We start from the raw sequence: 56,165 nt of genomic DNA on the forward strand, positions 1-56,165 counted from the left end.
AGCGCTGAGGCGCTCGCGCCCTTCATCCATGATGCTTTCGAAATGCAGGGCGAGGCCGATATGGGCCATGAGCCAGCGGTCCTGACAGGAAAAGATGGATGCAAGACGCGGCTTTTCACCGTGAATACCAAGGAGATGGCCGGATTGTCTTTTGACAACATCCAGCAGATCGGGATTTTTTCTGATTATTTCCATATCCGCCAACATGACGATAGTCGCATACTGCATTCAGTCTTAGAATATTGAGCTCATTAACCATATATGCGCCCGGATTTCCATGACATTCTGACATAGGGGCAGAACAGTTGGCGCAGTGTTACCTGCCCTAGACTTGGCGCCTTGGAAAATTACTCCGCACATCTCCTGCATTTCTGTAGGCGCGCCAAAATCCCAGCCAGGCGTGTCAGTGACCGGTGCTCTGGCGGTCGCGGCCGACGCGCGACAGAAGGATGACCGGCAGGATGCTGATGGCGACGATGGCAAGCGCGGCGATTGCCGCTTCCTCATAGGTTCCCCTTGCCGCCTCGCCATAAAGATGCGTGGCGAAGGTTTCGACATTGAGCGGGCGCAGCAGCAGGGTGGCCGGCAGTTCCTTGACGCAATCGACGAAAACGAGAAGTGCGGCGGCCGAGATGGCGGTGCGTGACAGCGGCAGGTGGACATGCCGGAACGTGCCAAGACTGCCCTGGCCGAGCGTGCGCGACGCGTGATCGAGCGCAAGAGGTATACGCGACAGGCCCGCTTCTATGCCGCCTGCGGAGATCGCCAGAAAGCGGACGGTCAGGGCATAGACGACGGCTGCCCCCGACCCCATGAAAAGCAGGCCTGTCGAGACGCCGAACCACCGGATTGTCGCGGCATCGACCATGCGGTCGAAACCGGCCAGCACGATGAGGACACCGATGGCGACGACCGTTCCGGGCGCGGCATAGCCGAGGGAGGAGAAACGCAGCATAGCGGCAGAGGCCTTTCCGGGGCGCACGCGCGTGGCATAGGCAAGGACGAGGCCAAGGCCAACGGTCAGCACGGTGGCGATCGTCGCGATTGCGAGGGTGCTGACCGCCTCGCCGAGGATGCGATCGGACAGGCCGGCGAAGCGATAGCGTTTCCAGGCTTCGGAGACGAGGTAGATGGCGGGAGCGACGAACCCGACGATGACCGGCAGGCAACCGGCTGCGAGACAGAGCAGGCCCCGCGCGCGGGAGAGACGCAGTGGCGCGAACGCACGGCTACGGCGGGCATCGGTGGCATAGCGCTGCCGGCGGCGCGCCCAGCGTTCCATCATGACAAGCGCGACGACGATCACCAGCAGGGCGAGCGCGATCTGCGATGCGCCCGGCAGATCGGTACGGGTGATCCAGGTCGTATAGATCGAGACGGTCATGGTTCTGACGCCGAGGAATTCGGCAGCCCCGACATCATTGAGGGTTTCCATCAGCGCCAACGCAACGCCGATCGCCACGGCGGGCCGTGCAAGAGGCAGCGCGACACGCCAGAAGACTGCGTGGCTGGACGTGCCAAGCGTGCGGGCTGCATCGACCAGATTGCCGGACTGGGTGAGGAACATCGCCCGCGTGGGGATATAGACATAGGGGTAGAGCACGAAGCCGAGCAGCAGGATGCAGCCGGTCATCGAGCGGATATCGGGCAGGCGGAACTGGCGCGGGGTTTCATAGCCGAGCACCCAGCGGATTGCCCCCTGTACCGAGCCGATCGGGTGCAGGATATCGAGATAGGCATAGGCGATGATGTAGGTCGGCACCGCAAGCGGCAGGAGCAGTGCCCATTCGAGCACCCGGCGGCCGGGAAACTCGTAGGCGGTGACCAACCAGGCGGTCGTCGTGCCGAGACATGCCGTCAGGACGCCGACACCGGCGAGAAGGATGACGGTATCGACAAAGGCGACCGGCAGGACGGTGGAAACCAGATGCGCCCAGAGCCCGGCCGACCCTTTCAACGCCTCAAATGCAAGACCTGCGACGGGAAGGACGACGATGGCGGCGACAAGCGTGGAGAGAACGAGCCATCGGCTGTGACGGCGCCCGGCGCTTCCGGCGCGAGAGCCGCTTCCGACACGGGAGCCACTGGCGCGAGAGCCACTGGCGGCACGAGTTCCACTGGCGGGCATTGAGGCATCCATGCTGTAGAAACGTAAAGGTACCCCGGTGCGTTTTCCGCCGGGGTACCGTGCTCATGATGACGATATCGCTCAGTTGTCGAAGCCGACCTTGTCGACCAGCTCGCTCGCCTGCTTGCGATGGCTGACGATTTCGGTCAGCGGCTTGTTGTCGATCTTCAACTCGCCGAAGGAGGCGATGATCGGATCGATGGCAGCGCCGGCCTTGACCGGGTATTCGTAATTGGCTTCGGCGTAGATCTTCTGGGCCTCATCCGAGACGAGATATTCCAGGAGCTTGACGGCCTCTTCCTTGTTCGGCGCATTCTTGGCGACTGCGGCACCACTGATATTGACCTGGGTTCCGCCGTTCTTGAAGGTCGGCAGCACGACCTTGATGGCTTCGACCCACTTCGCCTGCTCTTCGCCGCCCTTGCCGGACTTCATCAGGCCGACATAATAGGAATTGGCGACGCCGATATCGCAAATGCCGCCGAGGATATCCTTGGCCGCATCACGGTCGCCGCCGGCGGCCTTGCGGGCAAGATTGTCCTTGACGCCGGTCAGCCACTTTTCGGTTTCTTCCGCGCCGTAATGGGCAATGTAATCGGCAAACAGGGCCGTGTTATAGGGATGCTGGCCCGAACGGATGCAGACCTTGCCCTTCCATTTCGGATCGGCGAGATCCTCGTAGTTGAAGGCCGTAAGATCGAGGTCCTTGGCGGCGTAGAGCACGCGGGCGCGATAGGAAAGGCCGAACCAGTGGCCCTTGCCGTCGCGCAGCTCGGCGGGGATCGCTTCGTTGAGGACAGTGGATTCGATCGGCTGCGTCACACCCTTTTCGGCAAGGTCGACGAGGTTGCCGGCATCGACCATCATCAGGATATCCGCAGGCGAGCTTGCGCCTTCCGATGCGACGCGCTCGGCTAGGCCGTCCTTGAGGAATACGGTGTTGACCTTGGTGCCGGTCGACTTGGTGAAGGCTTCGAGAAGCGGGGCGACCAGCGCCGGTTCGCGCGTCGTGTAGACGTTGATCTCGGCCGCAGAGGCGAGCGCGGGCGCCGCAAGCATCGAAGCGGACAGAAGGGCCGAGGCGAGAATGGGGTGCGGGTTCATGAAACTCCTCCTATGGAATGAACATGCCCGCATGCAGCATTTCATGATCTGCATGGTCAAGTTTAATTTTCAACCTATAATGATCATCACGGAAAATTTATCCATCCAGGTCGCCGCATTGCAATCGAAGGCTTCAGAACATCAAGACCTGCTGCGGCGAAATGGTGATCCTGACCTCCGCCACATGCTCGGGGATCCTGTCCCGCGTTATGGCGGACAAGGGTGTATCCAGGCCCTCGACACGCAGCAGGACCTGCTGCGCCTCCCCCTGGAACAGGCGGGCCTCTATGCGGGCGGGAATGTCGCCCCGGTCGGGCGATACGGCGATTGCCTGAGGGCGGACATGAAGAACCACGTCACGGCCGAGCGTAGCCGAACCGGCGGCAAACCGGCCGATCGGGGTCAGCACGTCGGCGCCTTCGAGAATACCGGGCACCTTGTTGGCGTCGCAGAAGAAATCGGCAGCATAGGCGTTTACGGGCCGATCGTAGAGGTCATAGGCGGAGCCTGCCTGGACGATCTCGCCGGCCCGCATAAGGACGACGCGATCGCCGGATGACAGCGCTTCCTGCGGGTCGTGGGTCACCATGACGACGGTGGTGCCGAGAGATTTCAGAAGCGACAGGGTTTCCTGCCGCACTCGGGCACGCAGGCCCTGATCGAGATTGGAAAACGGCTCGTCGAGAAGGACGATGCCCGGCTGCGGCGCCAGAGCGCGGGCAAGCGCCACCCGCTGCTGTTCGCCGCCGGACAGGGTGTGGGGGAAACGATCGATCAGATGCGTGACGCCGGCACGCCGCGCAACGTCATCGGCGCTTTCGGCGGCCTTCGCCTTCGGCCAGCGCTTGAGGCCGAAAAGGATGTTGTCGCGGACGCTCAGATGCGGAAAGAGCGCGTAATCCTGGAAGACGAAGCCGACGCCGCGTGCCTCAGGCTCGACGAAAGCGTCGCCATCCACCTGCCTGCCATCGAGAAACAGGCGTCCGCCGTCGATGGTCTCGACGCCGGCGATTATGCGCAGCAGGGTAGACTTGCCGCAACCGGAGTGACCGACGAGGGACAGGACTTCCCCCCTTGCTATTTCCAGCGAGAGATTGCGCAGAGCCGCCGTATTGCCGAACACGCGGCCGACATTCTCAAGCCTTACCGCCGCATCGCCCCTGGTCATCGCCTGCATTCCTTGCCTCCCAACGCAAAATCACGGGCCTCCTTGCCGGAAGCCCGTGACGTTTTCAGATGATCGCGGCACAATTTCAAGAGCGACGGCGGCGAACGGCCGGCCTAACGTGCCGCAGGCGCATCGGGGGTATCGATCGTGCGACTGAGAACCAGCGCGAGGATCGTACAGATCGCGCCGGAGATCAGGTAGCCTCCGATGAAGATGATGCCGAAATTGCTGGCAAGACCGAGTGCTACCAGCGGTGCGAAGCCTGCTCCGACCAGCCATGCGATATCGGATGTCAGGGCCGAACCGGTATAGCGATAGCTGCTGGAGAAGCGTGACGACACCGCACCCGACGCCTGGCCGAAGGACAGGCCGAGGATAGCAAAGCCCAGAATGATGAAGGCTGCCTGCCCCGACGCACCGGCATTAAGCAGGAACGGTGCGGAGAAACTGAAGATCGCGATGATGATCGCGCCGATCAGCAATTGCCGACGCCGGCCGAAGCGGTCCGCCATGAAGCCGGAGAGAACGATCGTCGCAAAGCCGACGATTGCGCCCAGAACCTGGATGAACAGGAACGAGCCGGCCGATTGACCACCAAACAGCGTGACCCAGCTCAGCGGGAAGATCGTGACCAGGTGGAACATGGCGAAGCTGGCCAAGGGAACGAACGCCCCGATGACGACGTCAAAGCCATGGACCTTGAGCATTTCGGAAATCGGCTTCGGCTCCAGTTCGTGGCTTTCGAGCGCTTCGCCGAATTCATGCGACGCGACGATGCGCAGACGCGCAAACAGCGCGACGACGTTGATGGCGAAAGCGACGAAGAACGGGTAACGCCAGCCCCAGTCGAGGAAGTCGGCGCTGGACAGGCTGACGACGAAATAGCCGAACAGGATGCTGGCCAGGGCAAAACCGACCGGCGCACCCAATTGCGGGATCATGGCGTAGAAGCCGCGGCGGTTCGGCGGGGCGCTCTTGGCGAGCAGCGAGGCCAGTCCATCCCAGGCGCCGCCGAGGGCAAAACCCTGACCGAGCCGGAAAAGCGCCAGAAGGGCGGGCGACCACATGCCGATCGAATCATAGCCGGGCAAGAATGCGATCGATGCGGTGGAGCCGCCGAGAATCAGCAAAGCCGTCGTCAGCTTCGTGCCGCGACCATAGTTGCGGTCGATCCAGCTGAAAACGAACGAGCCGACGGGACGCGCCAGGAACGCCAGGGAAAAAATCGCGAAAGAATAAAGCGTCGCGGTTACCGGATCGGGGACGAACGAGAACACGAGCCGGGGAAAAACCAGTACGCAACCGAGACCGAACACGAAAAAGTCAAAAAACTCCGACGTCCGGCCGATGATCACGCCGATGGCAATGTTTCCGGCCGAAACCGGCTTGTCATCATGCATATGCCGGGCGTCGCGTTCCATCGCCGATGACGACGGATGAATTGCTGCTTCAACCATGACCTGCGTCCTCCTTCGCAACATGACTATAGACAAGAGAATGTTGGCCAGAGGCGTTGTCAATCAAGATTTTCGGATAATTTTTTTATTTGCTAAAATAAGGTCCCGATTACGCTTTTTGGTCGTTCACGCGGCCTTCTTCATCATTTGGTGACACCCGTCTGTTGTAGGGGGGGCTTATGCGTTAAATTGCCGCCAAATCGCCACCATTGCATTCTTTCGAATCGCCCTTTTGCCCATTGCAATGGCAAAGAAAATGCTGCACTGCGACGAAACACCTCATGGAGAACCTGGCGGCGCTCCGATACGCGAACTAGACAAATAGCAAGTTTGAGCAGACCAATGTCCCCAATTTTACGGCGTCTTTGCCAACTTTCCCTCCTTATGATCCTCCCCATCATGTCGGGCTGTAGTCTCGTGGTGATGTCGCCGTCCGGCGATATCGCCCAGCAGCAGGCCGATCTGATCGTCGTCTCGACGGTCTTGATGCTGCTGATCATCGTGCCGGTATTGTTCCTGACCCTCTACTTTGCCTGGCACTACCGCCAGTCCAACACCACGGCCAAGTATGATCCCGAATGGCATCATTCGACCCGCCTCGAAGTGGTGATCTGGGCGGCTCCGCTCGCGATCATCATCGCGCTCGGCGCAATCACCTGGATCAGCACCCACCGGCTGGATCCCTACAGGCCGCTCGATCGCCTCGATGCAGAGCGCGAAATTCCGGCCGACACCCGCCCGCTCGAAGTCGAAGTCGTCGCGCTCGACTGGAAGTGGCTGTTCTTCTATCCGGAATACGGTATCGCCACCGTCAACGAGATGGCAGCTCCGGTCGATCGTCCGATCACCTTCAAGCTGACCGCATCGTCGGTGATGAACTCCTTCTACGTTCCGGCGCTTGCAGGCATGATCTACACGATGCCGGGCATGGAAACGAAGCTTCACGCCGTGATCAACAAGGAAGGCGTCTTCGACGGCCTGTCGTCCAACTATTCGGGCGCCGGCTTCTCGCACATGCGCTTCAAGTTCCACGCGCTGAACAACGAAGGCTTCGACGGCTGGATCGCCCGCGTCAAGCAGAACGGCACCGCGCTCAACCGCAACGCCTATCTGACGCTTGAAAAGCCGAGCGAGCGCGAGCCCGTCCGTTACTTCGCCACCGTCGAGGACGGCCTTTATCGCCGCGTTCTCAACATGTGCGTTGCCGAAGGCAAGATGTGCATGGACGAGATGATGCACATCGACATGATGGGTGGCGCCGGCGTGGAAAGCCACGAAAACGTCGAGCGTCTGACGCATGACGACCGCCATGCCGACCTGAGCAACGCCCACGGGGCGACCGTTCCGGCATCCGGCGAACCTGCCAAGAGCGACGTCGCTCCGCATGAAAGCAACGCGCATGAGGGCCATACGGCCCCCGGCGCGAACACTGAAAGCGAAGGGGCCGCACCGGCCCAGCTCAATAGCAATTGAACCTGGCGCTTTGCGTCCCACGACATCAATGAACGGGTTACCCCATGTTATCTGATCCAGACCTCCTGAAGTTTATCTTCGGTCGGTTGACCCTCGACTCGATCCCCCTTCACGAGCCGATCCTGATCGCCACCTTCTGTGCCGTCGCCCTCGGGGGCATCGCACTGCTCGGCCTCCTCACCTACATGAAGTGGTGGGGTCCGCTGTGGCGTGACTGGATCACCAGTATCGATCACAAGAAGATCGGTATCATGTACATCATCCTGGCCATCATCATGCTGTTCCGCGGCTTCGCAGACGCGATCATGATGCGTATCCAGCAGGCGATTGCCTTCAACGGCAACGAGGGCTACCTCAACGCCCACCACTACGACCAGATCTTCACCGCCCACGGCGTGATCATGATCTTCTTCGTCGCGATGCCTTTCGTGACGGGTTTCATGAACTATGTCGTACCGCTGCAGATCGGCGCGCGTGACGTCTCGTTCCCGTTCCTGAACAACTTCTCGTTCTGGATGACGACTGCCGGTGCGATCATCATCATGATCTCGCTGTTCGTCGGCGAATTCGCACGCACCGGCTGGCTGGCCTATCCGCCGCTTTCGGGCGCGGATTACAGCCCCGGCGTCGGTGTCGACTATTACATCTGGGGACTTCAGGTCGCCGGTGTGGGAACGACGCTTTCCGGCATCAACCTGATCGCCACGATCGTCAAGATGCGTGCTCCCGGCATGTCCTTCATGAAGATGCCCGTCTTCACCTGGACCTCGCTCTGCACCAACATCCTGATCGTCGCCACCTTCCCGATCCTGACCGCAACGCTGGCGCTTCTGTCGCTTGACCGTTACGTCGGCACGAACTTCTTCACGAACGATCTCGGCGGCAACCCGATGATGTACGTGAACCTGATCTGGATCTGGGGCCACCCGGAAGTCTACATCCTGATCCTTCCGGCCTTCGGCATCTTCTCCGAAGTCGTTGCGACCTTCTCCGGCAAGCGCCTGTTCGGCTATGCCTCGATGGTCTACGCGACCTGTGTGATCATGGTCCTGTCGTACCTCGTATGGCTGCACCACTTCTTCACCATGGGTTCGGGCGCTTCGGTCAACGCCTTCTTCGGCATCACCACGATGATCATCTCCATCCCCACGGGTGCGAAGATCTTCAACTGGCTGTTCACGATGTATCGCGGCCGCATTCGCTACGAAGTGCCGATGCTGTGGACGATCGGCTTCATGATCACCTTCGTCATCGGTGGCATGACCGGCGTCATGCTGGCGGTTCCGCCGGCTGACTTCGTGCTCCACAACTCACTGTTCCTGATCGCCCACTTCCATAACGTGATCATCGGCGGCGTGCTGTTCGGCCTGATGGCCGGCGTCACCTACTGGTTCCCGAAGGCATTCGGCTACAAGCTCGATCCCTTCTGGGGCAAGATGAGCTTCTGGTTCTGGTTCGTCGGCTTCTACTTCGCCTTCATGCCGCTCTATGTGCTCGGCCTGATGGGTGTTACCCGCCGCGTTTCGCAGTTCGAAGATCCGTCGCTGCAGATCTGGTTCATCATCGCCGCCTGTGGCGCCGGGATGATCGCGATCGGCATCGCCTCCTTCGTCATCCAGCTCGTCGTCAGCTACTTCAAGCGCGAGCAGCTGAAGGACGAGACGGGCGACCCGTGGAACGGCCGTACGCTGGAATGGTCGACGTCTTCGCCGCCGCCGGAATACAACTTCGCGTTCACGCCGATCGTCTATGACCATGACAGCTGGTACGACATGAAGAACCGCGGCCACGTGCGCAAGCTGCAGGGCTACAAGCCGATCCACATGCCGAAGAACACCGGCACCGGTGTGATCCTCTCCGGCCTCAGCGTGGCGCTTGCCTTCGGCCTGATCTGGTACATGTGGTGGCTGGCTGCGCTGTCGTTCATCGCCATCCTGGCGGTCTCGATTGCCCACACCTTCAACTACAAGCGTGACTACTACATTCCCGCGGATGCGGTGGAAGCCGAGGAGACCCGGCGCACCGAACTGCTGGCGAAGCAGGTGTAACAATGAGCAAGATTGAAGCCCAAACCGCGGAAAACCCGCAATTCTACGTCGACGAAGAGCCGCACGCGGAAAGCAGCACGAACCTTGGGTTCTGGCTGTACCTGATGAGCGACTGCCTTATCTTCGCGATGCTGTTCGCAACCTATGCCGTCGTCGGCCGCAATTATGCGGCCGGCCCTTCGCCGGCCGACCTGTTCGACCTGAAGCTCATCGCGATCAACACCGCGATGCTGCTGTTCTCGTCGATCACCTACGGTTTCGCGATGCTGCAGATGGAACGCGGCGCCAAGCAGGAAACGCTGTTCTGGCTCGGCATCACCGGCCTGTTCGGCCTCGCCTTCCTCGGCATCGAAATGTACGAGTTCTACCACCTGATCCACGAGGGTGCGACGCCGCAGCGCTCGGCGTTCCTGTCGGCGTTCTTCACGCTGGTCGGTACCCACGGCCTGCACGTCACCTTCGGTATCATCTGGCTCGTGACGCTGATGGTTCAGGTCAGCAAGTTCGGCCTGATCCCGGAAAACCGCCGTCGCCTGATGTGCCTGTCGATGTTCTGGCACTTCCTCGACGTCATCTGGATCGGTGTCTTCTCTGTTGTCTATCTCATGGGAGTAGTCGGATGAGTGGTAACGCTTCTTCGCACCACGATGCACACGACGCGCATCACGGCCATGGCCACGAATCCAGCCATGGCTCGTTCAAGAGCTATGTCACCGGCTTCGTTCTGTCGGTCATCCTGACCGCCATTCCGTTCTGGCTGGTGATGGGCGACGTGCTCGACAGCAAGATCGCCACCGTTGCGGCGATCATGATCCTCGGTGTCGTGCAGATCGTCGTTCACATGATCTACTTCCTGCACATGAACACCAAGTCGGAAGGCGGCTGGACGATGATGGCGCTGATCTTCACGATCGTCATCGTGGTGATCGCGCTCGTCGGATCGCTCTGGGTCATGCATCACCTCAATACCAACATGATGGTGATGACCCCCGAGATGATGAAGAACCTGCCGTAAGGCGGCTTCATCCGTCCTTAAGATCGACCAATCGGCATACCGATGCCTCAGACAATGGAAAAGCCCGTGAAATCCCATATCGGCTTACGGGCTTTTCTCTTTCTAGCCGCCGCGATCTTCCTTGCGCTCGGCTCCTGGCAGGTTCAGCGGCTTTTCTGGAAGCTCGACCTGATCGAACGGGTGGATGCGCGCGTCCACGCCGACCCCGTCTCCCCTCCTTCCACCGCCGAATGGGCCTCGCTGCCGGCCAATGACGCCGAATACCGGCACGTCGCGGTGTCCGGCACGTTCGACCACACGAAGGAAACGCTGGTCCAGGCCGTGACCGAGCGCGGCGCCGGATTCTGGGTGCTGACGCCACTGACATCTGCGGACGGCACAGCTTTCCTCATCAACCGCGGCTTCGTGACCTCCGACCGCCGCGATCCGGCAACGCGCAGCGGCGGACAGATCGACGGCAATGTCAGCGTCACCGGTCTTTTGCGCCTGAGCGAGCCGGACGGCGCTTTCCTGCGCAGCAACAATGCACAGGCAGGCAACTGGTATTCGCGGGATGTCGCCGCAATCGGCGCGGACAAGGCCATCGGCGCGCTGGCGCCCTATTTCATCGATGCCGACGCGACGGCCAATCCGGGTGGCTATCCGATCGGCGGGCTGACCGTGATCCAGTTCCGCAACAGCCATCTCGTCTACGCGCTGACATGGTTCACGCTGGCGATCATGGCGATCGCCGCCGCGATCATGATCCCGCGGCTTCTGCGCCGCGACGCCTGAAACCGGCAGTCCTGCAACACGGCCGGAATAATTTCATCGCTCCCTTGAACGACAAGCCTGTCGACACGAAATGCCGGAGCGGCGAATGTGATATGTGGCAGGGCACCCAGGCCGTTGCGGCGCCGGCGAGCTCTTGGACCTATGGCGTACCGCACAGCACTCGTTTATATATCAGAGACACGCTATACATTGCCGGATGCAGCTGATCCGACACTTGAGTTGAGAATGCTGTCGCTTCGGTGAAGGTATATGCAGAAGACGCTGTTACGCTATATCTGGTCCCATACCAGGCCACAGCAGGTGTGGATTCTTACGATCGTGGCGCTGTCCATGATCCCGTATTTCCTCGCCTTCGACCTTCCCAAGCAGATCATCAACGGGCCGATACAGGGCCAGGGTTTCGAAGACCTGCAGGCGACGCAGCCGTTTCTCGACTTCTCCTTGGGCATTCCCTTCACCGACATTTCCTTCAGCTATGACGGCGTTCCGTTCGACCGCATGGAAACGCTGGTGGCGCTGAGCGGCGTCTTTCTGGTTCTGGTGATCATCAACGGCGGCTTCAAATATTACATCAATACCTACAAGGGCCGCCTCGGCGAGAGGCTGCTGCGGCGCATTCGCTTCGAGCTGGTGGATCGCGTGCTGCGTTTTCCGCCGCGCCACGCCAAGAGCCTGAACGGCGCCGAAATCGCCAGCATGGTGAAGGACGAGGTGGAGCCGTTCGGCGGCTTTACCGGCGATGCCTTCGTGCAGCCGGCGCTGCTCGGCGGCCAGGCGCTGGCGGCGCTGTTCTTCATCATCCTGCAGAATTTCTGGCTGGGCATGGTGGCGGCATTCATGGTGGCGATCCAGGTCATCATCATTCCGAAGATGCGCCGGCGGCTTATCGAGCTTGGCCGGCAGCGGCAGATCACGGCACGGCGCCTGGCGGGCAAGGTGAACGAAATCGTCGAAGGACTGGGCACGATCCATGCCTATGACACATCGAATTTCGAACGCGCCGACGTGGCGAGCAGGCTCGGCGAGATCTTCCGCATCCGCTACGACCTCTACCAGTGGAAATTTCTCGTCAAGTTCCTCAATAATTTCCTATCACAGCTGACACCGTTCCTGTTCTACCTGATCGGCGGCTACCTGACGCTGCGCGGTACGCTCGACGTCGGCCAGCTGGTGGCCGTCATCAATGCCTACAAGGACCTGCCCGGCCCGCTGAAGGAGCTGATCGACTGGGACCAGGCGCGCCAGGACGTGCAGGTGAAGTATGAGCAGGTGTTCGAGAATTTCGAGGTCGAGGACCTGATCAACCCCGCGCTTCATACGCTGACCTACAAGAGCGAACAGCCGCGCGGCGAGGTGCTGCAGGCGGTGGCGGTTTCGGTCAACGACGACAGCGGCGCCAAGGTTGTGGACCATGTGACGCTGAAGATCGAGCCGGGGCACACCGTTGCCATGGTGGATCACACCGGGCGCGGCGCCGAAGCCATGGCAGAGGCACTCGGACGCCTGGCATGGCCATCGAGCGGCAAGATATGTCTGGGCGATGTCGAAATCAGAGAGCTGCCGGAATCGGTGACCGGCCGCTACATCTCCTATGTCTCGACCGACAGCTATTTCTTTCATGGCAGCCTGAAGGATAACCTCCTCTACGGGCTCAAGCATGCGCCGGTGCACAAGACCGAGTATGCGGGCAAGGAAGCCCGGCAGCGGGTCTGGAACATCCGCGAGGCCAAGAAGGCCGGCAATCCGCATATGGACATCAATGCCGGCTGGGTGGACTACGGATCGGCCGCGCTTGGAAACGGCACGAAGGAGGACCTGAAAAAGTCGCTCCTAGCCGTTCTCGAAGCCGTGCAGCTGCGGGACGACGTTCTCGAGCTTGCCCTCCACTCCACCATCGATCCCGAGCAGGACCCGGATTTCGCTGCAAAGGTGGTCGACATGCGCCACGCGCTGCGGGACAGGATGACGGAGCTGGGGATGGATTCACTGGTCATTCCGTTCCAGCCCTACGAATACAATCAGCAAGCGACGGTTGCCGAGAACCTGCTGTTCGGCGCGACGCTGGAGCCGCTCAATCCGCAGAACGAGCTCCTGTCGAGCGAGCATTTCTATACCGCCCTGAACAAGGTGGGGCTGCAGCGGCCGTTCGTGGCGATGGGCCGGACGGTGGCGAAGAACCTCGTCGAGATCTTCGGCGGATTGCCGGCCGACCATCCGTTCTTTCGTCAGATCACGACCCTGTCCGCCGAGGACATCAGTTACTATCAGAGCCTTTTGCAACGAAAGACAGAACCGAAGCCGACCAACTTCAAGCTCTCGGATGCCGACAAGGCGTTTATACGCCTGACGCTCGAATATATCGAACCGCGCTACCGCCTCGGCATTCTCGACGAGGAGCTTCAGGGCAAGATCGTCGGCTGCCGCGAGCTTTTCTATACCGAACTGCCGGCGCATCTGCGCAACCTCGTGGAGCGCTACGATCCGCACAAATACGTCTCCGTCGCGACACTGCGGGAAAACATTATTTTCGGCAAGCTGAGCAACCGCGACACGGAAGGCGTGGCGGAGCTGCGCTCGCTTGCAGCACAGGTTTCACAGGAGCTTGGCTTCGCCGACGACCTGCTCAAGGCCGGCCTGGAATTCGATATCGGCGCCGGCGGACGCAGGCTGACGCCCATTCAACGGCGAAAACTTAATCTCGCCCGCGCATTGATTAGGCGCTCTGATTATTACGTGTTCAACAAGCCGTTGCCGGGACTGGAAAGACACGCTCAGGAAGAAATTGTTCAGAACGTGCTTGCATTTCTGGGCCAACAGGAGAATGATCCAGGGGTTATATGGGTTCTGTCAAATATCTCTTTGTCACGTTTGTTTGACAGAGTCGTCATGTTTGATGGAGGCGTGATCCTTGAAGAGGGGTCCTACGAGACCCTTGAACAGGAGAGCGGAACCTTCAAGGCCATGGTGGCGTAAAGTCATCGGTCCGGCAGGGAAAGGCGGTACAAGCTATGTTGCTATGTGATGAAGTCCAGCAGCTGCGTAAACTTCCGTATTTTTCGGAAATGGACACGTGCAAGCTGAAGCTGCTTGCATTTGCATCCGAGCGCGTGACCTTCAAGCCGGGACAGAAGCTGTTTTCGCAAGGCGACAGCGGCGACTCCGCTTACTTCATTCTCAGCGGCAATGTGGAATATCTCGTCAACACGTCGCAGGGGCCTGTGAAGGTCAGCGAGCGCAGCGCGAATTCGATTGTCGGCGACATTTCGCTGCTTTGCGATGGACCGCGCAGCTCGACGGTGCAGGCCGCCGGCGTAGTGGAAGCGCTGAAGATCAACAAGGACTACCTGTTCCGCATCATGGACGATTGTCCGGGAATGACGATGAAGATGACCCGCGCATTGGCGGAGCGCCTTCACCTGACGTCTTCCGAGCTGGACAAGGTACGCGCGCTTCAGAGAGCCTGACGCGCAGACGCCCCTGGCGGAACGTCCGATCACACCCTTCGATACATGAAATAGCGGCCTTCGCTGACGGTGGGCAGGCGCGGCAGTTCGCTGAGGTCCTTATGGACAAGTGGAAGGCCGCTGACCGCGAAGCCGCCCGGACGCAACATGTCCGCGACCATCTGCGGCAGCCAGGACAGCGTGATGGCATCCTTGTCGTCATAACCCGTACCGATATCGGCGTGAACAAGTGCCGCTTCGGCGCCTGCGAAGGTCTTGCCCGTTTCATTGATTTCGCCAAGCACGAGGTTCTCGTCGGCCGGCACGCTCGACTTGTGGGCGTTCATTGCCCGGTCGAATGCGACAAGGCGGCGATCGGGGAAAAGCTCGCGCAGATGATTGAAGGTGCGGCCGTTGCCAAGCCCGATTTCCAGAACCGCACCTTCCTCGGGCAGGCTCAGGTCGTGGGCGACGTGATTGAGAATGTCGCGCTGGGCGGACATGCGGTTGATGAACGTATCCAGTCGGCTCATGGGCTTTGGTCTCCTTAAGCCTTGACGATCTTGTCGGAGGAAATACCCCGACGAGCAAAGACGTTGCGGGTATCGACGATCAGCGGGGCGTTTTCGGCGAGGGACTGGTAATCGACGTCGTCATGATCCGTGGCGATCACCACCGCATCGAAGGAAGCCAGCGCCTTCAGGTCCCAGGTGACGGACCGTCGGCCCTTCAACTCGGCATATTCGCGGGTCGAGGGAATTTCCGGCACGAAGGGGTCGAAGTAGTCGGCATGGCCGCCACGGCGCTCGATCAGCTCCATCAGGCGCAGCGACGGGCTTTCGCGGATATCCGGCACGTTCTTCTTGTAGGCGAGGCCGATAAGGAGGACTTTAGAGCGGCTGAGCGCCTTGCCGCAACGGATATCGAGCGCTTCGGCAAGCCGGGTCACGATATGATGCGGCATGGCCGTGTTGATCTCGCCGGCCAGCTCGATGAAGCGGGTGGGCGTTTCGAATTCCCGTGATTTCCAGGTAAGATAGAAGGGATCGATGGGGATGCAGTGTCCGCCTAGGCCCGGGCCGGGATAGAAGGGCATGTAGCCGAACGGCTTGGATTTTGCCGCATCGATAACTTCCCAGACATCGATGCCCATCGCGTCGTAGACGAGCTTCAATTCGTTGACGAGGGCGATATTGACGGCACGAAAGATGTTTTCGGTCAGCTTGACGGCTTCGGCCGTCGCCGTGGTGGAGACAGGCACGACGCTGGAGACCGTGGCTCCATAGAAGGCCTGCATCAGGCTCGCGGCATCCTCGCCGTCGCCGGCAACGACCTTGGGAATGGTGGCGGTATGGAACTGGCGGTTGCCGGGGTCTTCACGCTCGGGCGAGTAGCCGAGAAAGAAATCGGCACCGGATTTCAGGCCGGTCTTTTCTAGGATCGGCTTGACCACCTCGTCGGTGGTGCCGGGATAGGTGGTCGATTCCAGCACGACGAGCTGGCCGGGCCGAAGCGTGGCGGCGATCGCCTCGGCGGTCTTTGCCACATAGGAGAGATCCGGATCGCGATGTGCGGTCAGCGGGGTCGGAACGCAGATGGCGATGATGTCGCATTCGGCAAGGCGAGCGAAATCGCTGGTGGCGGAAAAGCGGCCGGCCTGGCATTCGGCTTTGAGCACATCCGTCGGGACGGCTTCGATATAGCTCTCGCGGCGTTCGATGAAGTCGATCTTGGAGGGATCGATATCGAAGCCTTCGACGGTAAATCCGGCCTTGGCAAAGGCCATGGCCAGCGGCAGACCGACATAGCCGAGCCCCACCACGCCCGCCCTTGCAGTGCGTGAAGCGATCTTCGCCTGAAGCGTGGAAGAGAGGGATGCATTGGTCGTGTCGGATGGCATGTCGGGGGTCATTTCGGAGGAATTCCTGCGCTTTCGGCTTTGGCTGACAGTTGTGAGAGAAGCACCAACGTGTCAAGAGTAGCTCACGCGGAGATGATCCGGATCGCATGATGCCAGCTGTATGAACATCCTCTTCTATTCGCCGTTGAAATCCCCCAACCACCCGGTACCATCCGGCGACCGGCTTATGGCGCGGCTGATCATCCAGGCGCTCGGGCTTCTCGGCCATGCGGTGACAGTGGCGTCCGAAATGCGCAGCTTCATGCGCTCTTCCGACATGACGGACGCGTTCGAGACGATCTCGAAAGAGGCCGAGGGGGAGATCTCACGGATCACAGCGGAATTTGCCGGGCAGGACGGGCCTGACCTCTGGTTCACCTACCACCCCTATTACAAGGCGCCGGATCTGCTCGGGCCGGCCCTTTCACGCCATTTCGGCATTCCGCTGATCAATGCAGAAGCCTCCTATTCCAACCGCCGCAATATCGGGGTGTGGGCGCATTCGCAGGATATGCTGCTCGAGAGCCTCAGGTCGGCAGCGGTCAATCTGTGCCTGACCCGGCGGGATCGAGATGGATTGCAATCCGTCGCCCCGGAGGCGCGGCTGGAAATGTTGGCACCGTTTGTGGACACGGAGCCCTATCTCGTACGCCAGCCCTCGCCGGAGCCGATGCGGCTTGTCACGGTGGCGATGATGCGGCCGGGCGACAAGCTTTCCAGCTACCGGGCGCTGGCGGAGAGCCTTGCGCATGTCGACCGGCTGCCGTGGCGGCTTTCGATTGCCGGCGATGGCGAATGCCGGCCGGAGGTGGAAGAAGCCTTCGCCGCATTCGATCCGAGCCGGATCGAATGGCTGGGGGCGCTTTCGCAGGACGAGATCGCGGCACTGCTTGCGCGTGGTGCGGCCTTCGCCTGGCCCGGACATGGCGAGGCCTATGGACTTGCCTATCTGGAGGCGCAGGCCGCCGGCCTGCCGGTAGTGGCAGAGGCAATTGCCGGCGTGCCGGAAGTGGTGGTGCACGATCGTACTGGCCTGCTGACCGCGCCGGGCGACAGGGTGGCCTATGCCGGCGCGATTGCCAGGCTCCTTGAAGACGAGACGCTGCGGTCACGGCTTGGACAGAATGCGCGGCTATTTGCCGGCGAGGAACGATCCATCGCGGGAGCCGCCATGACGCTTGGCCGGGTTCTCGACACCTATGTGAGATGACAGGATGAGCAGGGATACATTCATCGCGACACTCGACGACTATGCAGACAGGGGCCGGACGGTCAGGCTCTGGCTGCGCGACGACGACGCGATAGAGCCGAGCGCGCCGCTTTCGCAGCTGCTGGCGCTTTCGGCGCGCCATGCGGTGCCGATGACGATCGCCTCCATTCCTGCCGGTGCGACCATGGCGCTGGCGGAGCTTATCGCGGATCTACCGCTTATTTCCGTCGCCGTGCATGGCTTCGATCACGCCAACCATGCGCCTGCACCGGCGAAGAAGCAGGAACTGGGCCTGCATCGCGACGAGGCAGTCGTGCTTTCGCAGCTGGCACAGGGGCTGGAGCGCATCCGCCAGCTTTTTGGCGCGCGCGCGGTGCCGCTGATGGTGCCGCCGTGGAACCGGATTGCGCCCGAGCTTGTGCCGCATCTTGGCCGGCTCGGATATGAGGCGCTTTCCGTGTTCGGCCCGGAGCGCGATAGTTCGCCGATCAGGCTCGTCAACACGCATGTCGATATCATCGACTGGAAGGGCAGCCGCGGCGGCCGGGCCATGGATGAGCTTTACGCGGAGGCCACAACGCGGCTTCAGGAGCCAGGGGCGCAGGAGTGTGTGATTGGCGTGCTGACCCATCATCTGGTGCATGACGAGGCGGCATGGCGGTTTCTCGACGACTTTCTGGAGCTGACCTGTCGCCACCCCGCATGCCGCTGGGTGCCGGTCGACGCGTTGATGGCGCAGGCAGAGCTGGCCCCTTACCAGGGTTTCCAGGCGATCAGCAGGCCAGGCGCCTGATCCGCCTCGGCAGTTGCGGCACGCGCCTCGACGTCCTCGATCGGCGCCTGCGGCGGCATGGATGCGGCGACAAAGCCGGCGCCGGCAAGGCTGACGGGGCCTGACCGAGCGACCACGGTGAAGATCAATGGACCGGTCGACCACCAGGCCGGGGCATCGCCGAGATCGGCCACGACGGCGGGAAGCGCATCGCATAGGCGCGCGAAGACCGGGTTTCCCGACGGCGTGGCAATGAAGGAATTGGCGAGAAGCGTGCTTCCCATACCCGTGTGGCGCGGCGTTTCCTCGGCGAAGGCGGCAAGCCCGGTCAGCGGAAGAACATCGTGGAAGCTCGCCGTGCTGCGCGCCGGAAACCAGTCGCAATCCAGATAAATGCCGCCGAGATCGCGCAGGATCATATAGCGGACGACATCCACGGCGCCCGGATAATCGCCGGCCGCCAGCATATGCGCCAGCGCCGGGTTTCGATCATAGCCCTGTCCGGCAAGATCGGCCTCGCGCCAGAGCCTGTATTCGTAGCCATTGGCCGCAGCATGCCGCGCCCAGGCGGCAGCCGTTGGCGGGACAGGTTTCGAGCCGAGCCATATCTGATGGATGCAGCGCGGCACGGGCGTGCGCGAAAGCTCCACCATGTGCGCCATTTCTGTGGGCGAGAAGACGGCGTGGTGAGCAAGCCGTTCCGGCGGAGGGACGAGATGGAACTGATAGCCGATCCTGGCTATTCGATCGGCCGCAGCCTTTGCCAGTTTCAACCGTGCGGAATGCAGCCGGCGCGGCAGGCCGAGCGCGGTCAAGGCGTCGTCGCGGCCGAGCCCCTGCGTCTCGACTTTCTGCAAAAGAGCACCGGCCTCATCCAGCCGGCCGGCGGCGATCAGCTTCCTGGCCTCCGCGAGCATCCTTTTGTAGTCTTGTTCGTTAATCATCAGTTGCTATCCGGCAAGCTTCTTAAGCCATGGACTATCATCATAGCTCTGCGCTAGGCTCAACCGTGTTCCCGCGTCAATCAGGTGCCAAGACATGCATTCCGACAAGGTTGTTTTTGCCATCATGCGAATTGAACGCAGCCGGATTGCGCGCCTTTCCATCTGTGGCGCCAAAGACAACGTGCGAGAGGGGCTCGGACGATGACACCCGACCTGCTCCGCATCGAGAACCTCAGCGTCAGCTTTCCCGTGTTCGGCGGCAAGATTCAGGCCGTCAACAATCTCAGCATGCGCATCCGGCCCGGCAAGGTGACGGCGCTGGTCGGCGAATCCGGCTCGGGCAAGTCCGTCATCGGCCGCAGCATCGTCGGGATCGAAAGCCCGATCGCGTCTACGACGGGCCGCATCCTGTTCAACGATCCTGTCATGGCTGAAGGTCCGGTTGACCTTTTGACGCTGCCGCAGGACGGACGGCAGATCCGTGCCATTCGCGGCAACCGCATCGGCATGATCTTCCAGGAGCCGATGACTTCGCTTTCGCCGCTTCACACGATCGGCAACCAGATCGACGAAGCGCTGCGCATTCACGACGCGTCCTCGCCGGCCGAACAGCGCGAGCGGGTCGAGGAAACACTGTCGCTGGTCGGCTTCAAGGACCCGGCCAAGGTGCATGCGATGTATCCGTTCGAGCTTTCGGGCGGCATGCGGCAGCGGGCGATGATCGCGATGGCGCTCGTCTGCCGGCCGGCGCTCCTGATTGCCGACGAGCCGACGACGGCGCTCGACGTGACCATCCAGGCACAGATCCTGAAGCTTCTGCGCGACCTGCAATCGCGCTTCAACATGGCCATGCTGCTGATCACCCATGACCTCGGCATCGTGACCAACCTTGCCGACGAAGTGGTGGTCGCCTATCGCGGCGAGGTGATGGAGGCCGGTTCGGTCGAGGACATATTCCGGCGTCCGGTGCATGCCTATCCGAAGGGGCTGATCTCAGCGATCCCGACGTTCGAGATGGAGCGCGGCCAGCGCCTCAAGCCTCTGCGCGAGATCGCCATCGATACGGCAAGCCTGATGGATGGGCGCCGGGCGGGATCGTCCGGGTCGGGCACGATCCTTTCCGTCAACAATATCAGCAAGACGTTCAAGGCGAAGAAGCGCAAGCTCGGCAGCAGCGAGAGCAACGTGACGCTGGCGGTCGACGACGTCAGCTTCGATATCCGGCGTGGCGAGAGCCTTGGCCTGGTCGGCGAGAGCGGCTGCGGCAAGACCACGCTCAGCAAGATCCTGATGCGTGGACTGACCGCCGACAGCGGATCCGTCGTGTTCGAAAGCGAGAAAGGACCGATCGACGTTCTTTCCGCCAAGGGCAAAGAGCTGGATATCCTGCGGCAGCGGGTGCAGATGGTCTTCCAGGACCCCATCTCCTCGCTTTCGCCACGCATGACGGTGCGCGAGATCATCAGCGAGGGACTGGAGATACATGACCGGGGATCGCGCAGCACGCGGCTTGAAGTGGTTCGTCGGCTGCTGCGGACGATCGGTCTCGATGACAATGCGCTGACCCGTTATCCGCACTCGTTTTCCGGCGGGCAGCGCCAACGCATCGGCATTGCGCGGGCGCTGGCGCTTGGCCCCGAGCTTCTGATCTGTGACGAGCCGGTTTCGGCGCTCGATGTTTCGATCCAGGCGCAGATCCTCAACCTGCTGAAGGACCTTAAAAACGATCTCGGCCTGACCTATCTCTTCATCTCCCACAATCTGGCGGTGGTGAACTACATGGCCGACCGGGTGGCGGTGATGTATGCGGGGCGGATCGTCGAGCTGGGGCCGTGCGAGACGATCATGCGCAACCCGGCGCATCCCTACACGAAGCGGCTGATCGCGGCGGTGCCGATCCCCGATCTCGACCGGCCGCTCGATCTCGACAAGCTCGAGATACCGAAAAGACCGACCCAGGACTGGCATCCCGCCTTTGTCGAGGACGAAGGCGAAAGACTGACGCAGATCGACCTCGGCGGCGGGCATTTCGTGCTCGCCAAGCCGCAGGCGGAACTCAGGGAGCTTCGCGCATGATCAGCCGCAGAACCATGCTCGCCCTGCTGGCGACCGTCGCCTCACCGTTTGCCGCAAGGGCCTTTACCGCCGGGGGCCGCTTTACCGGATCGGATTATCTCGCCGAGGACATCAAGGGGGGCAAGCTGCCCGATATCGGCGAACGGTTGCCGCGCAATCCGCGGATCGTCGATCTTGGCGCCAAGAACATGAAGCCGGGGCGACATGGCGGGACGGTGCGCATGCTGATCGGCGGACAGCGCGACATCCGCTTCATGCCGATCAACGGCTATTCGCGGCTGGTCGGCTATGACGAGCGATTGAACCTGCAGGCGGATATTCTCGAAAGCTTCACGGCCGAGGACGACCGCGTCTTCACCTTCAAGCTTCGCGAGGGACACAAGTGGTCGGACGGCTCGGCGCTGACGGCGGAGGATTTCCGCTACAGCTGGGAAGACGTGATGAACAACAAGGAGCTTCATCGCGCCGGCATTCCCGTAGACCTGAGGGTCAACGGCAAGGGACCGACATTCGAGATCATCGATCCGCTGACCGTGCGTTACGCATGGGACGAGCCGAACCCGGAATTCCTGGCGCAGCTGGCAAGCCCCTCGCCGCTCGTCATCGTCATGCCGTCAGCCTATCTCAAGCAGTTCCATCCGCGCTACCAGAGCGCGGACGAGCTTGCCAAGCTGATGAAGAAGAACAAGGCCGATGAGTGGGGCGACCTGCACAAGAAGATGTCGCGCACGGTGCGGCCGGAAAACCCGGAACTGCCGACGCTCGATCCGTGGTTCAACAGCACGCAACCGCCATCGGCGCAGTTCGTCTTCAAGCGCAATCCGTTCTTCCACCGGGTCGACGAAAACGGGCTGCAGCTGCCTTATATCGACAAGATGGTGCTGAATGTCAGCGGTCCCGACCTGATCGCCGCCAAGGCGGGCTCGGGCGACAGCGACCTTCAGATCAACAATGTCGACTTTACCGACTACACGTTCCTGAAGGCGGCGGAAAAACGCTTTCCTATGAAGGTCGACCTGTGGAAGCGGACCCAGGGGTCGCGTGTGGCGCTGATCCCCAACCTGAACTGCAAGGACGAGGTCTGGCGCAAGGTGCTTCAGGACGCGCGCGTGCGGCGCGCGCTGTCGCTTGCCATCGACCGCGAGGAGATCAACAAGGCGGTGTTCTTCGGCCTTGCGCATGCGGCAGGCAACGCGATCCTGCCGGACAGCCCGCTTTTCAGGCGCGAATACGAGCAGGCATGGGCGAACCATGACGTGGCGCAGGCGAACCGGCTTCTGGACGAGGCCGGATTGATGAACCGCGACGAGGCCGGACTGCGGCTTCTGCCCGATGGGCGCCCCGTGAAGATCATCGTCGAGACGGCCGGCGAAAGCACGTTCGAGAGCGATGTGCTGGAATTGCTCACCGACCATTGGTCGAAGATCGGCATCGCGATCTTCACCCGGGTTTCGCAGCGCGAGATCTTTCGCAAGCGGGTGATGGGCGGCGAGACGGTGATGTGCGTGTGGATGGGTCTCGACAACGGCGTGCCGACGGCGGAAATGTCGCCGCGCGAACTGGCGCCGACGGCCGACGACCAGATGCAATGGCCGGTCTGGGGCCTGCACTATCTTTCCGGCGGCGGCGACGGTCATCCGCCGGACCTGCCGGAAGCGATGCAGCTGCTTGCCCTGTTCAAGGACTGGAAGACGGCAGGCTCCCATGGCGAGCGCGAGGCGATCTGGCATTCGATGCTGAAGATCTTCACCGACAGTGTCTTCACGATCGGCATCGTCAACCAGGCGCTGCAGCCGGTCGTGCATTCGTCGAGACTGCAGAACATTCCGGAAAAGGCGCTGTTCGGCTACGACCCGACATCGTTCCTCGGCGTCTATATGCCCGATACGTTCTGGTACGAAGAGGAGCGCGTATGATCCGCTACATTCTCTGGCGGTTCCTGGTGATGATCCCGACGCTGATTCTGATATCGATGCTGGTCTTCACCATCATCGAGCTGCCGCCGGGCGATTATTTCGAAAGCTATATCGCTGAAATGCGGGCGATCGGAGAGCCGGCCGACCTGCAGGAGATCGAGGAACTGAGGGCGCGCTACGGCTTCGACCAGCCGCTGCCTATCCGCTACGTGCAATGGGTGGGCGGCATGCTGGTCGGCGATTTCGGCTATTCGTTCGAATACCGACTGCCGGTTTCGGACGTCGTCGGCGACCGACTGTGGCTGACCATTCTGGTTTCTGTCGTCACCATCATCGTCACCTGGCTGCTCGCCTTCCCGATCGGCATCTACTCTGCCACCCATCAGTACAGCTGGGGTGATTACGGCCTGACGCTGCTCGGTCTGATCGGCCTTGCCGTGCCGAATTTCGTGCTGGCGCTGATCCTCATGTATTTCGCCAATGTCTGGTTCGGCACATCGATCGGACACCTGATGGACCAGAAATACCTGAACCAGCCGATGAGCCTGGACAAGGCGCTGTCGATCCTCGAGCATCTGTGGATCCCGGTCCTCATTATCGGCACTGCAGGAACCGCGGGCATGGTGCGGCGATTGCGCGCCAACCTTCTGGACGAGTTGCGCAAGCAATATGTGATGACGGCGCGGGCCAAGGGGCTGCACCCGTTCAAGGTTCTGACGAAATACCCGCTGCGCATGTCGCTCAACTTCTTCATCGCCGATATCGGCTCGATCCTGCCGCAGATCATTTCGGGCGCGGAAATCACCGCCGTGGTGCTGTCGCTGGAAACGACCGGGCCGATGCTGATCAAGGCATTGCAGACGCAGGACATGTATCTCGCCGGCTCGTTTCTGATGTTTCTAGCCCTGCTGACGGTGGTCGGCGTATTGATCTCCGATATCGCACTTGCACTGTTCGATCCGCGCATCCGGCTTTACGGAGGCAGGACTCGATGAGCATGAAACTGCCCCCCGACGGCGAGCCCCTGCCGCATTACGTTTCGCCGGCGCCGTTCGACCCTTACGCGTTCGACAAGATCACCGCCGGTGCGCCGCTGGCCAAGCGGGCTTCGCAGTTGCGGCTGATGTGGTGGCGGTTCAAGCGTCACAAGCTGGCGCTGTTTTCCGGCATCTTCCTGCTGATCGCCTATCTGTCGATCATCATCGCCGAATTCCTGGCACCCTATAACCTGCATACGCGCAATATCGACCATATCTACGCGCCGCCGCAATCTGTCCATCTGTTCCACGAAGGACAGTTCGTCGGGCCCTTCGTCTATGGGCGGACGATGGAACTCGACATGGAGCATCTCAAGCGGGTCTATACCGACGACCCGAACCAGGTTCAGCCGTTGCGCTTCTTCTGCAAGGGCGATGCCTATGACATGTGGGGCCTGATTTCCACCGACCGGCATCTCGTCTGCCCATCCGAAGGCGGGCAGTTCTTCCTGTTCGGCACGGATCGGCTGGGCCGCGACGTGCTGTCCCGGATCATCTACGGTGCGCGCATCTCGCTGACGATCGGCCTGCTCGGCATCACGACCAGCTTCGTGCTCGGCATCCTCATCGGCGGTCTCGCCGGCTACTGGGGCGGCAAGTTCGATCTGATCGTGCAGCGCATCATCGAGGTGCTGCAATCGATCCCCAGCATTCCGCTGTGGCTGGCGCTTGCCGCGATTATGCCGGCCGACTGGAGCCCGTTCGTCATCTATCTTGGCATTACCTTCATTCTCGGCCTGCTCGACTGGACGGGACTGGCGCGTGCCGTTCGCTCGAAACTCCTGTCGCTGCGCGAGGAGGATTACGTGATGGCGGCGCAGCTGATGGGGGCCAAGCACTGGCGCATCATCGGCCGACACCTGATCCCCGGCTTCATGTCGCACCTGATCGCCAGCGCAACGCTGACGATCCCCGGCATGATTTTGGGCGAGACGACGCTGAGCTTCCTCGGCCTCGGCCTGCGGCCGCCGGTGACGAGCTGGGGCGTGCTTCTGACGGAGGCGCGCACGGTGAATGTCGTGGCGCTTTATCCGTGGCTGCTCATTCCTGTCATTCCCGTGATCCTGGTCATCCTCGCCTTCAACTTCCTGGGAGACGGCTTGCGCGACGCTGCCGATCCCTATCACTGATCTTGCAGCCTCAGCTTTCGGCGGATACTGGTCTTGCGCCCGCATCCGCCGCCACGCGGCTGCGCCAGAGATTTCGTAGGACTGACTTTGAACATACCGGAAAAGATGGTGGTGCTGCTGAAGGGCTATCCGCGGCTGTCGGAAACCTTCATCGCCCAGGAGTTGCGCGGTCTCGAGCTTGCCGGCTTCAAGCTCGTGCTGATGTCGATGCGCCGGCCGACGGACAAGAAGCGGCATCCGGTTCATGACGAGATAGAGGCGCCGGTTCACTACCTGCCGGAATACCTGCATGAGGAACCTCGGCGGGTGGCAAAAGCTTTGTTCCACTTTATCGGCAAGCCGGGTTTCGGCGCGACGCTGAAGGCATTCGTCAAGGATCTCGGTCGCGATATCAGCCGCAACCGCTTTCGCCGTTTCGGCCAGGCGCTGGTGCTGGCGCGGGAGTGGCCTGAAGGCGCCGACTGGCTGCATGTGCATTTCATTCACACGCCGGCCTCCGTCGGACGCTATGCATCGCAGTTGCTCGGCATCCCCTTCACCGTCTCCGCACATGCGAAGGATATCTGGACCAGCCCCGACTGGGAGCTTTCCGACAAGCTTGACGATGCCCGCTGGACGGTTACCTGCACGCGCGGCGGCGCGATGCATCTGCGCAGCCTGTCGGATGATGTCGGCAAGGTGCATTTGAGCTATCACGGGCTGAACCTCGATCGTTTTCCGTCACCGGCGCGAGCGCCCGCGACGCGCGACGGGACCGACCCGAATGATCCGATCACGATCCTCGCCGTCGGCCGCGCGGTGCCGAAAAAGGGCTTCGACACGCTGCTGCACGCGCTCGCCCTGCTGCCTGCCGACATTGCCTGGAGGCTGGACCATGTCGGCGGTGGCGACGAGTTGAAGACGCTGAAACCGCTTGCACAGACGCTCGGCCTTTCGAGCCGGGTGCGCTGGCACGGGGCGATGTCGCAGCAGGAGGTACTGGCGCGCTACGGCGAGGCCGATATCTTCGCCCTGCCCTGCCGGATCGGCAAGGACGGCGACCGCGACGGATTGCCGAACGTGCTGGTGGAGGCGGCAAGCCAGCGGGTATTGTGTATCTCGACGACGATTTCCGGCATTCCCGAACTGTTCGTCGATGGCGAGAACGGCTTGCTGGTGGAGCCGGAAGACCCCGCGGCGCTGGCACAGGCGCTGGAGACGGCGATCCGCCATCCGGCCGAGCGCGACCGGATGGCCGGCAATGCCGAGGCCAAGGTGCGTGACCATTTCGACCACCGGACCAGCATCACCGATCTCGAACGGCTGTTCTCGTCGGCCTATCTCGACGAAGCATCGAAGGAGCGCCTGGCGCCATGACCTCACCGCGCGTGCTTTTCTACGTCCAGCATCTGCTCGGCATCGGCCATATCGCCCGCGCAAGCCTTGTCGCCTCGGCTCTCGTCGAGGACGGGTTCGAGGTGACGATGGTGACCGGAGGACTGCCCGTCCCCGGTTTTCCGGGAGCGGGCGTCAGGCATGTTCGGCTGACGCCGGAGGTGACATCGCGCGAGGGTTTTTCGGGCCTGCAGGATATCGATGGCCATGTTCTGGATACCGCGGGCGAGGAGCAGCGGTTGAACCAGTTGCTTGCGCTTCTTGCAGAGACCACGCCGGATATCGTCATCACCGAAGCCTTCCCCTTCGGGCGCCGGCAGATGCGCTTCGAACTTTTGCCGTTCCTCGATGCAGTCCGCGCCATGCGGCCAAAGCCGCTGCTCTTCGCCTCTATCCGCGACATTCTGCAGGTCAATAGGAAGGCGGGGCGAGACGAGGAGACGGTCGCACTGGTGAACGGGCATTTCGACGGCGTTCTGGTGCATGGCGATCCGGCCCTCAACCGCATCGAGGACACGTTTCCGCTGGCGGCGGAGATCGCCGACAAAGTTCTCTACACGGGTCTTGTCGCGCCGGCTGCCCCCGTTCCTTCGCCGGATAAATACCGGGTCGTCGTGTCGGCCGGTGGCGGGGCCGTAGGGCAGAAACTGCTCAATGCAGCCGTCGCCGCGCGGGAGCTAACCCGCTCGCCCGGCCGCTGGTGCGTGATCACCGGACCGAATATGGACCAGGGGAGCTTTGACGCACTTGCTGCCAAAGGCGGCGGCGAGATGGATGTGTTCCGCTTCCGCAGCGATTTTCGCCAGTTGCTCGGCAGTGCCGAGCTTTCGATTTCGCAGGCGGGCTACAATACCGTCTGCGACGTGCTGAGGGCCGGCTGCGGCTCGCTGCTCGTGCCGTTTGCTACAGGTGGCGAAACGGAGCAGACGGCGAGGGCTGAAAAGCTGCAGGAACTCGGGTTGGCGCGGGTGATCGAGGAGGCTTCGATCACGCCGGAAGCGGTCGCGTCCGGGATCGAGCAGGCTCTGGAACAGCGCGGCAAGGTGCTGCCGGAGATGAACATGGATGGTGCGGCCGAGGCGGCACGACTGCTGCGCCATGCGCTGGGGCGCTCCTGAGCCTCAGTTTTCGACCAGCGAAAGATAGTCGGGCTGTTTGCCTGCCAGCCATTCCTGAACGATCTCTGAGAGGTTGGGCAGGCCCTCGAGCCGATAGTCCGGGGCGGTTACCGATGGCGGTTCTCGGTGAAGCAGGTCCCTGATCGCCGCCGACAGTCTCATCCCGTCGGAAGAATGATCGGGATGCAGCATGGCGACGAGGCCGAGCTCTGTGGCGCGGACGGCGCGGATCAACTGTTCCTGGCGCGGCACCGTGCGTGGAATGATGAGGGCCGGCTTGTCGAAAGAGAGAATTTCGCAATAGGTGTTATAGCCGCCCATGGCGATGATGGCGCGCGCATTGGAAATCAGGTCTTCCATGCGGTTGTCGAATTCGATCACTTCGAGACAGGCATGCTGCTGTGCGGCCTTGATCAGCTCGCTTCGCTGTTCGCCCGGCATGTAGGGGCCAAGCACGATCAGCGCTTTCTCCGTCAATGTCGGATCGCTGTGATAGGCATTGACGACATCGCGCACGAGGTCGTAGCCGTCACCGCCGCCGCCGGTGGTGACGAGGATATAGCCATCCCGTCTGGGCGGGGACGTCGTGCGCCTGGCCCATGCCTTGCGCTGCAGAAAGCCGACGAAGGTCATCTTGCGGCGAAGCGAGGCCGGGACGTCGAGACCCGTCAGCGGGTCGTGGAATTCGGGCGGGCCATAGACCCAGACATGGTCGTAGAGCTGGTCGATCTTCGCCATCACATCGTTGCGGCGCCACTCGGCATCGAGCAGATGCGGTGCATCCATGACGTCGCGCAGGCCGAGGACGAGAAGCGTGCCGCGGCTCTTCAGGTAGACGAGCGTATCCTCCACCTCGCGCCTCAGCCCGAGCGGCTCCTTGTCGACGATGAAGATGTCGGGCTGGAAGCTTTCCGCCGTCTGGCGGATGATCGCCTGGCGCATTTCCAGCGTTTCTTCCAGATTGATATGCGCATCCATCGAAGTGTAGTCGCCGTTGCGCAGCTTGATGACGCTGGGGATCTTCACATAGTCGACGCGCGAGCGATAATCGAAAGCGCCGGCAATGGTGGCGCCGGAAATGATCAGCACATGCGCGCCCTGAAAGGTTTCCACCAGATGGTTGGCGATCGTCATGCAACGGCGAATATGGCCGAGGCCGAACGTGTCGTGGCTGTACATGAGGATACGGGCATTCTTGAAACCGTCCGGCATGCCCTTGACCTTTGATCGCATCTGATTTGCCTTTCCCGGCAACATAAAGTCTTTCATATCCGAATCCAAGCTGAGCAAGGCAAGGCACAGGCATCCGGCCAACCGGCGTATCGGGCAATTATAGAACGAACAGATTGGGCCTTGTCAGCGGGCTTGCAAGCACGCGCCGCGATACGTGATGCGGTGTTACCTGCCAGTCACACACTCTTGTCGAGCCGATCAGTCGAGCTCGGCCCTGTGGTCCAGATACCATCGGACAAAAGCCTCGACGCCCTTTTCGAGCCCGGTTTCCGGCTTGCGTCCCGTCAGGGCCAGAAGCAGGTCGGGGCTGGCATAGGTGCGTGGTACGTCGCCCTGTTGCATCGGCAGCATCTTGCGCCGTGCCGGCTTGCCCATGACTTTCTCGATCACGTCGATGAAGTCGAGCAGCCCGACAGGCTGGCCGCCGCCGAGATTGACGGTGCGGAACGGCCCCTGCGCAGACAGCGTATCCACGTCTGCGACACGGTTCGCCTCGGACGGCACCACGTCCGAGAGGTCGATGATGGAATAGACGAGGTCGTCGATATAGGTGAAGTCACGGCTCATCCTGCCTTCGCCGTAGATCTCGATCTCCTGATCGTCGAGCATCGCCCTGACGAACTTGAACAGGGCCATGTCCGGCCGACCCCAGGGGCCATAGACGGTGAAGAAGCGGAAAGCCGTCGTCGGCACCCTGTAGAGATGGGCATAGCTGTGCGCCATCACCTCCATCGCCTTCTTGCTGGCGGCGTAGAAGGTCAGAGGCTCGTCGGCCTTGTCGGTTTCCCGGAAGGGTATGGCAGGATTGACGCCGTAAACAGACGAGGTCGATGCGAGCATCAGGTGGCCGACGCCGACGTCGCGGGCGATTTCCAGGATATTCCACGAGCCGATGAGATTGGAATCCAGGTAGGCCTTGGGATTTTCGATACTGTAGCGGACGCCTGCCTGGGCGGCGAGGTGGACAATGACATCCGGCTTGAAGGCGATGACCGTTTCATCAAGGAGCGGCTTGTCTTCCAGCATGCCCTCAACGAAGCGGAAGGTGGGAAACTGCGCCAGACCGGCATTGCGCGCTTCCTTCAGGCGCAGGCTGTAATAGGGCGTCATCCCATCGAAGCCCACAACCTCATGGCCATCCTGAAGAAGCTTGCGAGCAAGGTGAAAGCCGACGAAGCCTGAGGTGCCGGTGATGAAAAAACGCATATGTGCTTCCGCCTGATGATCAGGATGACTTAACCAATCAGGGGGAGCGAGGCAACGCGGATCAGTGAAAAAGCCGCAGGCGCGCCGGCGGTACGCCGGGCTTGCCGTTCTTGCGGTCGACGGCGAACTGGATGAGATCCATGGAGGCCTGATCGGTGAGCGGCTTTGCCATGACCCCGACGACGCCGTTGACGCCGGAGGAGACGACACCCGGATTGCCGGTGATCATGATGACGACAATGCCGTATTCTGCCAGAACCCTGGCGATCTCCGGCCCGGTCTCGCCATCTGCCAGCCGGACGTCGACGAAGGCGATATCGGTCTCGCGGGTATAGTTGAGAGCCACTTTCATATCGGGAGCGATGCCGACCACGTCATGCCCGCTGCGCTGGACAGCCTCTTCTATATCCATGGCAACGAGCAGGCTGTCTTCGACGATCAGAAAGCGGTATTCCACGGGCATCTCCTCGCACTCCTAAAGCGCCAAATAGATTTCCCGGCCGGCTTGGCAATAGGAGATGTTTTTTCAGCCTTTATTTTCCGTAATCGATACCGCGCCTTAGCATCGGACACTGTGCCGCGCCGAGGATGGCGGGATGCAGCAAACCTCGCCAAAAGTTTCAATGTATCGCGGAAGGTGAACCGCGCTTTGGAACGCTTCCTGCTGTTCGGGGGTTCTTTGGCCGGACATCAATGAGGAGAAGAACCATGAAGAAGAAGATCATTCTCGCCTCCTGCGCAATTTTCGCAGCCACGCTCGCCGGCCAGGCTTACGCCCAGCAGGGCACCGTCACGGGTGCTGCCGGTGGCGCCGTGACCGGTGCCGTTGTCGGCGGTCCCGTGGGCGCGGCCGTAGGTGGCGTTGTCGGCGCTATCGCCGGTACCGCGATCGATCCGCCGCCGCGCGAAGTCGTTACCTATGTAGAGCAGCAGCCGGCACCCGCGACCGCGGTGGTGATCGAGCAGCCGATCGTCGTCGGCGAGCCCATGCCCGAAACGGTCGTTCTGACGCCCGTGCCGAGCAACACGCAATATTCCTATACGGTGGTCAACAATCAGCGCGTCATCGTCGATCCGCGGACGCATACGGTCGTCGAGATCATCGAGTAAACGTCAAACGCAGGAAACCCCGCCCCTCGGCGGGGTTTTTGCGTCAACGTCAGACGACAAGCGCCTGTTCGACGCGATCTTCCTCGCCGAAGAAGCGCAGGTAACGCTGGACTTCCTTCGGCTCGCCGGTCGCCTTTTGCGGATTGTCGGAAAGCTTGACCGCCGGCCGACCATTCGCTTCACTGACCTTGCATACGACGGAAATCGGCTTCAGGCCTGGAATCTCGGTCGGTGCGCAGCCGATGAAATCGTTGGTGAGGTTGGTGCCCCAACCAAAGCTCATCCGCACCCGGCCTTCGAAATGACGGTATGTGTCGATGATCGCATCGACATCGAGACCATCGGAGAAGATCAGGATCTTGCTCTTGGGGTCACGCCCCATCTTCCGCCACCAGTCGATGATCTTCTCGCCGCCCTCGATCGGCGGCGCGCTGTCCGGGCGGAAGCCGGTCCAGTCGGCGACCCAATCGGGCGCATCGCGCAGGAACGCGGCCGTTCCATAGGCATCGGGGAGAACGATCAGCAGGTTTCCGTGATAGAGACGGTTCCAGTCCTTGAGGACCTGATAGGGTGCATTGCGCAGCTCGTCGTCGCTATCGGCGAGCGCCGCGCCGACCATCGGCAGTTCATGCGCATTCGTGCCGACCGCTTCCAGATCGCTGTCCATGGCAAGCAGGACGTTACTGGTGCCGGTGAACCGATCACCGATGCCTTCCTTCAAGGCTTCGACGCACCAGCGCTGCCACAGGAAGGAATGGCGGCGGCGGGTGCCGAAATCCGAAATCCTGAGATCGGGCAGCGAACGCAGCCGTTCCACCTTTTCCCACATGCGGGCCTTGGCGCGCGCATAGAGAATATCGTGGGTGAAATAACCGAGCGAGCGCATGGCCGAACGCGAGCGCATTTCGTTGATGATGGCGAGCGCCGGAATTTCCCACATCGTGGTATCCATCCAGCGGCCATGGAAATTCAGCTCGTACTGGCCGTCGCGCTTCGAAAGCTCGTATTCCGGCAGGCGGTAGGTGGACAACCAGTTGAGGAATTCCGGCTCGAAGATCTGCTTGCGGCCATAGAAGGTGTTGCCGGCGAGCCAGATCATTTCCTTTTTCGACAGCGTCAGCGTGCGGGCGTGATCGAGCTGTTCGCGCAGGGCGCCTTCATCGATCTCTTCGGCCAGCTTGACGCTCGTCGTCCGGTTGATGACCGAAAAGGTCGCATCGACATCCGGATACAATTTCCAGATCATCTGCAGCATCAGGAGCTTGTAGAAATCGGTATCGATCAGACTGCGGATGATCGGGTCGAGCTTCCATGAGTGGTTGTAGACCCTGGTCGCGATATCGGTCTTTGTCATGCCTACCTCTGCCCGACCGGAAGGCCGGCTCCACCGCTTCAGTGCACCGAGGTTCGCCCTATCGGCGAAACTCGGGGGCAAGTTCTATCGGCAAAAGACGGATCAAGTCCAGAACGCAATTCGGCCGCAGCGGTACTGCGGCCGATCAAAATGTCGTCTCAGTAACCGATATTGCGATCAACGACGTGCTGCAACGCCTCGCCCTGTTCGAAACGCTGCATCTGGACCTCCGCATTGCGGAAGAGCGCCCTGATATCGGATGCAGAGGCCGCGTGCGGCGTGATGATGACGTTCTGAATATCCCAGAAAGGACTTTCCGCCGGCAGTGGCTCCTGCTGGAAGACATCGAGCGATGCGCCGGCGAGGACGCCATTTTCAAGCGCCGCGATCAGGTCCGTCTCGACCTGGCTGCCGCCTCGGCCGGCATTGACGAAAACAGGCTTGCCGAGCGCGCCGCCCTGCCGAAGCTTTGCGAAGAGTGAGGCATCGAAGATGCCGCGGGTTTCATCGGTAAGCGGCAGCAGGCCGACGAGGATATCGGTGCGCGCGAGAAACGCGTCGAGACCCGACGCGTCGAACGTGTCGACGCCGTCAATGGTTTTCAGCGATCGCGACCAGCCAATGACATCGAAGCCCATGACTTTCAGCTTGGCGACAGAATCCTGTCCCAGCACACCGAGGCCCATGACGCCGACGGTCACGTCCTTTGCCTCGGGTTGCGGCAGTTCTTCCCAGGTGTGGGCGCGTTGGCGAGCAAGATAGGCCGGCACCTGACGCAGATGGCTGAGGCACTGGAGAACTACCCATTCGCTCATCCGCGTGGTCAGGCTCTCATCGACGAAGCGGACGATCGGCAGGCCGGGGAGGCCCGGTACGGCGAGGATGGAATCGACACCGGCGCCACCGGAAAACAGCACTTTCAGATTGGGAGCGCGATCGAAGAGATCAAGATCCGGCTTCCACAGGAAGGCGTAGCTTGCGCTTGAAAGATCGGCAGCCTTATCGGAGGCGTGCAGGACCTGGCGGCCTGCAAATGCTCCCTTGAGCGCGTGATCCATTTCCCGACCGGCAAATTTCAGGTCGATGACGACAGAACCTTTTTCAGACAACGCTATTCCCACTTTCCCTACTGACCGATGACACCGTTATCGACCGCCTCTATATCAAAGGCGGCGGCCATCAGCGCCTTCGTATAATCCTCTTTCGGAGCGCTGAAAATCCGCTCCGAGGGCCCCTCCTCGACCACCTTGCCGGTACGCATGACGATGACGTGGTTGGCCAACGCCTTCACCACCTTCAGGTCATGGCTAATGAAGAGATAGGCGAGATCGTGCTTGGCCTGCAGATCACGCAGGAGATCGACGACCTGCGCCTGGACCGTCATGTCGAGCGCCGATGTCGGCTCGTCGAGCATGACGAAACGGGGCTTGAGCACCATGGCACGGGCGATGGCGATGCGCTGGCGCTGGCCGCCGGAGAATTCGTGCGGGTAGCGCCAGCGGGTTTCGGGATCGAGGCCGACTTCCTTCAGCGCCCATGCGACACGCTGATCACGCTCTTCGGCGGAGAGGGATTTCTCGTGGACCTTGAGGCCCTCGGCAATAATCTCACCCACCGGCATGCGCGGGCTCAGCGAGCCGAAGGGGTCCTGGAAGACCACCTGCAGGCGATTGCGATAGGGCAGCATCTGCTTGAAGGAGTGACCGTTGATCGCGTCGCCTATGAAGACGATGCGCCCTTGCGAGGCGATCAGGCGCGCCAGCGCCAGGCCGAGCGTCGTCTTGCCCGAACCGGATTCGCCGACGATGCCGAGTGTCTCTCCCGCACGCAGGGTCAGGTCGACGCCATCGACTGCCTTCACATGATCGACCACACGGCGCATGAACCCGGCCTTGATCGGGAACCAGACGCGCAGGTCCTTCGCCTCCATGACGATCGGCCGCGAGGTATCCGCCAAAGGCGGCTCGCCGCGCGGCTCGGAGGACAGCAGGTGCTGGGTATATGGGTGTTGCGGGTGCTCGAAGACATCGGCGACCGTGCCCTCCTCGACGATCCGGCCCTTGGTCATGACGCATACGCGATCGGCGAATTTACGGACGATGCCGAGATCGTGGGTGATGAACAGCATGGACATGCCGTGCTCGCCCTTCAGCGTCCTCAGGAGTTCGAGGATCTGTGCCTGCACCGTGACATCGAGAGCTGTCGTCGGCTCGTCGGCAATCAGCAATTTCGGCCGGTTGGCGAGCGCCATCGCGATCATTACCCGCTGGCGCTGGCCGCCGGAAAGCTCGTGCGGATAGGCGCTCAGGCGCTTTTCCGGTTCACGAATGCCGACCTGATTAAGAAGCTCCAGAATGCGGGTGCGGGCAGCGGCGCCCGTCATCGCCTGGTGCATTTCGAGGATCTCGCCAATCTGCTTCTCGATCGAATGCAGCGGATTGAGGGAGGTCATCGGCTCCTGGAAGATCATCGTGATGTCATTGCCACGCACGCGCCGCAACTGCGCTTCCGAGGCCTTCAGGAGATCCTGGCCCTGGAACAGGATTTCACCGGACGGATGACTTGCCGCTGGATAGGGCAGAAGTTTGAGGATCGAGTTGGCGGACACCGATTTGCCGGAGCCGGATTCCCCGACCAGCGCGACGACTTCGCCCTGCCGGATATCGAAGGAGACGCGATCGACGGCAAGCGTTTGCGCCTCACCCTGATGGAAGGCGACGGACAGATCCCGGACGGAGAGAAGCGGTTCGGTCATTGCGACAGTCTTTCGATCAAGGAGTTCAGTGCAGGCTCGTCCGGGCGCTGGATTTCGAGCAACGCATCAGGCGGCAGATGAACCCTGCCGAACGCAACGTCGTCGGTCAGCAGGTCCGTAGCGTTGGCTTCGATTGCCGTTGCCAGATGAATGGCGTCAGGCAACTTCAGTCCGGAGGTCCATGACCGTAACGAGGCCGCCCGTTTCAGCACGGTCCGTGTCACCGGCAGCACGGTTAGCCATTCGTTTGTTGTCAGCAATGCCTCATAGGCGTGGCCCAGTTCGACGTCTCCGCTTCGATACGGCGCAACCAAAAGCTCGGAGAGGGTGAGTTCGCTGGTGGAAAATGCCTTTTTACCCGACATTCCGCGCATCTCGAAAAGCCCGCCAATCTTCGTACCAAGCGAATCTTTCCGCTCGAACGCGGCGATAAAGACATTGGTATCAAGATAGACGTGTACGAAACCGTCCATCAATAATCCCATTCGTCACGAAGTTCACGGATGCGCGCGACGGCCTGATCTGCGGACACGGAAGGGCGATCCTGCGCCCTGATCCGGGCGATCAGGGCCTGTGTTTCGGTAATGGTCAACGGCTTTTGTTCGTCATTGGAAGTGTCGGTCATTACGATACAGGGGGCGCCTTCGGCCGAACGATCAGTCTCGACCTCCACCACGACCCTCACGGTCGCGCCATCCTTCAGGCCTTCCCGCAGATCCTCGGGAAGGTTGGCGGCCGGATAATGTTCACGCACGATCTTGTTCATGACGTATACCTCGTGACGTCTCGTGGCAGTCTAGCGCAGATCCCTGCCGAATACGAACCGCGCTCACCTGAACGTCTTTCGCGGATCGAACGCATCGCGCACCGCCTCGCCGACGAAGATCAGGAGCGAGAGCATGATCGACATGGTGAAGAAGGCGGTGAGGCCAAGCCATGGCGCCTGGAGGTTGTTCTTGCCCTGCGCGATCATTTCACCCAGCGACGGAGAGCCCGGCGGCATGCCGAACCCGAGGAAATCGAGCGAGGTGAGGGTTGCGATCGAGCCGGACAGGATGAAGGGCAGGAAGGTGAGCGTGGCGACCATCGCATTGGGCAGGAGGTGGCGGTACATGATCGTCCAGTTGCCGACGCCGAGTGCGCGGGCGGCCCGCACATACTCGAAATTGCGGGCGCGCAGGAATTCCGCGCGCACCACGCCGACGAGGCTGACCCAGGAGAAAAGCAGCAATATGCCGAGCAGGATGAAGAAGCCGGGCGGCAGGATCGAGGCGATGATCAGCAGGATGTAGAGCACCGGCATGGCCGACCAGATCTCGATGAAGCGCTGCATCAGAAGATCGGTCCAACCGCCGAAATAGCCCTGCACGGCGCCAGCGCCGACACCGATGACGGCCGAGCAGATGGTCAGCGCCAGGCCGAAAAGAACGGAAACGCGGAAACCGTAGATCATCCGCGCCATGACATCGCGCGCCTGATCGTCGGTGCCGAGCCAGTTCAGGTTGCCGAGGCTGCAGTTGGGATCCTGATCGCCCTGCGGATAGGCCTTGCAGGCCTCGCCTTCCGGCATCAGCCAGAAGGGCCGTGTGGGAGCGGAATGGGGAATCTGCGAATTGACCGTCTGATAGGAATAGCGGATCGGCGGCCAGATCATCCAGCCGTTGGCGTTGATCTCTTCCTGGATGAAATCGGAGCGATAGTCGGTGGTCGCCAGGAAGCCGCCAAATTTTTCCTCCGGGTAATCGACCAGTACAGGATACAGCGTCTCCCCCTTGTAGGAGGCGATGATCGGCCGGTCGTTGGCGATGAATTCGGCAAACAGGCTGAGCGTGAAGAGAACCAGAAAAATCCAGAAGGACCAGAAGCCGCGCTTGTTGGCACGGAAATTGGCAAGCCTGCGCTTCGTCGTCGGCGACAGGAAGGGTCGTTTTGCAGGCGTGGCGATGGCAGGCGCGCTGGCAGTGGAAGGGGCGTTCATCAGACATCCCTCCGCTCGAAATCGATACGCGGGTCGATCCAGGTATAGATCAGATCGGAGATCAGGTTCACCACGAGGCCCATCAGCGAGAAGATGTAGAGCGTGCCGAAGACGACCGGATAGTCACGGTTGACGATCGAAAGATAGCCGAGCCTTCCCAGACCATCGAGCGAGAAGATGTTCTCGATCAGAAGCGAGCCGGTGAAGAAGGCGGAGATAAAGGCGCCTGGGAAGCCGGCGATGACGATGAGCATCGCGTTGCGGAAAACGTGGCCGTAGAGAACCTGCCGTTCGTTCAGCCCCTTTGCCCGCGCCGTCGTGACATACTGTTTCTTGATCTCGTCGATGAACGAGTTCTTCGTCAGGAGCGTCGTCGTGGCGAAGGCCGAGAGCGACATGGCGATCAGCGGCAGGGTGAGGTGCCAGAAATAGTCGCCGATCTTCTGATACCAGGTCAGATCGTCGAAATTATCCGAGACGAGGCCGCGCAGCGGGAACCAGTCGAAGAAGGAGCCGCCGGCGAACATGACGATCAGGAGGATGCCGAAGAGGAAGCTCGGCACCGCATAGCCGACGATGATGATGCCGGACGTCCAGATGTCGAAGCTCGAACCGTCCTTTACCGCCTTGCGGATGCCGAGCGGGATGGAGATCAGGTAGGAAACGATCAGGATCCAGAAGCCGAGCGACATGGAGACCGGCAGCTTGTCGATGATCAGGTCGAGGACGGAAGTGTTGCGGAAGAAGCTTTCGCCGAAATCGAAACGGGCATAGTTCCACATCATGTCGAGGAAGCGGGTGAGCGGCGGCTTGTCGAAACCGAACTGCTTTTCCAGCTGGGCGATGAAATCCGGGTCGAGACCCTGGGCACCGCGATACCGGCCTTCGTCACCGCCGCCCTGAGACGACAGGTCGTTGTTGGCGCCGGACAGCCGGTCGCCGGAATCCTGGCCCTGGATCTGGGCGATGATCTGCTCGACGGGGCCGCCGGGGGCGAACTGGACGATGAGGAAGGAGATCGCCATGATGCCGATCAGCGTCGGGATCATCAACAGCATGCGGCGGAGAATATAAGCGCCCATCAGTCCTCCCTGCCAGCAATAAGCAGGCCTGGATGTCCGGGCATTTCACCGCGGTGCTGCGAAAGGATCAAGCGGTCTTCCTTCGTGTGTCTGGCGAATCAATCCGGCCATTTGGACCAGCTGGAGCGTTTGGGCGCAAGCATCTTGCCCGATCTCTTACCTTCACTGCGTCGACGGCCTTGCAAACCAGGCATCCGGGAAGGCTATGCCATATTCGGGCAGGGTTTCGGGATGAGCGAGTTTTTTCCAATAGGCGATCTTTTCCTCACCGGAGTAAAAGAGCGGCACGACATAGTGATTGGCCAGAAGCACACGGTCCATCGCCTTGATCGCCGCGACCTGATCCTCACGGCTCGGCGAGAAGACGATCTTGCGGATCAGCGCATCGACCGCCGGATCGGCGATACCGGCATAGTTTCGCGAGCCCTGACGATCGACCGACTGGGAGCCCCAATATTCGGCCTGCTCATTGCCGGGGTTCATCGTCTGGCCCCAGACGGCCCAGATCATGTCGTAATCGAAGCTGCGGGTGCGGTTGATATACTGGGAGGCATCGACGGTGCGGATGCGCGCCTCGACGCCGATCTTCTTGAGGCTGGCGACGAAGGGATTGACCGAGCGCTCCATGCCGGCGCTGGAGAGCAGGATTTCGAAGCTCATCGGCTGGCCGGTCTTGGAATTGACCATCCGGTTGCCTTTCAGTTCCCAGCCCGCATCCCTGAACAGGCCGACGGCCTTACGCAGGTTGTCGCGGACCTTGTTGGGGTCGCCTCCGACCGGATTGGCATAGGGCGTGGTGAAAACCGCTGGCGGGACCTGGTCCTTCAGCTCGTTGAGGAGCTCGAGTTCCTTGCCTTCAGGCAGGCCGGAGGATGCCAGCTCGGTGCCCCAGAAGAAGCTGTCGACGCGCTTCAGTCCTCCATAGGCGAGGTTCCTGTTGAGGTCCTCGAAATCGAGCGCATAGTTCAGCGCCTCGCGAACCCGCGCATCCTTGAAGATCTCGCGGCGCATGTTCGGCACCATAGCCTGCATGATGCCGGTCGCCTTGAAGGGGTTGGTCAGGGCCTCCCTGATAATGCGACCATCCTTGACGGCATCGAAATCATAACGGGTCGCCCAGCGGCTGGAGCTGTTCTCGCGGCGGTAATCGACATTTCCGGCGCGAAAGGCTTCGAATTCGACGTCGCTGTCGGAGAAATAGGTGTATCTGACGGTGCGGAAATTGTACTGGCCACGGTTGATCGGAAGATCCTTGCCCCAGTAATCGTCGCGCAGGTCATAGCGCACGCCGGAGCCGGGCTGCACCTGTCCGATCTGGTAAGGGCCTGACCCCATCGGAGCATCGAGCGTGGTGCGCGTGATGTCGCGCTGCTGGCCCTTTTCGTCCTGACCTTCCCACCAGTGTTTCGGCAGGATCGGAAAATCGCCGACGATCGACGGCAATTCCTTGTTGTTCTTCTCGTCGAAGCGGAAGGTCACCTCGCGCTCGCCGGTCTTTTCGACACCCGAAACGTGGCGATAATAGCCGGAATAGAAGGCGCTGTGCTGCTTGAGCATATCCATGCTGAAGATCACATCCTCGGGCGTCACCGGCTGGCCATCCGCCCACTTTGCTTCCGACCGAAGACGGAAGCTGACGGATGCCATGTCTTGCGGGTGGGAGACGGCCTCGGCCAGAAGGCCGTAGGTTCCGAACACCTCGTTTTCCGAGCGTTTCATCAGCGTGTCGTAGATCATGCCCAGCCCGGTGGCCGGCGCGCCGCGATCGATGACCAGATTGAGATTGTCGAACGTGCCTTCGTTGGAGAGGCGAAGTTCGCCGGTCTTCGGCGCGTCCACATCGACATAGGGCAGCTGCTTGAAATCGGCCGGAAGCGCGAGATCGCCGATCACCGCCATCCCGTGCCGCCATTGCGGGGATTGAGCGGCAGGTTCACCGGTTGCCGGGGTAGGCTGCTGCGCCACGGCACCCGATGCCATTGCCGATGCCGCCAAGACGATTGCAAGCGCTTTCCGCAGCCGAGCCAGTTCCATGCAATATCCCTCTTCGCTTCATTTGCTGCAGCGAAGCATAGGGCAAAAACAGGCAAAAAACAGGAGCGCCCGCTCACAAGCGATTTATCGCGCTCGCAGCGCAGCAAGACGCCATTTCACCAAAATTGCGTTTCACGGTAGTATCGGGCTAAGTGATTTGCGGCGGATACCCATGAAATCGATATCTAAACTCGCTCTTGGCCTTGTGATGGCGGCGACGCTGTCCGGCGAACTGGCCATGCCCGTTGCCGCGCAGGAGGCACGCGTGGCCAAGCAGGCCTTCGGTGCCGTCAGATTGCCGAATGCCGCTTCGCCGGAGCCGCTCGGCTTTTACGCCAAGGGCTGCATGTCGGGTGCCGTGGCGCTGCCGACAGATGGGCCGACATGGCAGGCGATGCGCCTGTCGCGCAATCGACGCTGGGGCAACCCGGCCATGATCGATCTGCTGGAGCAGTTTTCCCGCGATGCGGCGCAGCTCGGCTGGGGATCGGGCATCCTCGTCGGCGATATTTCGCAGCCCCGCGGTGGACCGATGCTGACCGGTCACGCATCGCACCAGATCGGTCTCGATGCAGACATATGGTTCACGCCGAAGCCCACGCAGCCGATGAGCGCGCAGCAGCGCGAGGACCTGCCGTTCACCTCCATGCTCGACAAGAGCAAGTTCCTGACCGTCGACAACCGCCGCTGGACCAGCACACATGCGCGGGTCGTGATGCAGGCCGCGAGCTATCCGCAAGTACAGCGCGTCTTCGTCAACCCGGCAATCAAGAAGAAGCTTTGCGAAACATGGACGGGCGACCGAAGCCTGCTCGGCAAGGTGCGGCCGGTCTACGGCCACGACGAGCATTTCCATATCCGCATGAACTGCCCACCCGGTGCAGCTGGCTGCGAGAGACAGGCGGCCACGCCCAGCACGGATGATTGCGGCAGCAAGGCGCTGGCCTGGTGGTTCACCAAGGAGCCGTGGGCGCCACCGAAGCCGGCGGACCCCAACAAGAAGCCGGTCAAGCCGAGGCAGGTGATGGTTTCGGATCTTCCCAGAGCCTGCGCCGCGGTGCTTGCCGGTCAGCCACGCTCGGAACAGGACGCGACATTCGGCGGTTCGGCAACAGCCTATTCCGGCCAGCCGGCCACCTCCGCCCCGATGCCGAGCTGGGACGCCATCACCTCCGACCCAACGAACGTACCGAATGAGGTGCCCGTGCCGCGCGAGCGCCCATTCCGCTGATCACCGCTTCCGATGGCAGGCGCAGCATTGAAACAACCGGCACTTCCCATATCTAATCCGGCACGCTAGAACCGCTTTATCAGCCTGTCCAGGGACTTGATAAAGGGCAGGTACGATACGTAAATCAGCAGGTTAGCGTGCCGTTCGACGCTTGGTCGAGGCTCTGGCACACTGACCCGGCGGCTTACCCGCCAGGGAAGAGGGAGGGGGCACTTGGACATATCCAAGCCTTGTATTGCGCTGATCGCGCATGACGAGAAGAAGGACGACATGGCGGATTTTGCCCGTCATCGTCAGACGGCACTATCGAAATTCCGTATCGTCGCCACCGGCACCACCGGCGGCCGCGTGCTGGATGCCTGCCCGGATCTCGACGTTACCCGGCTGAAAAGCGGCCCGCTTGGCGGCGACCAGCAGATCGGCGCTATGATCGCCACCGGCGAGGTCGGCATGCTGATCTTCTTCATCGACCCCTTGAGCGCGCTGCCGCATGATGTCGACGTCAAGGCTCTGACGCGGCTTGCGACCGTGTATGACATACCGATGGCGCTCAACCGCGCCACCGCCGAACATCTCATCGACTTCCAGTAATTGCGCGAGATCCGTTGATCATGTCGAATATTCATTCCGATACCCTGCCCTTCCCCATCCTCATCGGCGACATCGGCGGCACCAATGCCCGCTTCTCGATCCTCGTCGACGCTCAGGCGAAGGCGACCGATTTCATTCATGTGCAGACGGCGGATTTCGAGACGATCGACGCTGCCATCGTCGAGAAGGTGTTCGGCAGCGACCTGCCGAAGCCGCGCTCGGCGATCCTTGCGATCGCCGGACCGGTCGATGGCGACGAGATCGACCTGACAAACTGCCCATGGGTCGTCAGGCCGAAGAAGATGATCGGCGAACTCGGCTTCGATGCCGTTCTGGTCCTCAACGATTTCGAGGCGCAGGCGCTGGCCATAGCAACGCTGACCGATGAAGACCGCGAAACGATCGGTGCCGATCTGCCGGCAGTCGATGCCACGCGCGTCGTGCTTGGCCCCGGCACCGGGCTTGGTGTCGCTGGACTTCTGCATGCGCGTGACACGTGGTTTCCGGTGCCGGGAGAAGGTGGCCATGTCGATATCGGGCCGCGATCGGAGCGAGACCTGCAGGTCTTTCCGCATCTCCACAGGATCGAGGGACGGGTTTCTGCCGAGGAGATGATTTCGGGTCGCGGACTTCTGCATATCTACCGCGCCGTCTGCGCTGCCGATGGCATAGCGCCGAGCCTCAACAGCCCGCCGGAAGTGACCGAGGAAGGCCTCAGCGGCAGGAACGCCCAGGCAGCGGAAACGATGGACCTTTTCGTTACCTATCTCGGCCGGCTGGCCGGCGACCTGGCCCTGATCTTCATGGCGCGCGGCGGTGTTTTCCTCGGCGGCGGCATTTCTCCCAAGATCCTCGAGCAGCTGAAGAAGCCGCTTTTCCGCGCGGCGTTCGAAGACAAGGCGCCACATAAGGAACTGATGAAGACGATCCCGACTTTCGTGGTGACGCATCCGCAGGCGGCGCTCGCCGGCCTTGCCAGCTATGCGCGTTCGCCGGCATCCTACGGCATCCCGACGGAAGGGCGTTGCTGGCGCCGGTGAATGCGCGAATGCAACAGCGCCGACTTATCCGGCAGGACTGGCTGGCAAAACGGCAAGCAAGGGGTTAACAAGCCCCTTCTTAAGATATGCAAGCAATCCTGCCGAATTGGGACATTCCATTGAAGGCTGAAAAAGACAAAAAACGCCACGTCGATTCCGTCACTGTCGTCAGTGTGCTGAAACGAATTATTTCCGAGAACGGACGCGACCACATTCGTGGCTATGCGGTTGCGATCAGCTGTCTCGTCGTTGTGGCGCTGTCCACCGCGTTCACGGCCTGGATCATGGAAAAGGTGGTCAACGAGGCGTTCGCCAACCGTCGCGCCGATCTCATCTGGCTGATCTGCGGCTCTATCCTCGCCGCCTTCATGCTGCGCGGCTTTGCCGCTTACGGACAGGCCGTCGCGCTTTCCAAGATCGGCAACAATATCGTCGCCCGCTATCAGCGCCGGCTCTACAGCCACATGATGACGCTGTCGGTCGGATATTTTTCCGAAGCACGCTCGTCGCATCTTGCCGCTCAAGTGAGCCAGAACATTGCCGGCATCCGCGACGTGATGAACCTGACCGTCACCTCGACGGCACGCGATCTCCTGACACTGGTCGCCCTGATCGGCGTGATGGTATCGAAGGACTGGGTGCTTTCGCTGATCGTGTTTGCCGTCGCACCGCCACTTCTCTATGCCCTGCGCCAGGTATCCAAACGGCTGCGCCATGCCACGCGCGAGGCCGTCGATGTGAACAGCCGTGTGCTTGGCGCCATGCAGGAAACCGTCCAGGGGATTGCCGTGGTCAAGGCTTTCACCATGGAGCAGGAACTCGAGGGCAAGGTCAACGGGATCATCAAAACGGCGGAAGCCCGATCGAACCGGATCGCCCGGCTTTCCGAGCGGACCTCGCCACTGACCGAAACATTTGCCGGCTTCGCGATTTCCAGTGTCCTGGCCTATGCCGCGTTCCGGTCGATTTATCACGACGTGCCGCCGGGTGCGTTCTTCGCCTTCGTCACCGCGCTTTTGCTGGCTTACGATCCCGCCAGACGCCTGGCCAGGCTGCAGGTGCAGATGGACCGCGCCGTGGTCAACGCACAGATGATCTATGCGCTTCTCGACCTGCAGCCGCAGCAACGCGAGAAGCCGGGCGCGACCGACCTCGTCATCAGCGATGCGAAGGTCGAATTCAGTAACGTGGTCTTTTCCTACCCGACCGGGGCACCGATCCTGCGCGGGGTGAACCTGATGGCGGAAGGCGGCAAGACGACGGCGCTCGTCGGCCCCTCGGGTGCCGGAAAATCGACGATCATCAACCTCATTCCGCGTTTCTACGACCCGTCGGAAGGGCAGATCCTCATCGACGGCCAAGACATTGCGGATGTGACGAAGAAGTCGCTGCGCCACCAGCTCGCCTATGTGTCGCAACAGCCGTACATGTTCGAGGGCACGATCCGCGACAACATTCGCTACGGACGACCGGACGCGACAGATGCAGAGGTAGAAGCCTCCGCGAGGCTCGCGCATGCGCATGATTTCATCATGTCGCAGCCGCAGGGCTACGAGACGCCGGTCGGCGAGAATGGCGTGACGCTTTCGGGCGGCCAGCGCCAGCGCCTTTCGATCGCGCGCGCGCTGGTGCGCAACGCACCCATCCTTCTGCTCGATGAAGCCACTTCGGCGCTCGACAACGAGTCGGAGGCGGCGGTGCAGAAGGCACTCGACACGGCGATGCGCGGGCGCACCGTCATCGTCATCGCACACCGCCTTTCGACCGTCGTCAATGCAGACAAGATCGTGGTGATGCAGGATGGCCAGGTGATCGAGGAAGGCACGCACGAGGATCTTGCGCAGCGCCAGAACGGTCTCTACGCTCGCCTGAACAATCTTCACGCACCAGGGCAAATTTAAAGCAGCAGGAATTCGACGACATGAGTGAGAGTGAGATGAAGCTGGTCGTGGTGGGCGCCGGCGGGCGCATGGGCCAGGCCCTGATCCGCATCATCCACGAAACGCCGGGCACGGCCCTGCATGCCGCAATCGAACGGGAAGGCTCCCCTTTTATCGGCAAGGATGCCGGCGATCTTGCCGGTGTCGGGGCGATCGGCGTCGCCATTACCAGCGATCCGCTGGAAGCCTTCCTGAATGCCGAGGGCGTGGTCGATTTCACCGCTCCGGCCGCAAGTGTCGCCTTTGCGGGACTGGCGGCACAGGCGCGGATCGTGCATGTGATCGGCACGACCGGTTGCTCGGTTGAAGACGAGGAAAAGTTTGCCGCAGCTGGCCGCCATGCGCGTGTCGTCAAATCCGGCAACATGAGCCTCGGCGTTAATCTGTTGAGCGTGCTGACAAAGCAGGCGGCGCGTGCACTGCCGGCCAGCGGCTGGGATATCGAGATCGTCGAGATGCACCACAAGCACAAGGTCGATGCGCCTTCGGGCACGGCACTGCTGCTGGGCGAGGCGGCGGCCGATGGTCGCGGGATCGATCTCGCCAGCCAGTCAGTGCGCGTCCGCGATGGCCATACCGGTCCGCGCGACGAGGGGACGATCGGATTTGCGACGTTGCGCGGCGGCTCTGTGGTCGGTGATCATTCGGTCATCCTGGCTGCCGAGGGCGAGCTGGTCACGTTGTCGCACAGCGCCCGTGACCGGACGATTTTCGCACGCGGCGCAGTTGCAGCGGCCCTTTGGGCGCGCGATAAGAAGCCCGGTCACTATTCGATGCTCGACGTTCTCGGGCTTGACTGACACTTTGGAGGAATTGATTTCATGAGCGGTACCCTCGTCCTCGTTCGCCACGGCCAGAGCGACTGGAACCTGAAGAACCTGTTTACCGGCTGGAAGAACCCGGAGCTTACCCCGCTTGGCATCCAGGAAGCCGAGACCGGCGGCCAGGCGCTCGCTGATACCGGCATCAAGTTCGACATCGCGTTTACCTCCGACCTGAAGCGCGCGCAGGACACGCTGAAGATCGTGCTCGGCAAACTCGGACAGGATGATCTTGAGACCATCCGCGACCAGGCACTCAACGAACGCGACTACGGCGATCTCTCCGGCCTCAACAAGGACGACGCCCGCGCCAAGTGGGGCGAGGAGCAGGTGCATATCTGGCGCCGTTCCTATGACATTCCACCACCGGGCGGCGAGAGCCTGCGCGATACGGGTGCGCGCGTGTGGCCCTATTATCTGACGGAAATTCTTCCGCGCGTGCTGCGCGGCGAGAATGTGCTTGTCGCTGCTCACGGCAACTCGCTGCGCTCGCTGGTCATGGTTCTCGACAAGCTGACCAAGGAGCAGATCCTCGGCGTCAACCTGGCGACCGGCGTGCCGATGGTCTACAAGCTGAATGCGGATTCCACCGTCGCATCGAAGGACGTCCTCGGCGACATGTCCGGCGCGCATTGAGCGCCAAAACGCATTTGATTCACTCTGCAAGCCTAGGCGCGAAAATGCGCGCCTAGGCTTTTTTGCGCGCCTTCACCGAAGCGAGCATCTCGCGACGCAGGATTGCATTCATGCGTGCCTGATATCCCTTGCCTTGAGATTTCAGCCATTCGAGCACATCGGCATCCACGCGTGCCGTGATCTGTTGCTTGAGCGGACGATAGAGCCGGCCGCGCTCAGTGCCTGTAAGCCGTTGTTCGGTCATCGGCGGAATCTCGGAAAAATCGATCTCTTCGTCGGGCAAATCGGCCAGCGACTGAAGCTCGGCCTTCTGCTTGTCCGTCAGAGGCGGAAGGTTGCCAGGGTCGAGTTCGTACCGAACCGTCTCAGCGCTTTTCCTGCTCATATCGACGCCTTTCCTTATAATCCGCCTTTCTCGCAGAAATGATGCGGATCACTTCCGAGACTTCACCGGCCTCATCTTCCTCATAACTCGTGTGCGACACGATCAATACCGAAAGGCCTTCAACCGACCTCATTGCCTGCCAGCGGCACTCGCCATCTTCGACACGATCCTGTTCGATCAGTACGAATGGATCCAGAAACACGCGGGCCGCCAACTGGAAGCTCACGCGGATTTTTCGCAGGTTGCTGTCAGCCTTGGCCTGATCCCATTCGAAACGCATCGAAGACACCACAAATATGTAATTATAATTTTGCAATTACACAAGCATAGCTAACATCAATTCTCGATCGTGAACTGCACCGCATCTGCGGGAAAGCGACTGACGGCATATTGAACGGGAACGCCATCCGGGTCGGCATTCAGCGCGCGCGTGACCAGCACGATGGCGCCCGGTGAAAGCTCCAGCGACGAGAGATCGTCGCCGTCTGCGTGGACGGCGGTGATTTCCGTCGAGATGCGAACGTAATCCGGCAGGCCGACGGCCGCAAAGGCTGCGGTGATCGAGCCGCTGTGGCGATAGGCTTCGGCCATTCCAGAAAATCGCTCGGCGGGAAACCATGCCGTGGCGCGCGAGACCGGGCGTCGGTCGGCTTTTCGCAGCGTCTCCATGCGGATCACCCGCGCGCCCGGCGGCAGTTTCAGCCGGGCTGCCAGATCTGCGGTCGCCGCCTCTTCCGCCGTCGCCAGCAGAAGGCCTTCCTTTTCCCGCGCCTGATCGCCGACACCTTGGTTGAAGCGCGTGCGTTTCGAGATCGGGAAATTGATCCGGTCCTTGCGCAGGATCAGCGTCCCCCTGCCCTGCACGGCCTGGACGATGCCTTCCTGCGCCAGTGCGGCGAGCGCGCTGCGCACCGTGTGGCGATTGACGCCGAACTGGGCGGCCAACAGCATTTCCGGCGGCACCTTGCCGATCTCGTCATAATCGCCGGCGGCAATCGCCGCGCGGATGCGGTCGGCGATCTGCCGCCAGAGCGCCACCCCGTTTTGTCGCCTTACCGCCGCTTCCTGCATATCCATGTCACACGCTTGTTATATCCGAAAGTTATGCCTAAGTTATCTTGTATAGTTGTCTATATCAATAGACATTTTGGAGATTGATGATGGATGCTGCAGCACATGCCCCGGTCGACCCGGATGTAACAGCCCGTCGCCGTTGCGCCGGACTTCTGGCCGGTGCGACCTTGATCGAACTGACCGCCGCATGGGACATCCTGGCCGACAAGCCGGAAGCCCGTCCCGTCCGCGGGCCTGAGACGGGCCTCGTCATGGTGCGCGGCCGCATAGGCGGTGGCGGCAGCCCGTTCAATCTCGGGGAAGCGACCGTCACGCGCGCAACGATAGCACTTGCCTCCGGCACGATCGGTCACGCCCAGGCGCTCGGCACCGACAGGAAGAAGGCGCGGCTTGCAGCGATCTTCGATGCCCTGTGGCAGGAAGAGGCGACGCGCCACTTCGTCGAAAGCGTCGTGCTTGAACCTGTCGAAAGGCGGCTTGCAGAAGAAGACGCACAGAAGGCCGAAGAGACCGCGGCAACCCGCGTCGATTTCTTCACCATGGTAAGGGGAGACGACTGATGGCCACCGATACGCAGGCATTCTCCGGCGGCTTTGCCGATCCGGTCTTCCAGTCCCAGGGGGTCTTTCGCATGGTGATGGACGGCATGGCGCGGCCGGGCACGATCCGCGCCGTCGAGCATGATGCCGGCCAGCCGGAACCGCTTGGGCCTGCCGCTGGCGCCATCGCGCTGACCCTTTGCGACCATGACACGCCCGTCTGGCTGAGCGCCGGATTTTCACAGTCGGCCGTCGCCGAGTGGATCGGCTTTCATTCCGGCGCACCGATCACCCGTGAAAAGGCAGAGGCACGCTTCGCCTTCAAGGAAGCGTCTTCCACGCTCTCCTCCTTCGGGCTCTTCTCCGCCGGCACCCAGGAATATCCCGATCGCTCGACGACCCTGCTGATCGAAGTGGACGCGCTGGGCAATGGCGAGACCTTCACCCTCTCGGGACCGGGCATCCTCGAAAGCCGGCCGGTCCAGGTCTCCGGCCTGCCCGAAACCTTCCTGCGGCTGTGGGCCGACAACCGGCCGCTTTTCCCGCGCGGCATAGACGTGATCCTGACCGCCGGGCGCCACTTCCTGTGCCTGCCGCGCACGACGAAGATCGTGGCCTGAGGCCCGAGGAGATAACGCATGTATGTTGCCGTAAAGGGTGGCGAAGCCGCCATCACCAATGCCCACCGTCTGCTGGCCGACCGTCGCCGCGGCGACCGGTCGCTACCGGCGCTCACCATCGAGCAGATCGCCGAACAGCTCGGCCTCGCAGTGGATCGCGTCATGGCGGAAGCTTCGCTGCATGACCGGTCGCTTGCAGCGCTTGCCGTGCGCCAGTCGCGCGGCGATCTGATCGAGGCGATCTTCCTCTTGCGCGCCTATCGCACCACCCTGCCCCGCTTCGGCAGTTCCGTGCCGCTCGATACGGCCGCCATGAAGGTCGAGCGCCGCGTTTCCGCCACCTACAAGGATCTGCCGGGCGGTCAGTTGCTGGGGCCGACCTTCGACTATACCCACCGTCTGCTCGACCCGTCGCTGCTTAGCGATGAAGAGGTCGAGGAACCCGCTCTCAAGCCTGCCTCCGGCGAAGAGATCATGCGGGTGTCCGACATCCTCGCCCATGAGGGGCTGATCGAGGCCGATGGTGATCTGCCGCAGGACCATGAGGCGGGTGACCTGACCCGCGAGCCGATGGAATTCCCCATGGGCCGCGATCTTCGCCTGCAGGCGCTTGCCCGCGGCGACGAAGGCTTTCTGCTGGCGCTCGGCTATTCCACCCAGCGCGGCTACGGCCGCAATCATCCTTTCGTCGGCGAGGTCCGCATCGGCGAAGTCGAGGTGGAGATGGACATTCCCGAACTCGGCTTTTCCGTCTCGCTCGGCCGCATCCGGGTCACCGAATGCCAGATGGTCAACCAGTTCAAGGGCTCGTCCAAGGCACCGCCGCAGTTTACCCGCGGCTACGGCCTCGTCTTCGGCCAGAGCGAACGCAAGGCGATGTCCATGTCGCTCGTCGACCGCGCGCTGCGTGCGGACGAACTCGGCGAAGATATTACCGCCCCGGCACAGGACGAGGAATTCGTCATTTCGCATTCCGACAACGTGCAGGCGACCGGCTTCGTCGAACACCTGAAACTGCCGCATTACGTCGATTTCCAGGCCGAACTCGCCATGGTGCGCAAGATGCGCGCCGATATCGAAGCGGCCCGTACTGCCGACCGGGGCGAAAACGAGATGAAGGACGCTGCCGAATGACTGCCGATCTCGCCACCTACAATTTCGCCTATCTGGACGAACAGACCAAGCGGATGATCCGCCGAGCGATCCTCAAGGCCATTGCCATTCCCGGCTACCAGGTGCCGTTCGCCTCGCGTGAAATGCCGATGCCCTATGGCTGGGGAACCGGCGGCGTGCAGGTCACGGCCTCGATCATCGGCCGGGAGGACGTGCTGAAGGTCATAGACCAAGGCGCCGACGATACAACGAATGCCGTTTCGATCCGCGCCTTCTTCCAGAAGGTCGCCGATGTCGCTGTCACAACCCATACCAAGGACGCGACGATCATCCAGACGCGTCACCGCATTCCCGAACAGAAGCTCACCGAAGGCCAGGTGCTCGTCTATCAGGTTCCGATACCGGAACCCTTGCGCTTCCTCGAGCCGCGCGAGACCGAAACGCGAAAGATGCATGCGCTGGAAGAATACGGCCTGATGCATGTGAAGCTCTACGAGGACATCGCCCAGAACGGCCGCATCTCCAAGACCTATGCCTATCCGGTGAAGGTCGACGGCCGCTACGTGATGGATCCGTCGCCGACGCCGAAATTCGACAATCCGAAAATGCACATGTCGGATGCGCTGCAGCTCTTCGGCGCAGGCCGTGAAAAACGCATCTATGCGGTGCCGCCGCATACGCAGGTCGTCAGCCTCGACTTCGAGGATTACCCGTTCGAGATCCAGACATTCGAGCAGGATTGCGCGCTTTGCGGCGCGCATGGCGTCTATCTCGACGAAGTGGTGCTCGACGACCGCGGCGGGCGGATGTTCGTCTGCTCCGATACCGACCATTGCGAAGACCGCCGCGAGCACGGGCATGTGGGCGCGATGCTTGCTCCAAGTCAGGAGGCTGCAGAATGACCGACACCCCTCTTCTCAAAGTCAGCGGTGTCTCGAAATTCTACGGCAGCCGGATCGGTTGCAAGGACGTCAATTTCGAACTCTGGCCCGGTGAAGTGCTCGCCATCGTCGGTGAATCCGGCTCCGGCAAGACGACGCTGCTCAACTGCATCTCCACGCGCCTGCTGCCCACCGCCGGCAGCGTCGAATACCGGATGCGCGACGGCAATTTCCGCGATCTCTACCATATGAGCGAGGCGGAGCGCCGGTTCCTGATGCGCACCGACTGGGGTTTCGTTCACCAGAACCCGGCCGACGGCCTGCGCATGACGGTGTCTGCCGGCGCCAATGTCGGCGAGCGGTTGATGGCGGTGGGTGACCGGCACTACGGAAAGATCCGCGAGACGGCGACCGACTGGCTCGGCCGCGTCGAGATCTCCGCCGACCGCATCGACGACCAGCCGCGCGCCTTTTCCGGCGGCATGCGCCAGCGGCTGCAGATCGCCCGCAACCTCGTCACCGGCCCGCGCCTCGTGTTCATGGACGAACCGACCGGCGGTCTCGACGTCTCGGTACAGGCCCGCCTGCTCGACCTCGTGCGCGGCCTCGTCAACGATCTCGGGCTGGCGGCGATCGTCGTCACCCATGACCTCGCAGTGGCCCGCCTGCTCTCCCACCGGATGATGGTGATGAAGGACGGCCACGTGATCGAACACGGCCTGACCGACCGCGTGCTCGACGATCCGCGCGAGCCCTATACCCAGCTTCTCGTTTCTTCCATTCTCCAGGTGTGAGGTAATATCGATGGCCACTCCCCTCGTCGTCTCGGAAGTCTCCAAAAGCTTCACCATGCATCTGCGCGACGGCATCAAGCTGCCGGTCGTCAACGATGTGAATTTCTCGGTCGCCGCCGGCGAATGCGTCGTGCTCGGCGGCCCGTCGGGTATCGGCAAGAGCTCGATCCTGAAAATGCTCTACGGCAACTATGCCGTCGATGCCGGCCAAATTCTTGTCGATCATCAGGACCGGATCGTCGACATCGCCAGCACCGATCCGCGCACCGTCATCGATGTGCGCCGCCACACGATGGGCTATGTCAGCCAGTTCCTGCGTACCGTGCCGCGCGTCGCTGCGATCGATGTCGTCGCCGAACCGCTGGTCGCCCGCGGTATCGAAGCTGCCGTGGCAAAAGACAATGCGGCGGAACTGCTGGCAAAACTCAACCTGCCGCGCGAACTCTGGTCGCTTCCACCCGCCACTTTCTCCGGTGGTGAGCAGCAGCGCGTCAATATTGCCCGCGGCTTCATCACCAGCCACCGCATCCTGCTGCTCGACGAGCCGACTGCCTCGCTCGATGCCACCAACCGGCGCGTCGTAGTCGAGATGATCGCGGCCAAGAAGGAGGCCGGCGTCGCCATGCTCGGCATCTTCCATGACGAGGAAGTGCGCGAGGCGGTGGCAGACCGCATTCTCGATGTCAGCGCGTTTTCTCCCCGAAAGGCCATTGCAGCATGAGCAAGAAACTGACCCGGGAGCCGAGTATCCACGAAACGGCAAGCGTCACGGCCTCGACGCTCGGACGCTACACGGAAGTGGCCGAGCGCTGCCGGCTGGATGAAGTCGAGTTCGGCGACTACTCCTATATCGAGCGTGACGGCTCGATCTGGTGCGCAACGGTCGGCAAGTTCGTCAATATCGCCGCCGCGGTGCGGATCAACGCGACCAACCACCCGATGCAGCGCGCCACGCTGCACCATTTTACCTATCGCGCCGCCTATTACTGGGATGACGCCGACATGGAGCAGGATTTCTTCGACTGGCGTCGCGAACACCGCATCACGATCGGCCATGACGTATGGATCGGCCACGGCGCGACGCTGCTTCCCGGTGTCAATGTCGGCAACGGCGCGGTGATCGGCGCAGGTGCGGTCGTGTCGAAGGATGTGGCACCCTACACGATCGTCGGCGGGGTTCCGGCGAAGCTTATTCGCGAGCGTTTCACCCGCGAAATCGGCGAGGCAATGAACCGGCTTGCTTGGTGGGATTGGGATCACGCCAAGCTGCGCACGGCCCTCGATGATTTCCGCTCGCTTTCGGCAGAGGAATTCCTCTCGCGCCATGCGTTGTAACGAAAGCGTTATGGAAGCGCATCGGTTGTAACAAAACGGACATCAAACCGACATTCAGCCTTCATCAACCACGTCTAATCGGTTGCCCACCAGGGGATTGGACGGGTTTTTTTGATATGACGTTTGAACTGCGGAATATTACACGACGTTTTGGCGACCGCGTTGCGGTCAATGACGTGAATGTCGAGATTCCGCAGGGGCAAATGGTCGGCGTCATCGGTCGTTCCGGTGCCGGCAAGTCGACGCTGTTGCGCATGATCAACCGCCTGCAGGAGCCGAGCTCCGGCTCCATGCATTTCGGTGATACCGAGGTTTCTGCACTCAGGGGTGCCAGCCTGCGCAACTGGCAGCGCGACTGTGCGATGATTTTCCAGCAGTTCAATCTCGTGCCGCGTCTCGACGTTCTGACCAATGTCATGCTCGGCCGGCTGAATCATCGCTCTACGGTCCTCAGCCTGCTCAACATCTTTTCCGACGACGAGCGCCTTGCCGCAATTGCCGCACTCGAGCGCCTCGGCATCGAGCAGACGGCACTGCAACGTGCCGGCACGCTGTCCGGCGGCCAGCAGCAGCGCGTGGCGATCGCCCGCGCCCTCATGCAGGCGCCAAAGATGCTGCTCGCCGACGAGCCGATCGCTTCGCTCGACCCGCTCAACGCCAAGATCGTGATGGACGCGCTGCGCGACATCAACGAGCGCGAAGGCATCACCGTGATTACCAACCTGCACACACTCGATACTGCCCGCAGCTACTGCGAGCGCATTATAGGCATGGCGCATGGCAGTGTCGTCTTCGACGGCACGCCTTCGCAGCTTACTGCCGCGGCCGTGCAGGAAATCTACGGTTCCGACCGGGATGGTGCGGGCATCGACGAGACGATGACTTCTACCAGCATCAACATTCCCGCCGCCCAGGTGGCTGCGGGCAAGAAATCGGCCGGGATCGGCACGCTGGCAAGCGCCGGCGCCTGATACCCGCACCCAGATCGACAGCCCGCGTCAAGGGCACATCATTCATGACCCAACTCCGGATGATCCGGAAACAGGAGATCACCATGCTGAAGAAAACCCTTCTTGCTGCCGTCGCCATGAGCGTCGTTGCAGGCTCCGCAATGGCCCAGGACGTCAAGGTCCTGCGCATCGGTCTCGACGGCTCGGAGAACGAAGCCGACATGATCCGCAACACGCAGTGTGTCGTTCCGGGCCTCAAGGCTGCGACCGGCGTTGCCGACGTCCAGATCTTCCCGTCGCCGGACTATAACGGCGTCATCCAGGGCCTGCTCGGCGGCACGATCGACATCGCTTCGATGGGTGCTTCCTCCTACGCCGCCATCGAACTGCAGAAGGAAGGCGCTGTCGACCCGATCCTGACCTACACGCAAGCCGACGGTTCTTCCGGCTACTATTCCATCATGGTTGCCCGCAAGGATTCGGGCATCAAGACGCTCGCAGACGCCAAGGGCAAGAAGATCGGCTTCGCCGATCCGGATAGCACTTCCGGCTACCTCGTTCCGAACGTCGCCCTGCCGAAGGAAATCGGCGCTCCGGTGAAGGAATACTTCTCCGAAACCGGCTTCGGCGGCGGTCACGAGAACCTCGTTCTCGCCGTTCTTGACAAGAAGTTCGACGTCGGCACGACCTTCGGTTCGGGCGTCGGCTCCTGGGAAGACGGTTATTCCAGCGGCAACCTGCACCAGATGATCAACAAGGGTAACCTCGACAGCGACGATATCGTCGAAGTCTGGAAGTCGCCGCTGATCCCGAACGGCCCGCTGATGGTCAACAACGCCCTGCCGGCTGACATCCGCGAGAAGGTGGAAGCCTACTTCCTCGCTCTGCCGAAGACCGACGAAGCCTGCTTCAAGTCCTATACCGGCGGCGACAACAAGGAATACATCAAGGTCGACAAGTCGTTCTACCAGACGATCGTCGACGCTCGCAAGTCCGTCATCGGCGGCTGAGCTTCCTCACATTTCTCTGGCGGCGGCGTCGAAAGGCGCCGCCGTTTCTACAACCGAGAGCACGGATCATGGCGACCATCAGCGAACATAACAATCGTGTACCGGGTGGTGGGCTTGGTCCTGCGGCATCCATGGTGATGCAGCACTATCGACAGCAATTGCGTACGCGACGGGTATATACCGCGATCGCGATCGTCGTTTTCCTGTTCGTGCTCGGCGCTTCGCTGAACTTCGCCAATGACGCGAATTCCGGGAAATTCTTCGAACGCCTGCCCTATCTCTTCGATTTCATCAAGAATTTCGTGCCGGACAGCCCGATGGAAATCTTCCGGGCGATGTTCGACCTGCCCTCGCCCTATGCGGACG

54 protein-coding genes (2 of these 54 cut by a window edge) are annotated in these 56,165 nt (G+C 61.5%); 32 read left to right on the forward strand and 22 right to left on the reverse strand.

Translation table 11 applies throughout. The features are described from left to right. From AC0JZ4_RS04530 to AC0JZ4_RS04550, 5 genes are all read right to left on the reverse strand, one after another. Positions 1–69: the 5' portion of a hypothetical protein gene (locus AC0JZ4_RS04530; protein WP_471885245.1), read on the reverse strand. 684 nt of this gene lie to the left of the window's left edge; 69 of the gene's 753 nt are visible here — the first part of the coding sequence; its start codon is at positions 67–69; the stop codon falls past the left edge of the window. Positions 70–403: 334 nt separating this feature from the next. Further along, on the reverse strand, positions 404–2,128 hold the full coding sequence (locus tag AC0JZ4_RS04535; RefSeq protein WP_471885246.1) for an ABC transporter permease: 1,725 nt from the start codon (positions 2,126–2,128) through the stop codon (positions 404–406). 81 nt (positions 2,129–2,209) lie between these two features. Continuing rightward, a complete protein-coding gene (locus AC0JZ4_RS04540; RefSeq protein WP_471887786.1) occupies positions 2,210–3,187 on the reverse strand; it encodes a Fe(3+) ABC transporter substrate-binding protein in 978 nt (325 codons plus the stop codon). A gap of 178 nt (positions 3,188–3,365) precedes the next feature. Continuing rightward, entirely contained in the window at positions 3,366–4,409 is a 1,044-nt protein-coding gene (locus AC0JZ4_RS04545) for an ABC transporter ATP-binding protein (RefSeq protein WP_471885247.1), read from the reverse strand. Positions 4,410–4,513: 104 nt separating this feature from the next. Then, a complete protein-coding gene (locus AC0JZ4_RS04550; protein WP_471885248.1) occupies positions 4,514–5,857 on the reverse strand; it encodes an MFS transporter in 1,344 nt (447 codons plus the stop codon). Between the two features lie 342 nt (positions 5,858–6,199). Between AC0JZ4_RS04550 and cyoA the strand changes: the two genes are divergently transcribed. The 7 genes from cyoA (at position 6,200) to AC0JZ4_RS04585 (ending at position 14,631) form a co-directional block, all read left to right on the forward strand. Next, a complete protein-coding gene (gene cyoA / locus AC0JZ4_RS04555; RefSeq protein ID WP_471885249.1) occupies positions 6,200–7,330 on the forward strand; it encodes a ubiquinol oxidase subunit II in 1,131 nt (376 codons plus the stop codon). A gap of 44 nt (positions 7,331–7,374) precedes the next feature. Beyond that, positions 7,375–9,378: a cytochrome o ubiquinol oxidase subunit I gene (gene cyoB / locus AC0JZ4_RS04560; protein ID WP_471885250.1), complete on the forward strand. Its 2,004-nt coding sequence runs from the start codon at positions 7,375–7,377 to the stop codon at positions 9,376–9,378. A 2-nt stretch (positions 9,379–9,380) separates the two neighbouring features. Next, complete coding sequence (gene cyoC / locus AC0JZ4_RS04565) at positions 9,381–10,001, forward strand: cytochrome o ubiquinol oxidase subunit III (protein ID WP_471885251.1); 621 nt, start codon at positions 9,381–9,383, stop codon at positions 9,999–10,001. Beyond that, entirely contained in the window at positions 9,998–10,393 is a 396-nt protein-coding gene (gene cyoD / locus AC0JZ4_RS04570) for a cytochrome o ubiquinol oxidase subunit IV (protein ID WP_471885252.1), read from the forward strand. Before cyoC ends, cyoD begins: the two co-directional genes overlap by 4 nt. A 36-nt stretch (positions 10,394–10,429) precedes the next feature. Then, positions 10,430–11,167: an SURF1 family protein gene (locus AC0JZ4_RS04575; protein ID WP_471887787.1), complete on the forward strand. Its 738-nt coding sequence runs from the start codon at positions 10,430–10,432 to the stop codon at positions 11,165–11,167. A gap of 249 nt (positions 11,168–11,416) precedes the next feature. After that, positions 11,417–14,140, forward strand: coding sequence for an ABC transporter transmembrane domain-containing protein (locus tag AC0JZ4_RS04580; protein WP_471885253.1), 2,724 nt, complete (start codon positions 11,417–11,419; stop codon positions 14,138–14,140). A gap of 89 nt (positions 14,141–14,229) precedes the next feature. Beyond that, complete coding sequence (locus AC0JZ4_RS04585; RefSeq protein ID WP_471885254.1) at positions 14,230–14,631, forward strand: cyclic nucleotide-binding domain-containing protein; 402 nt, start codon at positions 14,230–14,232, stop codon at positions 14,629–14,631. A gap of 29 nt (positions 14,632–14,660) precedes the next feature. Here the strand turns inward: AC0JZ4_RS04585 and AC0JZ4_RS04590 are convergent, their stop codons facing one another. Both AC0JZ4_RS04590 and AC0JZ4_RS04595 read right to left on the reverse strand, forming a co-directional pair. Continuing rightward, positions 14,661–15,143 carry a class I SAM-dependent methyltransferase gene (locus tag AC0JZ4_RS04590; protein WP_471885255.1) on the reverse strand — a complete coding sequence of 161 codons (483 nt, stop codon included), beginning with the start codon at positions 15,141–15,143 and terminating at the stop codon, positions 14,661–14,663. Between the two features lie 14 nt (positions 15,144–15,157). Further along, on the reverse strand, positions 15,158–16,522 hold the full coding sequence (locus AC0JZ4_RS04595; protein ID WP_471885256.1) for a nucleotide sugar dehydrogenase: 1,365 nt from the start codon (positions 16,520–16,522) through the stop codon (positions 15,158–15,160). 109 nt (positions 16,523–16,631) lie between these two features. On the opposite strand from AC0JZ4_RS04595, the gene AC0JZ4_RS04600 reads away from it, so the two are divergent. Next, positions 16,632–17,720 carry a glycosyltransferase family 4 protein gene (locus tag AC0JZ4_RS04600; protein ID WP_471885257.1) on the forward strand — a complete coding sequence of 363 codons (1,089 nt, stop codon included), beginning with the start codon at positions 16,632–16,634 and terminating at the stop codon, positions 17,718–17,720. A 4-nt stretch (positions 17,721–17,724) separates the two neighbouring features. Next, entirely contained in the window at positions 17,725–18,513 is a 789-nt protein-coding gene (locus AC0JZ4_RS04605) for a polysaccharide deacetylase family protein (RefSeq protein ID WP_471885258.1), read from the forward strand. On the opposite strand, the gene AC0JZ4_RS04610 is transcribed toward AC0JZ4_RS04605, so the two are convergent. Continuing rightward, positions 18,474–19,436 (reverse strand): glycosyltransferase, encoded by a 963-nt coding sequence (locus tag AC0JZ4_RS04610; RefSeq protein ID WP_471885259.1) that lies wholly within the window; start codon positions 19,434–19,436, stop codon positions 18,474–18,476. The two genes, AC0JZ4_RS04605 and AC0JZ4_RS04610, sit on opposite strands and share 40 nt — an antisense overlap. Positions 19,437–19,637: 201 nt before the next feature. Between AC0JZ4_RS04610 and AC0JZ4_RS04615 the strand changes: the two genes are divergently transcribed. From AC0JZ4_RS04615 to AC0JZ4_RS04640, 6 genes are all read left to right on the forward strand, one after another. After that, positions 19,638–21,512 (forward strand): ABC transporter ATP-binding protein, encoded by a 1,875-nt coding sequence (locus AC0JZ4_RS04615; RefSeq protein ID WP_471885260.1) that lies wholly within the window; start codon positions 19,638–19,640, stop codon positions 21,510–21,512. After that, positions 21,509–23,428 (forward strand): ABC transporter substrate-binding protein, encoded by a 1,920-nt coding sequence (locus AC0JZ4_RS04620; RefSeq protein WP_471885261.1) that lies wholly within the window; start codon positions 21,509–21,511, stop codon positions 23,426–23,428. Before AC0JZ4_RS04615 ends, AC0JZ4_RS04620 begins: the two co-directional genes overlap by 4 nt. Further along, positions 23,425–24,423 (forward strand): ABC transporter permease, encoded by a 999-nt coding sequence (locus AC0JZ4_RS04625; protein WP_471885262.1) that lies wholly within the window; start codon positions 23,425–23,427, stop codon positions 24,421–24,423. Before AC0JZ4_RS04620 ends, AC0JZ4_RS04625 begins: the two co-directional genes overlap by 4 nt. Then, entirely contained in the window at positions 24,420–25,595 is a 1,176-nt protein-coding gene (locus AC0JZ4_RS04630; protein ID WP_471885263.1) for an ABC transporter permease, read from the forward strand. Before AC0JZ4_RS04625 ends, AC0JZ4_RS04630 begins: the two co-directional genes overlap by 4 nt. Positions 25,596–25,700: 105 nt before the next feature. Beyond that, positions 25,701–26,951, forward strand: coding sequence for a glycosyltransferase family 4 protein (locus AC0JZ4_RS04635; protein WP_471887788.1), 1,251 nt, complete (start codon positions 25,701–25,703; stop codon positions 26,949–26,951). Then, a complete protein-coding gene (locus AC0JZ4_RS04640; protein WP_471885264.1) occupies positions 26,948–28,087 on the forward strand; it encodes a glycosyltransferase family protein in 1,140 nt (379 codons plus the stop codon). The genes AC0JZ4_RS04635 and AC0JZ4_RS04640 overlap by 4 nt, the downstream gene beginning before the upstream one ends. Positions 28,088–28,090: 3 nt before the next feature. On the opposite strand, the gene AC0JZ4_RS04645 is transcribed toward AC0JZ4_RS04640, so the two are convergent. The 3 genes from AC0JZ4_RS04645 to AC0JZ4_RS04655 form a co-directional block, all read right to left on the reverse strand. Beyond that, positions 28,091–29,299, reverse strand: a complete 1,209-nt coding sequence (locus tag AC0JZ4_RS04645; protein ID WP_471887789.1) for a glycosyltransferase family protein — start codon at positions 29,297–29,299, stop codon at positions 28,091–28,093. 219 nt (positions 29,300–29,518) lie between these two features. After that, positions 29,519–30,526, reverse strand: a complete 1,008-nt coding sequence (locus AC0JZ4_RS04650) for an NAD-dependent epimerase/dehydratase family protein (RefSeq protein WP_471885265.1) — start codon at positions 30,524–30,526, stop codon at positions 29,519–29,521. A 61-nt stretch (positions 30,527–30,587) separates the two neighbouring features. Then, entirely contained in the window at positions 30,588–30,983 is a 396-nt protein-coding gene (locus AC0JZ4_RS04655; RefSeq protein ID WP_471885266.1) for a response regulator, read from the reverse strand. A 251-nt stretch (positions 30,984–31,234) separates the two neighbouring features. Between AC0JZ4_RS04655 and AC0JZ4_RS04660 the strand changes: the two genes are divergently transcribed. Continuing rightward, positions 31,235–31,636 carry a DUF1236 domain-containing protein gene (locus tag AC0JZ4_RS04660; RefSeq protein ID WP_471885267.1) on the forward strand — a complete coding sequence of 134 codons (402 nt, stop codon included), beginning with the start codon at positions 31,235–31,237 and terminating at the stop codon, positions 31,634–31,636. 49 nt (positions 31,637–31,685) lie between these two features. On the opposite strand, the gene pncB is transcribed toward AC0JZ4_RS04660, so the two are convergent. From pncB to AC0JZ4_RS04700, 8 genes are all read right to left on the reverse strand, one after another. Beyond that, complete coding sequence (gene pncB, locus AC0JZ4_RS04665) at positions 31,686–32,990, reverse strand: nicotinate phosphoribosyltransferase (protein WP_471885268.1); 1,305 nt, start codon at positions 32,988–32,990, stop codon at positions 31,686–31,688. A gap of 158 nt (positions 32,991–33,148) precedes the next feature. Further along, positions 33,149–34,099, reverse strand: coding sequence for a 2-hydroxyacid dehydrogenase (locus AC0JZ4_RS04670; RefSeq protein ID WP_471885269.1), 951 nt, complete (start codon positions 34,097–34,099; stop codon positions 33,149–33,151). A gap of 17 nt (positions 34,100–34,116) precedes the next feature. Then, on the reverse strand, positions 34,117–35,745 hold the full coding sequence (locus AC0JZ4_RS04675; protein WP_471885270.1) for an ABC transporter ATP-binding protein: 1,629 nt from the start codon (positions 35,743–35,745) through the stop codon (positions 34,117–34,119). Then, positions 35,742–36,218 carry a type II toxin-antitoxin system VapC family toxin gene (locus tag AC0JZ4_RS04680; RefSeq protein ID WP_471885271.1) on the reverse strand — a complete coding sequence of 159 codons (477 nt, stop codon included), beginning with the start codon at positions 36,216–36,218 and terminating at the stop codon, positions 35,742–35,744. The genes AC0JZ4_RS04675 and AC0JZ4_RS04680 overlap by 4 nt, the downstream gene beginning before the upstream one ends. After that, positions 36,218–36,511, reverse strand: a complete 294-nt coding sequence (locus tag AC0JZ4_RS04685) for a hypothetical protein (RefSeq protein ID WP_471885272.1) — start codon at positions 36,509–36,511, stop codon at positions 36,218–36,220. The genes AC0JZ4_RS04680 and AC0JZ4_RS04685 overlap by 1 nt, the downstream gene beginning before the upstream one ends. Before the next feature lie 63 nt (positions 36,512–36,574). Beyond that, complete coding sequence (locus AC0JZ4_RS04690) at positions 36,575–37,723, reverse strand: ABC transporter permease (RefSeq protein ID WP_471885273.1); 1,149 nt, start codon at positions 37,721–37,723, stop codon at positions 36,575–36,577. After that, complete coding sequence (locus AC0JZ4_RS04695) at positions 37,723–38,805, reverse strand: microcin C ABC transporter permease YejB (RefSeq protein WP_471885274.1); 1,083 nt, start codon at positions 38,803–38,805, stop codon at positions 37,723–37,725. The genes AC0JZ4_RS04690 and AC0JZ4_RS04695 overlap by 1 nt, the downstream gene beginning before the upstream one ends. A gap of 162 nt (positions 38,806–38,967) precedes the next feature. After that, positions 38,968–40,839, reverse strand: a complete 1,872-nt coding sequence (locus AC0JZ4_RS04700; RefSeq protein ID WP_471885275.1) for an extracellular solute-binding protein — start codon at positions 40,837–40,839, stop codon at positions 38,968–38,970. A 172-nt stretch (positions 40,840–41,011) separates the two neighbouring features. On the opposite strand from AC0JZ4_RS04700, the gene mepA reads away from it, so the two are divergent. The 6 genes from mepA to AC0JZ4_RS04730 all read left to right on the forward strand — a co-directional run bounded on the left by mepA (position 41,012) and on the right by AC0JZ4_RS04730 (position 47,098). Beyond that, positions 41,012–42,070, forward strand: coding sequence for a penicillin-insensitive murein endopeptidase (mepA, locus tag AC0JZ4_RS04705; RefSeq protein WP_471885276.1), 1,059 nt, complete (start codon positions 41,012–41,014; stop codon positions 42,068–42,070). 219 nt (positions 42,071–42,289) lie between these two features. Continuing rightward, entirely contained in the window at positions 42,290–42,661 is a 372-nt protein-coding gene (locus AC0JZ4_RS04710; protein WP_471887790.1) for a methylglyoxal synthase, read from the forward strand. A 20-nt stretch (positions 42,662–42,681) separates the two neighbouring features. Continuing rightward, entirely contained in the window at positions 42,682–43,701 is a 1,020-nt protein-coding gene (locus AC0JZ4_RS04715; RefSeq protein WP_471885277.1) for a glucokinase, read from the forward strand. 119 nt (positions 43,702–43,820) lie between these two features. Then, positions 43,821–45,602, forward strand: coding sequence for an ABC transporter ATP-binding protein (locus tag AC0JZ4_RS04720; protein WP_471885278.1), 1,782 nt, complete (start codon positions 43,821–43,823; stop codon positions 45,600–45,602). Positions 45,603–45,622: 20 nt separating this feature from the next. Next, positions 45,623–46,441 (forward strand): 4-hydroxy-tetrahydrodipicolinate reductase, encoded by an 819-nt coding sequence (gene dapB / locus AC0JZ4_RS04725; RefSeq protein WP_471885279.1) that lies wholly within the window; start codon positions 45,623–45,625, stop codon positions 46,439–46,441. 21 nt (positions 46,442–46,462) lie between these two features. Beyond that, positions 46,463–47,098 (forward strand): 2,3-bisphosphoglycerate-dependent phosphoglycerate mutase, encoded by a 636-nt coding sequence (locus AC0JZ4_RS04730; protein WP_471885280.1) that lies wholly within the window; start codon positions 46,463–46,465, stop codon positions 47,096–47,098. 52 nt (positions 47,099–47,150) lie between these two features. On the opposite strand, the gene AC0JZ4_RS04735 is transcribed toward AC0JZ4_RS04730, so the two are convergent. The 3 genes from AC0JZ4_RS04735 to phnF are packed head-to-tail and all read right to left on the reverse strand — an operon-like array spanning position 47,151 to position 48,554. Further along, positions 47,151–47,483 carry a BrnA antitoxin family protein gene (locus tag AC0JZ4_RS04735; RefSeq protein ID WP_471885281.1) on the reverse strand — a complete coding sequence of 111 codons (333 nt, stop codon included), beginning with the start codon at positions 47,481–47,483 and terminating at the stop codon, positions 47,151–47,153. Next, positions 47,464–47,763 (reverse strand): BrnT family toxin, encoded by a 300-nt coding sequence (locus tag AC0JZ4_RS04740; RefSeq protein ID WP_471885282.1) that lies wholly within the window; start codon positions 47,761–47,763, stop codon positions 47,464–47,466. Before AC0JZ4_RS04740 ends, AC0JZ4_RS04735 begins: the two co-directional genes overlap by 20 nt. A gap of 56 nt (positions 47,764–47,819) precedes the next feature. Then, positions 47,820–48,554: a phosphonate metabolism transcriptional regulator PhnF gene (gene phnF / locus AC0JZ4_RS04745; protein WP_471887791.1), complete on the reverse strand. Its 735-nt coding sequence runs from the start codon at positions 48,552–48,554 to the stop codon at positions 47,820–47,822. Positions 48,555–48,640: 86 nt separating this feature from the next. On the opposite strand from phnF, the gene phnG reads away from it, so the two are divergent. From phnG to phnE, 10 genes are all read left to right on the forward strand, one after another. Beyond that, positions 48,641–49,117 carry a phosphonate C-P lyase system protein PhnG gene (gene phnG, locus AC0JZ4_RS04750; RefSeq protein WP_471885283.1) on the forward strand — a complete coding sequence of 159 codons (477 nt, stop codon included), beginning with the start codon at positions 48,641–48,643 and terminating at the stop codon, positions 49,115–49,117. After that, positions 49,117–49,716: a phosphonate C-P lyase system protein PhnH gene (gene phnH / locus AC0JZ4_RS04755; RefSeq protein ID WP_471885284.1), complete on the forward strand. Its 600-nt coding sequence runs from the start codon at positions 49,117–49,119 to the stop codon at positions 49,714–49,716. The genes phnG and phnH overlap by 1 nt, the downstream gene beginning before the upstream one ends. A gap of 18 nt (positions 49,717–49,734) precedes the next feature. Next, entirely contained in the window at positions 49,735–50,850 is a 1,116-nt protein-coding gene (locus AC0JZ4_RS04760; protein WP_471885285.1) for a carbon-phosphorus lyase complex subunit, read from the forward strand. Continuing rightward, positions 50,847–51,731 carry an alpha-D-ribose 1-methylphosphonate 5-phosphate C-P-lyase PhnJ gene (locus AC0JZ4_RS04765; RefSeq protein WP_471885286.1) on the forward strand — a complete coding sequence of 295 codons (885 nt, stop codon included), beginning with the start codon at positions 50,847–50,849 and terminating at the stop codon, positions 51,729–51,731. Before AC0JZ4_RS04760 ends, AC0JZ4_RS04765 begins: the two co-directional genes overlap by 4 nt. Beyond that, the gene (phnK, locus tag AC0JZ4_RS04770) at positions 51,728–52,504 is read left to right on the forward strand and encodes a phosphonate C-P lyase system protein PhnK (RefSeq protein ID WP_112455102.1); all 777 of its coding nucleotides are present in this window, start codon (positions 51,728–51,730) and stop codon (positions 52,502–52,504) included. The genes AC0JZ4_RS04765 and phnK overlap by 4 nt, the downstream gene beginning before the upstream one ends. A 10-nt stretch (positions 52,505–52,514) precedes the next feature. Further along, positions 52,515–53,225, forward strand: a complete 711-nt coding sequence (gene phnL / locus AC0JZ4_RS04775; RefSeq protein WP_471885287.1) for a phosphonate C-P lyase system protein PhnL — start codon at positions 52,515–52,517, stop codon at positions 53,223–53,225. Beyond that, complete coding sequence (locus tag AC0JZ4_RS04780) at positions 53,222–53,839, forward strand: DapH/DapD/GlmU-related protein (protein ID WP_471885288.1); 618 nt, start codon at positions 53,222–53,224, stop codon at positions 53,837–53,839. Before phnL ends, AC0JZ4_RS04780 begins: the two co-directional genes overlap by 4 nt. Before the next feature lie 116 nt (positions 53,840–53,955). Then, positions 53,956–54,810 (forward strand): phosphonate ABC transporter ATP-binding protein, encoded by an 855-nt coding sequence (gene phnC / locus AC0JZ4_RS04785; RefSeq protein ID WP_471885289.1) that lies wholly within the window; start codon positions 53,956–53,958, stop codon positions 54,808–54,810. Between the two features lie 83 nt (positions 54,811–54,893). Then, positions 54,894–55,799: a phosphonate ABC transporter substrate-binding protein gene (gene phnD, locus AC0JZ4_RS04790; protein ID WP_471885290.1), complete on the forward strand. Its 906-nt coding sequence runs from the start codon at positions 54,894–54,896 to the stop codon at positions 55,797–55,799. 131 nt (positions 55,800–55,930) lie between these two features. Then, positions 55,931–56,165, forward strand: partial view of a phosphonate ABC transporter, permease protein PhnE gene (phnE, locus tag AC0JZ4_RS04795; RefSeq protein ID WP_471887792.1) — the 5' portion only. It continues 692 nt past the right edge of the window; 235 of the gene's 927 nt are visible here — the first part of the coding sequence; the start codon lies at positions 55,931–55,933; its stop codon lies beyond the right edge, outside the window.

Source organism: [Rhizobium] kunmingense (assembly GCF_977018605.1).

What these genes read in the sequence shown, in the direction of transcription:
- AC0JZ4_RS04760 (WP_471885285.1), top strand. Translation starts at nt 49,735, where the DNA reads ATGTATGTTGCCGTAAAGGGTGGCGAAGCCGCCATCACCAATGCCCAC.
- AC0JZ4_RS04660 (WP_471885267.1), top strand. Translation starts at nt 31,235, where the DNA reads ATGAAGAAGAAGATCATTCTCGCCTCCTGCGCAATTTTCGCAGCCACG.
- AC0JZ4_RS04730 (WP_471885280.1), top strand. Translation starts at nt 46,463, where the DNA reads ATGAGCGGTACCCTCGTCCTCGTTCGCCACGGCCAGAGCGACTGGAAC.
- AC0JZ4_RS04595 (WP_471885256.1), bottom strand. Translation starts at nt 16,522, where the DNA reads ATGACCCCCGACATGCCATCCGACACGACCAATGCATCCCTCTCTTCC.
- AC0JZ4_RS04685 (WP_471885272.1), bottom strand. Translation starts at nt 36,511, where the DNA reads ATGAACAAGATCGTGCGTGAACATTATCCGGCCGCCAACCTTCCCGAG.
- AC0JZ4_RS04540 (WP_471887786.1), bottom strand. Translation starts at nt 3,187, where the DNA reads ATGCTTGCGGCGCCCGCGCTCGCCTCTGCGGCCGAGATCAACGTCTAC.
- AC0JZ4_RS04780 (WP_471885288.1), top strand. Translation starts at nt 53,222, where the DNA reads ATGAGCAAGAAACTGACCCGGGAGCCGAGTATCCACGAAACGGCAAGC.
- AC0JZ4_RS04610 (WP_471885259.1), bottom strand. Translation starts at nt 19,436, where the DNA reads ATGATTAACGAACAAGACTACAAAAGGATGCTCGCGGAGGCCAGGAAG.
- dapB (WP_471885279.1), top strand. Translation starts at nt 45,623, where the DNA reads ATGAGTGAGAGTGAGATGAAGCTGGTCGTGGTGGGCGCCGGCGGGCGC.
- AC0JZ4_RS04590 (WP_471885255.1), bottom strand. Translation starts at nt 15,143, where the DNA reads ATGAGCCGACTGGATACGTTCATCAACCGCATGTCCGCCCAGCGCGAC.
- AC0JZ4_RS04700 (WP_471885275.1), bottom strand. Translation starts at nt 40,839, where the DNA reads ATGGAACTGGCTCGGCTGCGGAAAGCGCTTGCAATCGTCTTGGCGGCA.
- phnF (WP_471887791.1), bottom strand. Translation starts at nt 48,554, where the DNA reads ATGCAGGAAGCGGCGGTAAGGCGACAAAACGGGGTGGCGCTCTGGCGG.
- phnD (WP_471885290.1), top strand. Translation starts at nt 54,894, where the DNA reads ATGCTGAAGAAAACCCTTCTTGCTGCCGTCGCCATGAGCGTCGTTGCA.
- AC0JZ4_RS04650 (WP_471885265.1), bottom strand. Translation starts at nt 30,526, where the DNA reads ATGCGTTTTTTCATCACCGGCACCTCAGGCTTCGTCGGCTTTCACCTT.
- AC0JZ4_RS04585 (WP_471885254.1), top strand. Translation starts at nt 14,230, where the DNA reads ATGGACACGTGCAAGCTGAAGCTGCTTGCATTTGCATCCGAGCGCGTG.
- AC0JZ4_RS04645 (WP_471887789.1), bottom strand. Translation starts at nt 29,299, where the DNA reads ATGCCGGACGGTTTCAAGAATGCCCGTATCCTCATGTACAGCCACGAC.
- cyoC (WP_471885251.1), top strand. Translation starts at nt 9,381, where the DNA reads ATGAGCAAGATTGAAGCCCAAACCGCGGAAAACCCGCAATTCTACGTC.
- phnH (WP_471885284.1), top strand. Translation starts at nt 49,117, where the DNA reads ATGGCCACCGATACGCAGGCATTCTCCGGCGGCTTTGCCGATCCGGTC.
- phnK (WP_112455102.1), top strand. Translation starts at nt 51,728, where the DNA reads ATGACCGACACCCCTCTTCTCAAAGTCAGCGGTGTCTCGAAATTCTAC.
- AC0JZ4_RS04550 (WP_471885248.1), bottom strand. Translation starts at nt 5,857, where the DNA reads ATGGTTGAAGCAGCAATTCATCCGTCGTCATCGGCGATGGAACGCGAC.
- phnL (WP_471885287.1), top strand. Translation starts at nt 52,515, where the DNA reads ATGGCCACTCCCCTCGTCGTCTCGGAAGTCTCCAAAAGCTTCACCATG.
- AC0JZ4_RS04605 (WP_471885258.1), top strand. Translation starts at nt 17,725, where the DNA reads ATGAGCAGGGATACATTCATCGCGACACTCGACGACTATGCAGACAGG.
- AC0JZ4_RS04675 (WP_471885270.1), bottom strand. Translation starts at nt 35,745, where the DNA reads ATGACCGAACCGCTTCTCTCCGTCCGGGATCTGTCCGTCGCCTTCCAT.
- cyoB (WP_471885250.1), top strand. Translation starts at nt 7,375, where the DNA reads ATGTTATCTGATCCAGACCTCCTGAAGTTTATCTTCGGTCGGTTGACC.
- AC0JZ4_RS04715 (WP_471885277.1), top strand. Translation starts at nt 42,682, where the DNA reads ATGTCGAATATTCATTCCGATACCCTGCCCTTCCCCATCCTCATCGGC.
- AC0JZ4_RS04635 (WP_471887788.1), top strand. Translation starts at nt 25,701, where the DNA reads ATGGTGGTGCTGCTGAAGGGCTATCCGCGGCTGTCGGAAACCTTCATC.
- AC0JZ4_RS04600 (WP_471885257.1), top strand. Translation starts at nt 16,632, where the DNA reads ATGAACATCCTCTTCTATTCGCCGTTGAAATCCCCCAACCACCCGGTA.
- pncB (WP_471885268.1), bottom strand. Translation starts at nt 32,990, where the DNA reads ATGACAAAGACCGATATCGCGACCAGGGTCTACAACCACTCATGGAAG.
- AC0JZ4_RS04580 (WP_471885253.1), top strand. Translation starts at nt 11,417, where the DNA reads ATGCAGAAGACGCTGTTACGCTATATCTGGTCCCATACCAGGCCACAG.
- cyoA (WP_471885249.1), top strand. Translation starts at nt 6,200, where the DNA reads ATGTCCCCAATTTTACGGCGTCTTTGCCAACTTTCCCTCCTTATGATC.
- AC0JZ4_RS04640 (WP_471885264.1), top strand. Translation starts at nt 26,948, where the DNA reads ATGACCTCACCGCGCGTGCTTTTCTACGTCCAGCATCTGCTCGGCATC.
- AC0JZ4_RS04735 (WP_471885281.1), bottom strand. Translation starts at nt 47,483, where the DNA reads ATGAGCAGGAAAAGCGCTGAGACGGTTCGGTACGAACTCGACCCTGGC.
- phnG (WP_471885283.1), top strand. Translation starts at nt 48,641, where the DNA reads ATGATGGATGCTGCAGCACATGCCCCGGTCGACCCGGATGTAACAGCC.
- AC0JZ4_RS04680 (WP_471885271.1), bottom strand. Translation starts at nt 36,218, where the DNA reads ATGGACGGTTTCGTACACGTCTATCTTGATACCAATGTCTTTATCGCC.
- AC0JZ4_RS04615 (WP_471885260.1), top strand. Translation starts at nt 19,638, where the DNA reads ATGACACCCGACCTGCTCCGCATCGAGAACCTCAGCGTCAGCTTTCCC.
- AC0JZ4_RS04535 (WP_471885246.1), bottom strand. Translation starts at nt 2,128, where the DNA reads ATGCCCGCCAGTGGAACTCGTGCCGCCAGTGGCTCTCGCGCCAGTGGC.
- AC0JZ4_RS04620 (WP_471885261.1), top strand. Translation starts at nt 21,509, where the DNA reads ATGATCAGCCGCAGAACCATGCTCGCCCTGCTGGCGACCGTCGCCTCA.
- AC0JZ4_RS04690 (WP_471885273.1), bottom strand. Translation starts at nt 37,723, where the DNA reads ATGAACGCCCCTTCCACTGCCAGCGCGCCTGCCATCGCCACGCCTGCA.
- AC0JZ4_RS04545 (WP_471885247.1), bottom strand. Translation starts at nt 4,409, where the DNA reads ATGCAGGCGATGACCAGGGGCGATGCGGCGGTAAGGCTTGAGAATGTC.
- AC0JZ4_RS04625 (WP_471885262.1), top strand. Translation starts at nt 23,425, where the DNA reads ATGATCCGCTACATTCTCTGGCGGTTCCTGGTGATGATCCCGACGCTG.
- mepA (WP_471885276.1), top strand. Translation starts at nt 41,012, where the DNA reads ATGAAATCGATATCTAAACTCGCTCTTGGCCTTGTGATGGCGGCGACG.
- phnC (WP_471885289.1), top strand. Translation starts at nt 53,956, where the DNA reads ATGACGTTTGAACTGCGGAATATTACACGACGTTTTGGCGACCGCGTT.
- AC0JZ4_RS04630 (WP_471885263.1), top strand. Translation starts at nt 24,420, where the DNA reads ATGAGCATGAAACTGCCCCCCGACGGCGAGCCCCTGCCGCATTACGTT.
- AC0JZ4_RS04695 (WP_471885274.1), bottom strand. Translation starts at nt 38,805, where the DNA reads ATGGGCGCTTATATTCTCCGCCGCATGCTGTTGATGATCCCGACGCTG.
- AC0JZ4_RS04740 (WP_471885282.1), bottom strand. Translation starts at nt 47,763, where the DNA reads ATGCGTTTCGAATGGGATCAGGCCAAGGCTGACAGCAACCTGCGAAAA.
- cyoD (WP_471885252.1), top strand. Translation starts at nt 9,998, where the DNA reads ATGAGTGGTAACGCTTCTTCGCACCACGATGCACACGACGCGCATCAC.
- AC0JZ4_RS04765 (WP_471885286.1), top strand. Translation starts at nt 50,847, where the DNA reads ATGACTGCCGATCTCGCCACCTACAATTTCGCCTATCTGGACGAACAG.